50 protein-coding genes, 3 tRNA genes and 1 pseudogene (1 of these 54 running past the window's edge) are annotated in these 57671 nt (G+C 65.1%); 38 read left to right on the top strand and 16 right to left on the bottom strand.

The window, feature by feature from the left end; translation table 11 throughout:
* The 4 genes from NX778_RS00005 to rlmD form a co-directional block, all read left to right on the top strand.
* The coding region (locus NX778_RS00005) for a protein-L-isoaspartate(D-aspartate) O-methyltransferase (protein ID WP_258809644.1) at positions 1–691 on the top strand (691 nt) is incomplete at its 5' end.
* A 33-nt stretch (positions 692–724) separates the two neighbouring features.
* Positions 725–1603 (top strand): peptidoglycan DD-metalloendopeptidase family protein, encoded by an 879-nt coding sequence (locus NX778_RS00010; RefSeq protein ID WP_258809645.1) that lies wholly within the window; start codon positions 725–727, stop codon positions 1601–1603.
* A 9-nt stretch (positions 1604–1612) separates the two neighbouring features.
* Complete coding sequence (rpoS, locus tag NX778_RS00015) at positions 1613–2620, top strand: RNA polymerase sigma factor RpoS (RefSeq protein ID WP_258809646.1); 1008 nt, start codon at positions 1613–1615, stop codon at positions 2618–2620.
* An 80-nt stretch (positions 2621–2700) separates the two neighbouring features.
* Positions 2701–4047 (top strand): 23S rRNA (uracil(1939)-C(5))-methyltransferase RlmD, encoded by a 1347-nt coding sequence (gene rlmD, locus NX778_RS00020; RefSeq protein WP_258811002.1) that lies wholly within the window; start codon positions 2701–2703, stop codon positions 4045–4047.
* 190 nt (positions 4048–4237) lie between these two features.
* Here the strand turns inward: rlmD and NX778_RS00025 are convergent, their stop codons facing one another.
* Complete coding sequence (locus NX778_RS00025; protein WP_258809647.1) at positions 4238–4924, bottom strand: Bax inhibitor-1/YccA family protein; 687 nt, start codon at positions 4922–4924, stop codon at positions 4238–4240.
* 214 nt (positions 4925–5138) lie between these two features.
* Here NX778_RS00025 and ndk point away from each other — a divergent pair, with 214 nt between their 5' ends.
* The 22 genes from ndk (at position 5139) to NX778_RS00135 (ending at position 26212) form a co-directional block, all read left to right on the top strand.
* Positions 5139–5564 (top strand): nucleoside-diphosphate kinase, encoded by a 426-nt coding sequence (ndk, locus tag NX778_RS00030; RefSeq protein ID WP_258809648.1) that lies wholly within the window; start codon positions 5139–5141, stop codon positions 5562–5564.
* Between the two features lie 72 nt (positions 5565–5636).
* A complete protein-coding gene (rlmN, locus tag NX778_RS00035; RefSeq protein WP_258809649.1) occupies positions 5637–6806 on the top strand; it encodes a dual-specificity RNA methyltransferase RlmN in 1170 nt (389 codons plus the stop codon).
* Positions 6803–7600, top strand: coding sequence for a type IV pilus biogenesis/stability protein PilW (gene pilW, locus NX778_RS00040; RefSeq protein ID WP_258809650.1), 798 nt, complete (start codon positions 6803–6805; stop codon positions 7598–7600). The genes rlmN and pilW overlap by 4 nt, the downstream gene beginning before the upstream one ends.
* 11 nt (positions 7601–7611) lie before the next feature.
* Positions 7612–8586: a helix-turn-helix domain-containing protein gene (locus tag NX778_RS00045; protein ID WP_258809651.1), complete on the top strand. Its 975-nt coding sequence runs from the start codon at positions 7612–7614 to the stop codon at positions 8584–8586.
* Between the two features lie 12 nt (positions 8587–8598).
* On the top strand, positions 8599–9873 hold the full coding sequence (ispG, locus tag NX778_RS00050) for a flavodoxin-dependent (E)-4-hydroxy-3-methylbut-2-enyl-diphosphate synthase (RefSeq protein WP_258809652.1): 1275 nt from the start codon (positions 8599–8601) through the stop codon (positions 9871–9873).
* Between the two features lie 101 nt (positions 9874–9974).
* The gene (gene hisS, locus NX778_RS00055) at positions 9975–11318 is read left to right on the top strand and encodes a histidine--tRNA ligase (protein ID WP_258809653.1); all 1344 of its coding nucleotides are present in this window, start codon (positions 9975–9977) and stop codon (positions 11316–11318) included.
* Positions 11319–11357: 39 nt separating this feature from the next.
* A complete protein-coding gene (locus NX778_RS00060; protein ID WP_258809654.1) occupies positions 11358–12035 on the top strand; it encodes a YfgM family protein in 678 nt (225 codons plus the stop codon).
* Positions 12036–12180: 145 nt separating this feature from the next.
* Complete coding sequence (bamB, locus tag NX778_RS00065) at positions 12181–13326, top strand: outer membrane protein assembly factor BamB (RefSeq protein WP_258809655.1); 1146 nt, start codon at positions 12181–12183, stop codon at positions 13324–13326.
* A gap of 7 nt (positions 13327–13333) precedes the next feature.
* Positions 13334–14677, top strand: a complete 1344-nt coding sequence (gene der / locus NX778_RS00070) for a ribosome biogenesis GTPase Der (RefSeq protein ID WP_258809656.1) — start codon at positions 13334–13336, stop codon at positions 14675–14677.
* Positions 14678–14818: 141 nt separating this feature from the next.
* Positions 14819–15055 carry an RNA chaperone Hfq gene (hfq, locus tag NX778_RS00075; protein ID WP_258809657.1) on the top strand — a complete coding sequence of 79 codons (237 nt, stop codon included), beginning with the start codon at positions 14819–14821 and terminating at the stop codon, positions 15053–15055.
* 32 nt (positions 15056–15087) lie between these two features.
* Positions 15088–16239 (top strand): GTPase HflX, encoded by a 1152-nt coding sequence (gene hflX, locus NX778_RS00080; RefSeq protein ID WP_258811003.1) that lies wholly within the window; start codon positions 15088–15090, stop codon positions 16237–16239.
* 48 nt (positions 16240–16287) lie between these two features.
* Entirely contained in the window at positions 16288–17571 is a 1284-nt protein-coding gene (gene hflK / locus NX778_RS00085; protein ID WP_307727880.1) for an FtsH protease activity modulator HflK, read from the top strand.
* A complete protein-coding gene (hflC, locus tag NX778_RS00090; RefSeq protein WP_258809659.1) occupies positions 17571–18446 on the top strand; it encodes a protease modulator HflC in 876 nt (291 codons plus the stop codon). Before hflK ends, hflC begins: the two co-directional genes overlap by 1 nt.
* Before the next feature lie 202 nt (positions 18447–18648).
* The gene (locus NX778_RS00095; protein ID WP_258809660.1) at positions 18649–19425 is read left to right on the top strand and encodes a hypothetical protein; all 777 of its coding nucleotides are present in this window, start codon (positions 18649–18651) and stop codon (positions 19423–19425) included.
* 273 nt (positions 19426–19698) lie between these two features.
* The gene (locus NX778_RS00100) at positions 19699–20853 is read left to right on the top strand and encodes an ATP phosphoribosyltransferase regulatory subunit (protein ID WP_258809661.1); all 1155 of its coding nucleotides are present in this window, start codon (positions 19699–19701) and stop codon (positions 20851–20853) included.
* Between the two features lie 5 nt (positions 20854–20858).
* Positions 20859–22178, top strand: a complete 1320-nt coding sequence (locus NX778_RS00105) for an adenylosuccinate synthase (protein WP_258809662.1) — start codon at positions 20859–20861, stop codon at positions 22176–22178.
* A 26-nt stretch (positions 22179–22204) separates the two neighbouring features.
* Positions 22205–22744: a phosphoribosyltransferase gene (locus tag NX778_RS00110; protein WP_258809663.1), complete on the top strand. Its 540-nt coding sequence runs from the start codon at positions 22205–22207 to the stop codon at positions 22742–22744.
* The gene (locus tag NX778_RS00115) at positions 22720–23082 is read left to right on the top strand and encodes a hypothetical protein (protein WP_258809664.1); all 363 of its coding nucleotides are present in this window, start codon (positions 22720–22722) and stop codon (positions 23080–23082) included. Before NX778_RS00110 ends, NX778_RS00115 begins: the two co-directional genes overlap by 25 nt.
* A gap of 132 nt (positions 23083–23214) precedes the next feature.
* Positions 23215–23379, top strand: a complete 165-nt coding sequence (locus NX778_RS00120) for a hypothetical protein (RefSeq protein ID WP_258809665.1) — start codon at positions 23215–23217, stop codon at positions 23377–23379.
* A 97-nt stretch (positions 23380–23476) separates the two neighbouring features.
* Complete coding sequence (locus NX778_RS00125) at positions 23477–24073, top strand: MarC family protein (protein ID WP_258809666.1); 597 nt, start codon at positions 23477–23479, stop codon at positions 24071–24073.
* A gap of 9 nt (positions 24074–24082) precedes the next feature.
* On the top strand, positions 24083–24913 hold the full coding sequence (locus NX778_RS00130) for a helix-turn-helix domain-containing protein (protein WP_258809667.1): 831 nt from the start codon (positions 24083–24085) through the stop codon (positions 24911–24913).
* A 54-nt stretch (positions 24914–24967) separates the two neighbouring features.
* Positions 24968–26212: a glycosyltransferase gene (locus NX778_RS00135; RefSeq protein WP_258809668.1), complete on the top strand. Its 1245-nt coding sequence runs from the start codon at positions 24968–24970 to the stop codon at positions 26210–26212.
* 49 nt (positions 26213–26261) lie between these two features.
* Here the strand turns inward: NX778_RS00135 and NX778_RS00140 are convergent, their stop codons facing one another.
* Positions 26262–26801 carry a GNAT family N-acetyltransferase gene (locus NX778_RS00140; RefSeq protein ID WP_258809669.1) on the bottom strand — a complete coding sequence of 180 codons (540 nt, stop codon included), beginning with the start codon at positions 26799–26801 and terminating at the stop codon, positions 26262–26264.
* Positions 26802–26810: 9 nt separating this feature from the next.
* On the bottom strand, positions 26811–28319 hold the full coding sequence (locus tag NX778_RS00145; protein ID WP_258809670.1) for a peptide MFS transporter: 1509 nt from the start codon (positions 28317–28319) through the stop codon (positions 26811–26813).
* A gap of 298 nt (positions 28320–28617) precedes the next feature.
* Between NX778_RS00145 and NX778_RS00150 the strand changes: the two genes are divergently transcribed.
* On the top strand, positions 28618–29694 hold the full coding sequence (locus NX778_RS00150) for a trypsin-like serine protease (RefSeq protein ID WP_258809671.1): 1077 nt from the start codon (positions 28618–28620) through the stop codon (positions 29692–29694).
* Between the two features lie 84 nt (positions 29695–29778).
* Here NX778_RS00150 and uvrB read toward each other — a convergent pair whose 3' ends face one another.
* A complete protein-coding gene (gene uvrB / locus NX778_RS00155) occupies positions 29779–31878 on the bottom strand; it encodes an excinuclease ABC subunit UvrB (RefSeq protein WP_258809672.1) in 2100 nt (699 codons plus the stop codon).
* Between the two features lie 48 nt (positions 31879–31926).
* Between uvrB and NX778_RS24630 the strand changes: the two are divergent.
* The 5 genes and pseudogenes from NX778_RS24630 to NX778_RS00175 all read left to right on the top strand — a co-directional run.
* A pseudogene (locus tag NX778_RS24630) lies at positions 31927–31974 on the top strand ((2Fe-2S)-binding protein); the annotation flags it as partial.
* Between the two features lie 4 nt (positions 31975–31978).
* Positions 31979–33190, top strand: coding sequence for an amino acid aminotransferase (locus tag NX778_RS00160; protein WP_258809673.1), 1212 nt, complete (start codon positions 31979–31981; stop codon positions 33188–33190).
* A 46-nt stretch (positions 33191–33236) separates the two neighbouring features.
* Positions 33237–33312, top strand: a tRNA-Asn gene (locus tag NX778_RS00165).
* Between the two features lie 82 nt (positions 33313–33394).
* Positions 33395–33470 (top strand) — tRNA-Asn (locus NX778_RS00170).
* Between the two features lie 58 nt (positions 33471–33528).
* On the top strand, positions 33529–33729 hold the full coding sequence (locus NX778_RS00175; RefSeq protein ID WP_258809674.1) for a hypothetical protein: 201 nt from the start codon (positions 33529–33531) through the stop codon (positions 33727–33729).
* A gap of 76 nt (positions 33730–33805) precedes the next feature.
* Here the strand turns inward: NX778_RS00175 and NX778_RS00180 are convergent, their stop codons facing one another.
* From NX778_RS00180 to NX778_RS00210, 7 genes are all read right to left on the bottom strand, one after another.
* Positions 33806–34300, bottom strand: coding sequence for a T6SS effector amidase Tae4 family protein (locus NX778_RS00180; RefSeq protein WP_258809675.1), 495 nt, complete (start codon positions 34298–34300; stop codon positions 33806–33808).
* A complete protein-coding gene (locus NX778_RS00185; protein ID WP_258809676.1) occupies positions 34297–34743 on the bottom strand; it encodes a Rap1a/Tai family immunity protein in 447 nt (148 codons plus the stop codon). The genes NX778_RS00180 and NX778_RS00185 overlap by 4 nt, the downstream gene beginning before the upstream one ends.
* 243 nt (positions 34744–34986) lie before the next feature.
* Positions 34987–36843 (bottom strand): glycoside hydrolase family 28 protein, encoded by a 1857-nt coding sequence (locus NX778_RS00190; protein WP_258809677.1) that lies wholly within the window; start codon positions 36841–36843, stop codon positions 34987–34989.
* A gap of 9 nt (positions 36844–36852) precedes the next feature.
* A complete protein-coding gene (locus tag NX778_RS00195; protein WP_258809678.1) occupies positions 36853–39441 on the bottom strand; it encodes a pectinesterase family protein in 2589 nt (862 codons plus the stop codon).
* A complete protein-coding gene (locus tag NX778_RS00200; protein ID WP_258809679.1) occupies positions 39438–40220 on the bottom strand; it encodes a rhamnogalacturonan acetylesterase in 783 nt (260 codons plus the stop codon). Before NX778_RS00200 ends, NX778_RS00195 begins: the two co-directional genes overlap by 4 nt.
* 96 nt (positions 40221–40316) lie before the next feature.
* Positions 40317–43031 carry a TonB-dependent receptor plug domain-containing protein gene (locus NX778_RS00205; RefSeq protein ID WP_258809680.1) on the bottom strand — a complete coding sequence of 905 codons (2715 nt, stop codon included), beginning with the start codon at positions 43029–43031 and terminating at the stop codon, positions 40317–40319.
* Between the two features lie 160 nt (positions 43032–43191).
* Positions 43192–43899, bottom strand: a complete 708-nt coding sequence (locus NX778_RS00210; protein WP_258809681.1) for a FadR/GntR family transcriptional regulator — start codon at positions 43897–43899, stop codon at positions 43192–43194.
* Positions 43900–44162: 263 nt separating this feature from the next.
* On the opposite strand from NX778_RS00210, the gene NX778_RS00215 reads away from it, so the two are divergent.
* Positions 44163–44238, top strand: a tRNA-Asn gene (locus NX778_RS00215).
* Between the two features lie 64 nt (positions 44239–44302).
* On the opposite strand, the gene NX778_RS00220 is transcribed toward NX778_RS00215, so the two are convergent.
* Positions 44303–45199 (bottom strand): alpha/beta hydrolase, encoded by an 897-nt coding sequence (locus NX778_RS00220; RefSeq protein WP_258809682.1) that lies wholly within the window; start codon positions 45197–45199, stop codon positions 44303–44305.
* 204 nt (positions 45200–45403) lie between these two features.
* Here NX778_RS00220 and NX778_RS00225 point away from each other — a divergent pair, with 204 nt between their 5' ends.
* On the top strand, positions 45404–47032 hold the full coding sequence (locus tag NX778_RS00225; RefSeq protein ID WP_258809683.1) for a response regulator: 1629 nt from the start codon (positions 45404–45406) through the stop codon (positions 47030–47032).
* Here the strand turns inward: NX778_RS00225 and NX778_RS00230 are convergent.
* Together NX778_RS00230 and NX778_RS00235 are read right to left on the bottom strand one after the other, a co-directional pair.
* A complete protein-coding gene (locus NX778_RS00230; protein WP_258809684.1) occupies positions 47014–47469 on the bottom strand; it encodes a response regulator in 456 nt (151 codons plus the stop codon). The genes NX778_RS00225 and NX778_RS00230 overlap by 19 nt on opposite strands.
* A 14-nt stretch (positions 47470–47483) precedes the next feature.
* The gene (locus NX778_RS00235; RefSeq protein ID WP_258809685.1) at positions 47484–49724 is read right to left on the bottom strand and encodes an ATP-binding protein; all 2241 of its coding nucleotides are present in this window, start codon (positions 49722–49724) and stop codon (positions 47484–47486) included.
* Positions 49725–50006: 282 nt separating this feature from the next.
* On the opposite strand from NX778_RS00235, the gene NX778_RS00240 reads away from it, so the two are divergent.
* On the top strand, positions 50007–51911 hold the full coding sequence (locus NX778_RS00240; RefSeq protein ID WP_258809686.1) for a hybrid sensor histidine kinase/response regulator: 1905 nt from the start codon (positions 50007–50009) through the stop codon (positions 51909–51911).
* A 3-nt stretch (positions 51912–51914) separates the two neighbouring features.
* Positions 51915–52835, top strand: a complete 921-nt coding sequence (locus tag NX778_RS00245; protein WP_258809687.1) for a pyridoxal-phosphate dependent enzyme — start codon at positions 51915–51917, stop codon at positions 52833–52835.
* Here the strand turns inward: NX778_RS00245 and NX778_RS00250 are convergent.
* On the bottom strand, positions 52832–54022 hold the full coding sequence (locus tag NX778_RS00250; RefSeq protein ID WP_258809688.1) for an esterase/lipase family protein: 1191 nt from the start codon (positions 54020–54022) through the stop codon (positions 52832–52834). The two genes, NX778_RS00245 and NX778_RS00250, sit on opposite strands and share 4 nt — an antisense overlap.
* A gap of 147 nt (positions 54023–54169) precedes the next feature.
* Positions 54170–55354 carry a dienelactone hydrolase family protein gene (locus tag NX778_RS00255; RefSeq protein WP_258809689.1) on the bottom strand — a complete coding sequence of 395 codons (1185 nt, stop codon included), beginning with the start codon at positions 55352–55354 and terminating at the stop codon, positions 54170–54172.
* Positions 55355–55617: 263 nt separating this feature from the next.
* Between NX778_RS00255 and NX778_RS00260 the strand changes: the two genes are divergently transcribed.
* Both NX778_RS00260 and NX778_RS00265 read left to right on the top strand, forming a co-directional pair.
* Positions 55618–57282: an MFS transporter gene (locus NX778_RS00260; protein WP_258809690.1), complete on the top strand. Its 1665-nt coding sequence runs from the start codon at positions 55618–55620 to the stop codon at positions 57280–57282.
* A 1-nt stretch (position 57283) separates the two neighbouring features.
* Positions 57284–57671: the 5' end (the start) of an HlyD family secretion protein gene (locus tag NX778_RS00265; protein WP_258809691.1), read on the top strand. 686 nt of this gene lie beyond the right edge of the window; only the first 388 of its 1074 coding nucleotides appear in the window; the start codon lies at positions 57284–57286; the stop codon falls past the right edge of the window.

Here is a 57671-nt window from a genome sequence, read left to right on the forward strand (position 1 = left end):
CTACGCCGCGCCCGCCGTCGCCGCCCAGCCCGCCATGATCGGGCAGCGCTCGGATATCATGGCCACCGAAGCGATCCGCCGCGCGATGGTCGAACGGGTGGCCCAGAAGGGCGTGCGCGACCAGAAAGTGCTGGCCGCCCTGCAGGCCGTGCCGCGCCACATGTTCATCGAACCGGCCCTGTCGGCCCAAGCCTACATCGACGCCTCGCTGCCGATCGGCCATCACCAGACCATTTCGCAGCCCTACATCGTGGCGCGGATGATCGAGGCGATGCGCGAGGGCGGGGCGCTCACGCGGGTGCTGGAAATCGGCACCGGCTGCGGCTACCAGGCCGCGGTGCTGTCCTGTGTGGCGGACGAGGTGTATTCGATCGAACGCATCAAGCCGCTGCATGAGTTGGCGAAAACCAATCTGCGGCCCTTGCGTATTTCTAACCTTCGCCTGCAATATGGCGATGGCATGCTCGGACTGCCGCAGGTGGCGCCCTTCGATGGCATCATCCTCGCGGCCGCCGGGCTGGAGGTGCCGCGCGCCCTGCTGGAACAGCTGGCGATCGGCGGCCGCCTCGTCGCGCCGGTTGGCGCCCAGGTCCAGCACCTGCAACGCATCACCCGCACCGGCAAGGCGGAGTGGTCCAGCGAAATGCTGGAAGACTGCCATTTCGTGCCACTGCGGCCAGGCCTCGCCTGATCTCCGCAAGACCTAGATACCGATAAGATGAGAATGACATACACACCACGCCTCGCCCTGCTGACCATGACGCTCGGCCTGCTTGCCGCCTGCAGCTCGCCGTCGCGCCAGGCCCCGGTCATCGACCGTCCGATGCCCAAAGCGAACCACAACAAGCCGGCCACGCCGGCCACCCCGGCCCCGGTCGTGGTGGCCGAGGAGCCCAGGCAGGAAGCCAACGGCAGCTACACCGTGCGCAAGGGCGACACCCTGCTGCGCATCGCGCTGGACCATGGCCAGAGCTACCGCGACATCGTGACCTGGAACAACCTGAGCGATCCGGACGATATCAAGGTCGGACAGGTGCTGCGCGTGAGCCCGCCTGAGCGCGTGGCCGGCACCACCCCGGTCACGGTGCCGAAGATCGAACCGATCGGGCCGAAGAAACCGGCGCCGGCGACCCCGCCCAAGGGCAAGGAAGTGGCCGAGGCCGCCAAGCCGGAGCCGAAGACGGAGGCGGCCGCCAGCGGCCCCGCGCCGGGCATCGTGGTCACCGCCACCGATGATGAGCGCCTGAGCTGGATGTGGCCGGCCAGCGGCAAGATCGTCGCCACCTTCGATGACAGCAAGAAAGGCATCGATATCGCCGGCAAGCCCGGCCAGCAAGTCGTGGCGGCCGGCGCAGGAAAAGTGATGTACGCGGGCAGCGGCATCCGTGGATATGGTAATCTCGTCATCGTCAAACACAGCAACACCTTGCTGTCGGCCTATGCCCATAACAAGGTGATCGTGGTGAAGGAAGGCGACACCGTCAGCAAAGGACAGGTGATCGCGGAAATGGGCGATACCGACGCCGATTCGGTCAAACTGCATTTCGAAATCCGTTTGCAGGGCAAGCCGGTCGATCCCGCGAGGTTCTTGCCCAGCCGTTAAGGAGGGTTGATGACGCAGCATGAGCACGACGCCTCGGACGATGGTCCCGACGAGCCGCTCGATGACGTGCTGCTCGAGGGCGACATCGCTCCCGGCGCCGATGAAGCCGGCGAGGCCAGCCCCGACGGCAACATCGCGTTGGAGAGCGTGGACGAGCTCAAGAAGATGCTCGCGGCCGAGCTCTCCACCGACACCACCCAGCACTACCTGAACCAGATCGGTTCGCGGCCGTTGCTGAGCGCGGCCGAGGAAGTGCACTACGCGACGCTGGCCAAGGCCGGCGACTTCCCCGCGCGCCAGAAAATGATCGAGCACAACCTGCGGCTGGTGGTCTCGATTGCCAAGCACTACATCAACCGCGGCGTGATCCTGCTCGACATGATCGAGGAGGGCAATATCGGCCTGATGCGCGCGATCGACAAGTTCGAGCCGGAGCGCGGCTTCCGCTTTTCCACCTACGCCACCTGGTGGATCCGCCAGAGCATCGAGCGCGCCATCATGAACCAGGCGCGCACGGTGCGCCTGCCGGTGCACATGGTGCGCGAACTGAACCAGATCCTGCGCGCCAAGTACCACCTCGAAGCGCAGCGCCACAACGGCAAGGACGCATCGAGCGAGGACATCGCCAGCCTGGTCGGGCGGCCGGTGGAGGAGGTGCAGGACATCCTCGCGCTGTCCGAGCACGCCACCTCGCTGGACGCGCCGCTCGACAACGATCCGCAGTCGAGCCTGATGGACATGCTGCCGGGCGACCACGACGAGGGCCCGGACGCGCGCGCCGAGCAGCACGAGATGACCCTGCTGGTGCGCGACTGGCTGGCCAAGCTGCCGGACAAGCAGCGCCTGGTGGTGATGCGCCGCTTCGGCCTCGACAACGACGATCCGGCCACGCTGGAGACGCTGGCGGAGGAGATGGGTGTCACGCGCGAGCGGGTGCGCCAGATCCAGCAGGAAGCGCTGGTCAAGCTGAAGCGGGCCATGGCCGCCCGTGGCGTCGTGCGCGATTCCTTGCTATGATGGCCGGTTTCCGGTTTGCCTGAGCTCCGCCACGAGCGGTGGTGGCGCGCGTGAACCGCGGCTTTCTCTCCCCCATCGACATGCAAGAAATCTTCATCGACATCAAATCCCTCGACATGGAAGCACGCGGCGTCGGCCACCTCGAGAACGAGGACGGCACGCCGGGCAAGGTCATCTTCGTCGAGGGCGCGCTGCCGGGCGAGCGGGTCAGCTTCGAGACCCAGCGCAAGAAGAAGAACTGGGAATCCGGCCGCATGGTCACGCTGGCGCGCGCCTCGTCGATGCGGGTCGAACCGCGCTGCCCGCATTTCGACCACTGCGGCGGCTGCTCGATGCAGCACCTGGAGCCCTCGGCCCAGGTCGCCATCAAGCAGCGCGTGCTCGAAGATAACCTCTGGCACATCGGCAAGGTGAAGGCGGAAAACATCATGCGCCCGCTGCAAGGGCCGACCTGGGAATACCGCTACCGCGCACGCCTGTCGGTGCGCTATGTGGCCAAGAAGGAGACCGTGCTGGTCGGCTTCCACGAGAAGCACTCGTCCTACGTGGCCGACATGAAGGAATGCCACATCCTGCCGCAGAACCTGTCGGACATGCTGGTGCCGCTGCGCGACATGGTGCGCTCGCTGTCGATCTACACCCAGATGCCGCAGATCGAAGTGGCGGTCGGCGAGGGCACGACCGCGCTGGTGCTGCGCATCATGGCGCCGCTGACGGCCGAAGACGAAACCATCGTCAGGGCATTCGCCGACAAATGGAACATCCAGTGGTGGCTGCAGCCGAAGGGCCCGGACACCGTCTACCCGTTCTATCCGCTGGACAAGGAGCTGTACTACACGCTGCCCGAATTCGGCATCAAGATGCCGTTCAAGCCGACCGATTTCACGCAGGTGAACCACCAGATCAACCGCGTGCTGGTGTCCAAGGCGCTGCGCCTGCTGGACGTGCAGCCGGGCGAGCGCGTGGCCGACCTGTTCTGCGGCCTCGGCAACTTCACGCTGCCGCTCGCGACCCAGGCGCGCGAAGTGGTCGGCATCGAAGGCAGCACCACGCTGACCACGCGCGCGCTGGAAAACGCGAAGGCGAATGGCGTGGAGGCGAAGACCACCTTCTACACGCGCAACCTGTTCGAAGTCACCAGGGACGACCTCATTGCCCTGGGCAAGTTCGACCGCATGCTGGTCGATCCGCCGCGCGATGGCGCCGTGGCGCTGGCGCTGGCGCTGGCCGAACTGCGCGAGACCCAGCCGGAACTGCTGCCGCGCCGCATCGTGTACGTATCCTGCAGCCCGTCCACGCTGGCGCGTGACGCCGGTATCCTCGTGCACCGCGCCGGCTACGTGATGAAGAAGGCCGGCGTCGCCAACATGTTCCCGCACACTTCGCACGTCGAGTCGATCGGCGTATTCGAGCTGCCGGAAGCGTAAGCTCAGCGCCCGCAAGGGGGTTCCCGTTTCCGCGGGAACGACGGATGGGGTTATGCAATATTTTGCATAATAGTTGGCGTCGTTCCCGCGCAGGCGGGAACCCCATTTCTCCACCGAAGTCTTACGGTCACCCGACCGGCGACATAAAAAAAGCCGGCACGCAGCCGGCTTTCCTTGAAGCGAAACGCGCTTAGTCGCGGCTACCTGCGGTGATACCCAGCAAGCTCAGCAGGCTGGTGAAGATGTTGTACACGTCCAGGTAAATCGACAGCGTCGCCGTGATGTAGTTGGTCTCGCCGCCGTTGACGATGCGCTGCACGTCGAACAGGATGAAGGCCGAGAAGATGCCGATCGCCAGCACCGAGATCACCAGGTGCAGCACGGTCAGGCCCAGGAAGATATTGGCCACGCCCGCCAGCAGCAGCACGATCACGCCGGCGAACAGCCAGCTGCCCAGGCCCGAGAAATCGCGGCGCGACACGGTGGCGATGCTGGCCATGGCCGCGAACACGCAGGCGGTGCCGCCGAAGGCCATGGCGATCAGGGCCGGGCCGTTGGAGAAGTGCAGGGTGTAGGTCAGCAGCGGAGCCAGCATCAGGCCCATGAAGCCGGTGAAGCCGAGCAGCACGCCGACGCCGGCGGCCGAGTCCTTGGTCTTGTTGATCGCGGCGATGAAGCCGAAGGCGACCAGCATGAACAGCAGGAAGCCCATGCCGCCGCGCATGAGGGTCGGCGGGAGCACGGTCATGCCGACGGCCGCGCCGATCACGGTCGGCACCATCGACAGCGCCAGCAGCCAGTAGGTGTTACGCAGGACCTTGTTGCGCGCGGCGCTGGCGCCGGCGATGTCGTAAGTTTTTTGGATGCTTGGGATCATAAAAATGCCTCCGGGTTCAATGTCAGTGATGCTTCCCGCCCAGCTTAGCACAGCCGCGAAACGACTTGTATGGACAGGTTCAGGCCAGCGCCACTGTAACACTTTACTTGCTGCCGCGGCAATCTCGGCCAGGCGGGGGATATATGGTAAAATCAAAGGTTGATTGAGTTCTGAATATCTCGATTTAAACCTTTCTTTTTATTGGAGTTTTTACATGGCAATCGAACGCACCCTGTCGATCATCAAACCTGACGCAGTCGCTAAAAACGTGATCGGCCAAATCTACAGCCGTTTCGAAGGCGCCGGCCTGAAGATCGTCGCTGCCCGCATGGCGCAGCTGTCGCGTGCTGAAGCCGAAGGCTTCTACGCCGTCCACAAGGAGCGTCCGTTCTTCAAGGACCTGGTCGACTTCATGGTCTCGGGCCCGGTCATGATCCAGGTGCTGGAAGGCGAAGGCGCCATCGCCAAGAACCGCGACCTGATGGGCGCCACCGACCCGAAGAAGGCCGACAAGGGCACCATCCGCGCCGACTTCGCCGACTCGATCGACGCCAACGCCGTGCACGGTTCGGACGCGGCGGAAACCGCTGCCGTGGAGATCGCCTACTACTTCCCGGCACTGAACGTCTACTCGCGTTAATTTGTAACGCGGCTGTAACAAGCTGTAAGACCGCCCGCGACCGCGGGCGGTGTTTGAAATACTAGGAAGACGATGACGACCCTCACCAACCTGCTGGACTTCGATCCCGCGCAACTCGCCGCCTACTGCGCCGACTTGGGTGAGAAGCCGTTTCGCGCCAAGCAATTGCAACGCTGGATACACCAGTACGGCGCGGCCGATTTCGACAGCATGACCGACCTGGCCAAGTCGCTGCGCGAGAAGCTCAAGACGCGCGCGGAAATCCGTGCGCCGGGCATCATCAGCGACCACACGTCCAGCGACGGCACCCGCAAGTGGCTGGTCGACGTCGGCAACGGCAACGCCGTCGAAACCGTCTTCATCCCGGAAGAAACCCGCGGCACCCTGTGCATCTCCACGCAAGCGGGCTGCGCGGTCAACTGCCGTTTCTGCTCCACCGGCAAGCAAGGCTTCAACCGCAACCTCTCCGTCGCGGAAATCATCGGCCAGCTGTGGATGGCCGAGTTCGAGCTGCGCAAGACCAAGGGCATCGAGCCTGGCCCCAAGGGCGAGCGCCAGATCACCAACGTGGTGATGATGGGCATGGGCGAGCCGCTGCTGAATTTCGAGCCGACCGTCACCGCGCTCAAGCTGATGCTCGACGATAACGCCTACGGCCTGTCGCGCCGCCGCGTGACCGTGTCGACCTCGGGCGTGGTGCCGAACATGGACAAGCTGTCCCAGGAATGCCCGGTGGCGCTGGCGGTGTCGCTGCACGCGCCCAACGATCCGCTGCGCGACATGCTGGTGCCGCTCAACAAGAAGTACCCGCTGCGCGAGCTGATGGCCGCGTGCAAGCGCTATCTGGAATTCGCCCCGCGCGACTTCATCACTTTCGAATACTGCATGCTCGACGGCGTCAACGACACCGACGAGCACGCCCGCGAGCTGCTGGCGCTGGTCAACGACCCCGTGGTCGGCGTCAACTGCAAGCTGAACCTGATCCCGTTCAATCCCTTCCCGGAATCGGGCCTGTTCCGCTCCAAGAACCCGCGCATCAAGGCCTTTGCCCAGATCCTGATGGACAACGGCATCGTCACCACCATCCGCAAGACCCGCGGCGACGACATCGACGCCGCCTGCGGCCAGCTGGCCGGCGAGGTGCAGGACCGCACCCGCGTCCAGCAGCGCATGGAAAAGATGGCGGAATACCAGAATAAGTTCGGCGCCGACTTCGGCCGCATCGTGGAGATCCGTTCTTGAGCGCGGCGCTGATCAAGCGCGCCGCCGGCGTCGTCCTGCTGTGCCTGCTCGCGGCCTGCGCCAGCAGCACCGCCGAGCGCGGCGAGCTCAAGACCGCGTCCGACCAGACCGCCGCCGAAAAGCGCGCCGGCATCCGCCTGCAGCTGGCGGTCGGCTACTACCAGGACGGCAAGTACGAGATCGCCCTCGACGAGGTCAAGCAGGCGATCGCGATCAATCCGGAGTCGGCCGACGGCTACGATATGCGCGGCCTGATCTACGCCGCGATGAAGGAAAACGCGCTGGCCGAGGAAAACTTCCAGCACGCGCTCAAGCTCGCGCCGGACAATCCGAATATCGCCAACAACTACGGCTCCTTCCTGTGCAATGCCGCCGGCAAGCCGGCCCAGGCGATCCCGTACTTCGAGGCGGCGCTGAACAATCCGCGCTACCGCTCGCCGCTCAGCGCGCTGCTCAATGCCGGCACCTGCAGCATCAAGATGAAGGACCTGGACGCGGCCGAACGCTACCTGGTGCAGGCGCTGCGCGACGCACCGGACCTGCCGCCGTTGAACGTGGCGCTGGCACAGGTCTATTATGCGAAGCGCGACTACCCGCGCGCCGGTTTTTTTGTGAACCGCCTGACGGAGACCGCGAAACTCGATACGCTGTCGGCGGATGCGCTGTGGCTCGCCCTGCGCGTCGAACGCAAGTTGGGCAAACGCGACCTTGAAGCGAGCCTGGTCGCGCAGCTGCGCCATCGCTTTCCGGGTTCGCCCGAGTACGCCGCATTCCAGCGCGGCGCTTTTGATTGAGTGAGACGACAATGAATTCAGACCGGGCGGATCAGCCGGCAACGCCAGAAAATCCTCCGCAGCGCGGCGTGCCGGGCCAGGCCCTGGCGGCCCAGCGCGAAGCGATGGGCTGGTCGGTGGAGCAGGTGGCGGACCAGTTGAAGATGGCGGTGCGCCAGGTGGTCGCGCTGGAAGCGGGCGATTACGCCGCGCTGCCCAGTCCCGCCGTGACGCGCGGCTTCGTGCGCGCCTACGCCAAGATCCTGCGCCTGGATCCGGCGCCGCTGGTGGCCATGATCGAGATGGACACGCCGGCCCCGGCCGAGAACGTCAACCGCGCGCGCAGCCTGGACAAGCCGGCCCGTTTCAACGAGTCGTCGCGCTTCCCCCTGCATGGCAAGCGCAGCAGCCTGCCGGTCGGCTGGATCGCCGCCGGCGTGGCGGTGGCCGTGGCCGCCGCGGCCGCATGGCACTTCGGCCTGGTCCCGCACCGCAAGGCCGAACCGGCCGTCTCCAGCACCATCGAGCTGCCGGCCAGCGCGCCGCACGGCGTCACCGAGCAGCCGCTGCAAAAGCCGGAGGTGCCGCTGATTTCGGTCCCGGGCCAGCAGGAACAGCAAGCGCCCAACAACGCCCAGCCGCCGGCCAACGGGGCCGCCCCCGCGGCCCAGCCGCCGGCTGCGGGTACCCCGGGCGCCGCCGCCGCTCCGGCTGCGGCCCAGCCCGCCGCCGCGCCGGCGCCGCTGCAGGCCGCCGCCGAAGCCGCGCCCGCCAGTGGATTGGTCCTGAAGCTCAACGAGGATTCGTGGATCCAGGTGCGCACCGCGGACGGCAAGAACCTGGTGTCGCGCCTGGTCAAGGCCGGCGATACCCAAGCGCTGCCGCTCGACCAGCCGGTGACGCTGACCGTCGGCAACCCGAAAGGCGTGAACGCGACCCTGCGCGGCGCCGCCGTCGAGTTGCCGCTGCTGCCGGGGAAGACCATCGCCCGCGTCGCGCTCAAGTAACAGAGGACAGCAATGACTTCGCAATATTCGCCCATCCCGTCCGGCCCGCTCGCACGCCGCGCCAGCCGCAAGGTACTGGTCGCGCACGGCGCGCGCCAGGTCTGGGTCGGCGGCGACGCGCCGGTGCTGGTGCAGTCGATGACCAATACCGACACCGCCGACGTGATCGGCACCGCAATCCAGGTCAAGGAACTGACGCGCGCCGGCTCCGAAGTGGTGCGCATCACGGTCAACACGCCGGAAGCGGCGGCCGCCGTGCCGGCCATCCGCGCCCAGCTCGACGCGATGGGTGTGGACGTGCCGCTGGTCGGCGACTTCCACTACAACGGCCACCTGCTGCTGCGCGACTATCCGGAGTGCGCGCAGGCGCTGTCGAAATACCGCATCAACCCGGGCAACGTGGGGCAGGGCGCCAAGCGCGACAGCCAGTTCGCCCAGATGATCGCGATCGCGATCAAGTACGACAAGCCGGTGCGCATCGGCGTCAACTGGGGCAGCCTCGACCAGTCGCTGCTGGCCCGCATCATGGACGAGAACGCGCAGCGCGCGCAGCCCTGGAGCGCCCAGGCCGTGATGTACGAGGCGCTGGTCACCTCGGCCATCGAGAACGCGCAGCGCGCCGAAGAGCTGGGCCTGGCCGGCGACAAGATCATCCTGTCGTGCAAGGTATCCGGCGTGCAGGACCTGATCGCCGTCTACCGCGAACTGGCCAAGCGCTGCGACTATCCGCTGCACCTGGGCCTGACCGAAGCCGGCATGGGCAGCAAGGGCATCGTCGCTTCGACCGCGGCGCTGTCGGTGCTGCTGCAGGAAGGCATCGGCGACACCATCCGCATTTCGCTGACCCCGGAACCGGGCGGCGACCGCACCAGGGAAGTGGTGGTGGGCCAGGAGATCCTGCAAACCATGGGCTTGCGCAAATTCGCGCCGATGGTGATTGCCTGCCCGGGCTGCGGCCGCACCACCTCGACCGTGTTCCAGGAGCTGGCCGACAACATCCAGACCTTCCTGCGCGAGCGCATGCCGGAATGGAAGAAGGCGTATCCGGGCGTGGAAGCGATGAACGTGGCCGTGATGGGCTGCATCGTCAACGGGCCGGGCGAGTCGAAGCACGCCAACATCGGCATCAGCCTGCCGGGCACGGGCGAATCGCCGGCCGCGCCGGTGTTCGTCGATGGCCAGAAGGTGGCGACGCTGCGCGGTGAGAAGATTGTGGAAGAGTTCCAGCAAATTGTGCTGGATTACGTGCAAAAGAATTATGGGGCTTCGGTAGAATCCGCAGCCTGAAAGCGTCGTCCCGGCGAAGGCCGGGACCCATGCTGACTATCCGAATTTGGAAGCGGTCTATGGGTCCCGGCCTCCGCCGGGACGACGTGCAAAGGGTAACTATGTCCGATAAAAAAGAGAAAATTGTCGCCATCAAAGGCATGAACGACATCCTCCCGGCCGACGCGCCGCTGTGGGAGCTGTTCGAGAACACCGTCGAAACGATCCTGAAGAGCTACGGCTACCAGAAGATCGTCACCCCGATCGTCGAGGAAACGCGCCTGTTCGCGCGCGCCATCGGCGCCGTCACCGACATCGTCGAGAAGGAAATGTACTCCTTCGAAGACTCGATGAACGGCGACCAGCTGACCCTGCGCCCGGAAGGCACCGCCAGCGTGGTGCGCGCCGCCATCGAGCACAACCTGGCCTACGACGGCCCCAAGCGCCTGTGGTACAAGGGCCCGATGTTCCGCCACGAGCGTCCGCAGCGCGGCCGCTACCGCCAGTTCTTCCAGTTCGGCGCGGAAGCGATCGGTTTTGCCGGTCCCGACATCGACGCCGAGCTGATCATGCTGTGCCGCCGCCTGTGGGATGACCTCGGCCTGTCCAACATCCGCCTCGAACTGAACTCGATCGGCAACGCGGAAGAGCGCAACCGCCACCGCGCCGAGCTGATCACCTATTTCGAAGCGCACCATGAGCAGCTGGACGAGGAAGCCAGGCGCCGCCTGCACGCCAACCCGCTGCGCATCCTCGACACCAAGAACCCGACCATGCAGAACCTGGTCAACGCCGCGCCCAAGCTGCTGGACTACCTGGGCGAGGAATCGCTGGCGCACTTCGACGGCCTGAAGAAGATCCTCGACGCCAACAACGTGCAGTACACGGTCAACCCGCGCCTGGTGCGCGGCCTGGACTACTACAACCGCACCGTGTTCGAGTGGGTCACCGACGAGCTGGGCGCGCAGGGCACCGTGTGCGCCGGCGGCCGCTACGACCCGCTGATCGAAACCTTCGGCGGCAAGCCGACCCCGGCGGTCGGTTTTGCGATGGGCATGGAACGCCTGATCGAGCTGATGAAGGGCGCCGGCGAGATGGCCGCGCCGGCCCAGTGCGACGTCTACATGGTGCACCAGGGCGAGGAAGCGCAGATGCGCGCCTTCATCCTCGGCGAGCGCCTGCGCGACGCCGGCCTCGACGTGGTGCTGCACTGCGCGACCGCCCAGGGCGCGGGCAGCTTCAAGAGCCAGATGAAGAAGGCCGATGGTTCCGGCGCCGCGTTTGCCGTGATCATCGGCGAGGACGAAGTGAGCAACAACGTGGCCGCCGTCAAGGCCTTGCGCGCCGGCGACGCCGAGCAGCAGCAGGCCAGCGTGCCCTTCGACGAGGTGGTCGACTACGTGGTCGACCAGATCGTCGGCGACGACCACGATCACGATCACGACCACGTGCACTATCACGCGTAAAATTACCAACCCAACCATTAGAACGACAAACGGATTGACATGGCATACGATCTCGAAGAACAAGAGCAGATAGCGACTTTCAAGGCATTCTGGGGCAGCTACGGCAACCTGATCACCTGGGTGCTGATCGTCGTGCTCGGGGGCTACGCCGCCTACAACTTCTGGAACTCGCACCAGCGCAACCAGGCGGCCGAGGCTTCCGGCCTGTACGACCAGATGCTCGCTTCGCTGCAGGCGAACGACAACGCCAAGGTGCAGCGCATCGCCGGCGATATCGAGTCCAAGTTCGGCGGCACCATCTACGCCCCGATGGCGGCGCTGGGCGCGGCCAAGGGCGCGTTCGACGCCAACGACCTGAAGACCGCCAAGGCCCAGCTGCAATGGGCGATCGACCATGGCGACGAGGAATATAAATCGCTGGCCAAGCTGCGCCTGGCCGGCGTGCTGCTGGACGAGAAGGCGTATGACCAGGCGCTGGCGCAATTGAGCGGCGAGTTCCTGCCGCAGTACAAGGGCGACGTGGCCGACCGCAAGGGCGACATCTACGCCGCGCAGAACAAACCGGCCGACGCGCGCAGCGCCTACCAAGCCGCGCTCGACGCGATGGACAAGAAGAACCCGGGCCGCCAGCTGGTGCAGCTCAAGCTCGACTCGCTGGGTGGTTCGACGGCCGCGGCCGACGCAAAGCCAGCTCCGGCAGCAGCGCCCGCCGCTTAAGTAGGATCGTCGTTCCCGCGCAGGCGGGAACCCCATGTCGTCGCCTCGTCCGTCGCGCTTGCCGCCGGCCCGGCGCCACAATGGGATTCCCGCGTGCGCGGGAATGACGGAGACGATTAGTCCTGAGAACAAGGTATAAGAAAACATGCGCACTACACGTAAGCTTGTCAGCGTCGGCGTCCTGGCCCTGATCGCGGGCTGCTCGAGCCTGAACCCGTTTGCATCGAAGGAAAAAGGCAACCCGCCCGCGCCCCTGGTCGAGCTGAAGGCCAGCATGGCCGCGCGCACCGTGTGGAAAGCGGAGATCGGCAAGTCGAACAAATACGAGCTGTCGCCCGCGCTGGCCGGCAACACCGTGCTGGTCGCATCGAACGACGGCAACCTGGCCCGCATCGAAGCCGACAGCGGCCGCCAGCTGTGGCGCGTCAAGACCGGCACCGACCTGACCACCAGCCCCGGCAGCGACGGCAACCTGGTCGCGATCGGCGCCGCCAAGGGCATCCTGCTGGCCTACGACATGGACGGCAAGGAGCTGTGGAAGGCCCAGCTGTCGAGCGAGATCCTGTCGGCCCCGGCGGTTGCCCACGGCATCGTGGTGGCGCGCTCGATCGACAACCGCATCGTCGGCCTGGACGCCAAGAGCGGCGAGAAGAAATGGACCGTGCAGCGTCCGCTGCCGCCGCTCACCCTGCGCCTGGCGCCGGGCATGGTGGCGCACGATACCGACGTCGTCATCGCCCAGCCGGGCGGCAAGCTGGCCTCGCTGCTGATCGCCACCGGCGCCCCGCGCTGGGAGGTGGAAGTGGGCGTGGCCCGCGGCGCCACCGAACTGGAGCGCGTAACCGATATCGGCGGCACCCCGGCCATCTACGACAACGACGTCTGCGCCGTGTCCTACCAGGGCAAGGTCGGCTGCTTCGACATCACCACCGGTTCGGCGCGCTGGACCCGCGACCTGTCCTCGCAAGTGGGCGTGGCGGTCGACCAGCGCTACGTGTTCGCGGCCGACGACAAGGGCGCCGTGTCCGCTTTCAACCGCGAGACCGGCACCAGCGCCTGGAAGAACGACAAGCTGTCCTACCGCGGCCTGTCGACCCCGGTGTCGGTGGGACGCGCCGTCGCCGTCGCCGATTACCAGGGCTATGTGCACTTCCTCGACCGCGAAGACGGCAAGCTGCTCGCGCGCGTCGCCACCGACGGCAGCCCGGTCACCTCGACCCCGCTGCTGGCCGGTTCGAAGCTGATTTTTCAAACGCAAAATGGAACCGTGGCCGCGATCGCGGTCGAATAATAATTAGATGAAGCCGGTAATTGCACTCGTTGGCCGACCGAACGTCGGTAAGTCGACCCTCTTCAACCGCCTGACCCGCTCGCGCGACGCACTGGTGGCCGACCTGCCTGGCCTCACGCGCGACCGCCACTACGGGGAAGGGCGGATGGGCGACCGTCCGTTCCTGGTCATCGATACCGGCGGTTTCGAGCCGGTCGCCAAGGAAGGCATCATGCACGAGATGGCGCTGCAGACGCGCCAGGCCGTGGCCGAGGCCGACATCGTCGTGTTCATCGTCGATGGCCGCCAGGGCCTGACGCCGCACGACAAGACCATCACCGACTTCCTGCGCAAGTCGGGCCGCCAGGTCATGCTCGTCGTGAACAAGAGCGAGGGCATGAAGTACACCTCGGTCACCGCCGAGTTCTACGAGCTCGGCCTGGGCGATCCGTATGTGATCTCGGCCGCCCACGGCGACGGCGTGCTCGACCTCGTCAACGAGGCGCTCGACCTGGCCGTGCAGCAGCGTCCGGAAGAGCCGGAAGAGCTGGAGCCGGCCGACCACGGCATCAAGATCGCCATCGTCGGCCGCCCCAACGTCGGCAAGTCGACCCTGATCAACACCCTGGTCGGCGAGCAGCGCGTGATCGCCTTCGACATGCCGGGCACCACCCGCGACTCGATCGAAGTGCCGTTCGAGCGCGACGGCAAGACCTACACCCTGATCGACACCGCCGGCATCCGCCGCCGCGGCAAGGTGTTCGAAGCCATCGAGAAATTCTCGGTGGTCAAGACGCTGCAATCGATCTCGGAAGCCAACGTCGTCGTCCTGCTACTGGATGCCCAGCAAGACATTTCCGAGCAGGACGCCCACATCGCCGGCTTCATCCTGGAGTCGGGGAGGGCGCTGGTGGTGGCCGTCAACAAATGGGACGGCCTGCAGTCGCACCAGCGCGACCAGGTCAAGATCGACCTCGACCGCAAGCTGGACTTCCTCTCGTTTGCCAAGCAGCATTTCATTTCGGCGCTGAAAGGCACCGGCATCGGCCCGCTGATGAAGTCGGTCGATTCCGCCTACGCCGCCGCCACCGCCAAGCTGTCGACCCCGCGCCTGACCCGCGCGCTCGAACTGGCCGTCGAAAAACAAGAACCAAAGCGCAAGGGCGGCACCCGCCCGAAAATGCGCTATGCCCACCAGGGCGGGCAGAATCCGCCCGTCATCGTTATCCACGGCAATGCCCTGGATGGCGTCACCGAGCCGTACAAGAGGTATCTGGAGAAGCACTTCCGCGACACCTTCAACCTCATCGGCACACCGCTGCGCATCGAATTGCGCTCTGGCAAAAATCCCTTTGCCAAAGAGCAAAAATAACGATAGCAGTACGACAAAAACCGGCAAAACAGGGTACAGTAACTCAGGGCCTGTTTTAGCCTTTGCTGTCAGGCGATTTTGCCTCTTGAAAACAGGGCAGGTCGCCTCAACTTTTAAACTACAACAACACACGGAGCTGTCATGAGCAACAAAGGGCAACTGTTACAAGACCCATTCCTCAATGCCTTGCGCAAAGAGCACGTTCCCGTCTCCATCTATCTGGTCAACGGGATCAAACTCCAGGGACACATCGAGTCCTTCGACCAATACGTCGTTTTACTGCGTAACACCGTTACCCAAATGGTCTACAAGCACGCCATTTCCACCGTCGTTCCGGCCCGCGCCGTCAACCTCAATCTCGAGCAGGAAGCCGAGTAAGGCCGATGGCAGGAGCCCCCGGCACCTCCACCATGCGCGCCGCCCTGGTGGGCATCGATTTTGGGGCTGGCGATTTTGCTGCCAGCCTCGATGAACTGTCGTTGCTGGCGAAGTCCGCCGGCGCCGACCCTGTCTCCACCATCACCGCCAAGCGCAGTTCGCCCGATCCGGCCTACTACGTCGGCAGCGGCAAGGCCGACGAAATCGGCCAGGCCGTGCTGGCGGACAAGATTGAAATCGTCATCTTCAACCACGCGCTGTCGCCGGCCCAGCAGCGCAACCTGGAACGCAAGCTGAACGTGCGCGTCGTCGACCGCACCAGCCTGATCCTGGACATCTTCGCCCAGCGCGCCAAGACCAACGAAGGTAAGTTGCAGGTCGAGCTGGCCCAGCTGCAGCACCTGGCCACGCGCCTGATCCGCGGCTGGACCCACCTGGAACGGCAAAAGGGTGGTATCGGCCTGCGCGGCCCCGGTGAAACCCAGCTGGAAACCGACCGCCGCCTGATCGGCGAGCGCGTCAAGATGCTGCGCACCCGCCTGGCCAAGCTGCGCAAGCAGCACGAAACCCAGCGCCGCGCGCGCGGCCGCAACAAGACCTTCTCGGTGTCGCTGGTCGGCTATACCAACGCCGGCAAGTCGACCCTGTTCAACACCCTGACCAAGGCCGGCGTCTACGTCGCCAACCAGTTGTTCGCGACCCTGGACACCACCAGCCGCCGCCTCTACCTGGGCGACGAGGTTGGCAACGTGGTCGTGTCCGACACGGTTGGCTTCGTGCGCGAGCTGCCGCACCAGCTGGTGGCGGCGTTCCGCGCCACGCTGGAGGAAACCATCCACGCCGACCTGCTGCTGCACGTGGTCGACGGTTCCTCGCCCGTGCGCAACGAGCAGATCGAGCAGGTCAACGAGGTGCTGCGCGAGATCGGCGCCGACCATGTTCCGCAGATTCTGGTGTGGAACAAGATCGATGCTGCCGGGCTGGAGCCCGGGGTGGAACGTGATGAATATGATAAAATCAGCCGCGTTTTCATCAGCGCCCAGAGCGGCGCCGGCCTGGATTTGCTGCGCGGCGCAATCGCCGAGGCTGCCACCGCGGGCCCGGAACTGCCCGAGTTCGCACTGGAACGCGAGGAACTCGAACTTGGCCTCGCGCCATCCTCCCCATCCGTCGGGCCTCACTAAGTGCCTATGCTTGCCTCCATACTAAAAAGAACCGGCATCAAGCCATCGTTGAATGACCCTCGCTGGGGCCACAACCCCAAGAGCGACACCAAGGCCCAGGAAGGCCGCCGCCCCGGCGAAGGTCCGCCCGACCTCGACCAGCTGTGGCGCGACTTCAATGCCCGCCTGAACCGCCTGTTCGGCCAGCGCGGCAGCGGCGGCGACGGTGGCAAGCTCAAGCCCGACATGCGCGGCGCCGGCATCACCGCCTCCGTCATCGTGTTCATCGTGGCCCTGATCTGGCTGGCCAGCGGCGCCTTCATCGTGCAGGACGGCCAGGTCGGCGTGGTCAGCACCTTCGGCAAGATCAGCCACATCGCCAAGCCCGGCTTCAACTGGCGCTGGCCCTATCCGATCCAGGCCCACCAGCTGGTCAACACCGGCAAGATCAACACCGCCGAGATCGGCTACCGCAACAACGTGCGCAACCGCCAGCCGCAGGAATCGCTGATGATGACCAACGACCAGAACCTGGTCGACGTCCAGTTCTCGGTGCAATACCAGATCAAGGACCCGGTGGCCTGGCTGTTCTCCGAGCGCGACCAGGACGAGACCGTGCGCGACGTCGCCGAGAGCGCGGCGCGCGAAGTGGTGGGCAAGAAGGACCTGGACTACCTGCTGTACCAGGGCCGCGACGCCGTCGCCGCCGACGTGCGCCGGATCACCCAGCAACTGTTGGACCGCTACAAGCTGGGCGTGCAGCTGACCACGGTCGCGATGCAGGCTGTGCAGCCGCCGGAACCGGTGCAGGCCGCCTTCAACGACGCCATCAAGGCCGCCGAGGAGCGCGACCGCGCCAAGGCCGAAGGCGAAGCTTATGCCAACGATGTGATCCCGACCGCCAAGGGCAAGGCCGCCGTCAAGCTGCAGGAAGCCGAAGCCTACCGTGCCCAGGTGGTCGAAACCGCGGCCGGCAGCGCCGCCCGCTTCGACCAGGTGGTGGCCCAATATGCCAAGGCGCCGGCCGTGACGCGCGAACGCATGTACATCGAGACCATGCAAGAGATTTTCAGCAACGCCAGCAAGGTGCTGGTCGACGCCAAGACCAATAACACCATCTACCTGCCGATCGACAAGATGATGGAAAAGACCGCCGCCAACGACGCCGCCATCGGCAGCAAGTCCGGCCCGGTGCCGGTGCCGCCGCAGCAGCAGGGCCAGCAGGCGCCCCAGCCGGCCGCCCAGCAGCAGGCTGCGGCGCCGGCCGACCAGGCTGCGCCGGCAGTCCCGGAATCGGTGCGCCAGCGCGATGCGCGCAGCCGCGAATCGCAACGTGAGCGGGAGACGCGCTGATGAGCCGCCTTGTCACCCTGTTCGTTGCGCTGTTCGTCGCGCTCATGCTCCTGTCCTCGACCATGTTCGTGGTCGACCAGCGCCGCTATGCCGTCGTGTTTTCGCTGGGCGAAGTGAACGAAGTGCTGACCGAGCCCGGCCTGCACTTCAAGCTGCCGCCGCCGCTGCAGAACGTGGTCTACCTCGACCGCCGCCTGCTGACGCTGGAAACACCGGATAACGAACGCTATTCGACCTCCGAGAAGAAGGACCTGCTGGTCGACGCCTACGTCAAATGGCGCATCGCCGACCCGCGCAAGTTCTACGTCAATTTCGGCAGCGACGAAGGCAAGGTGCGCGACCAGGTCGCGCAGCTGGTCAAGACCACGCTCAACGGTGAAATTGGCAAGCGCACCGTGCACCAGGTGATCTCGACCGAGCGCGAGGCGATGATGGACGCGGTGCGCGGCAAGGTCGTCGCCGATGCCCGCGCGCTCGGCTTGGACGTGGTCGACGTGCGCCTCAAGCGCGTCGACTTCGCCGACGAGGTCAACAATGCCGTGTTCGGCCGCATGAAGGCCGAGCGCGTGCGCGTGGCCAACGAGCTGCGTTCCAGCGGCAACGCCGAGTCCGATCGCATCAAGGCCGACGCCGACCGCCAGCGCACCGTGATCCTGGCCGAAGCCTTCCGCGACGCCCAGACCATCATGGGCGAGGGCGATGCCAAGGCGTCCGAAATCTACGCCAAGTCCTTCGGCAAGAACCCCGAGTTCTACAAGTTCTACCGTTCGCTGGAGGCCTACCGCGCCACCTTCAAGTCGCATGGCGACGTGATGGTGATCGACAGCAACTCGGACTTCTTCAAGTACATGAAGAACCCCGGCGCCGGCAAATAAGCGCCCGGCGCTAGTCCCCCAAAAAAGCGGCTTCACGGCCGCTTTTTTATTCCCGTAAATAATTCGTTTGATGGACAGCTAGATAACTGTTCGGCTCGCTACAAGGGCATCGGTTTGCTCAACAGCGGCGCCATTGCTTGCTCGATGATGGGTTGTGGAGCTTGTTTCCCTCGACTCGATAACCCTTCCACAGGAGCATCAAATGAACTCGAAGATTACGATCAGGAACTGCGCCTGGCTCTCGCTCCTGCTGCTTGCGGGCTGCGGCAGCAGCGACCAGGCCAATCCCCCGGTGGCGCAGGACACGCCGCCATTCAAGGATTCCGGCGGCCCCGGGGATGTCTGCGTGTCGCAGAACCCGGCGCCGGAAAGCCTGGCCGGGCTGCTGACCACGGTGCCGGGGCAGTCCGGTACGCGGGGCGATGCCGCGACCAGCTCCACGGCGCCGCTGACCGATCCGCTGGGCGAGCCGATCACGCTGGCGTCCACCTACACGCCGCTGGTCGACGGCACGCTCTACAACACCGCGGCCTGGCCGGTGTGGTGGGGCACTGGCAAGCCGGTGGGGGCGGTCAACTGCCTGGCCAGCGCGGTCTGGCACAAGCACATGCTGATCTCGATCTACAGCAACGGCAAGCGCCTCGGCTTCCCGGATGGCATCGGGCGGGTGCATGCGGGCTGCTATCACGCCTACGAAATGCACGTGCACGACGTGACCGGCATCATCCACATGGAAGCGGACACGCCGAAGAATTTCACGCTGGGCGACTGGTTCCTGCTGTGGCAGCAGCCGCTGGGCCGCGACGGGGCGGCCGGGCTGCCGGGGCCGGTGCGCTTCTACATCATCGAGAATGGCGCGATCACCCGCTTCGACGGCGATCCGGCCACGATCCCGATGGTGGCGCACCGCGAGATCCTGATCGTGACCGGCACGCCGCTGTCGACGGTGCCGAAGTACCAGTGGCCGCTGGGTATCTGAAAATCCACTGTTATCCCCGAAACCGTCGTCCCGGCGCAGGCCGGGACCCATAGACCGCTAGCTACTTCGGATAGTCAGCATGGGTCCCGGCCTCCGCCGGGACGACGGCGCATCTTCCGATGGTGGGACTCAAACGTGGACGTTTGACAACCCACCCCAGCCATTCCCCGACGCCCGACCCCGTTTTCGGTTAAAATTGTCGGTTCGCGCGCCCAATGCGCGCCTTCGCGCGTCCATGTCGCCCGAATCCCGCTAACTCCCGTCGTCTTGCCCATGCCGAACTGGCTACTGCCTGAGAACATTGCTGACGTCTTGCCCTCCGAAGCGCGCAAGATCGAAGACCTGCGCCGCCTGCTGCTGGATAACTTCCGCCTGTATGGCTACGAGCTGGTGATGCCCCCGATGCTGGAATACGTCGAGTCGCTGCTCGCCGGCGCCGGCGAAGATACCGACCTGCGCACCTTCAAGGTGGTCGACCAGCTGTCCGGTCGCCTGCTCGGCCTGCGCCCGGACATGACCACCCAGGTCGCCCGCATCGACGCCCACCTGCTCAACCGCGCCTCCGTCACCCGCCTGTGCTACGCCGGCAGCGTGCTGCATACTCGCCCGTCGGGTCTGCACGCGACCCGCGAACCGATCCAGATCGGCTGCGAAATGTACGGCCATGCCGGCCTCGAGGCCGACGCCGAGATCCAGGAGATCGCGTTGTCCTCGCTGGCCCTGGCCGGTTTCGGCGAAGTGCGCCTGGACCTGTCGCACGTGGGCGTGCTGCGCGCCATCCTGGCCGAAGACCCCGCCGCCAAGCGCGATGAAGCCCAGTTGCACGTGCTGCTGCGCGGCAAGGACGTGCCGGGCCTCGAAGAAATCACGAGCAAGTACCAGGCCAAGACCCGCGCCGCGCTGCAGGCCCTGCCGCACCTGTACGGCGACGTCGAGGTGCTGGGCAAGGCGCGCGAAGTGCTGCCCGAACTGCCGGGCATTACCCGTGCGCTGGCCGAACTGGCGGCGCTGGCCGGCTCCGCGATCGGCCGCGCCGAAGTCGCGATCGACCTGGCCGACCTGCGCGGCTACCAGTACGAAAGCGGCGCCATGTTCGCGCTGTACGTCAGCGGCCTGCCGAACGCGGTGGCGCGTGGCGGCCGCTACGACCACGTGGGCGAAGCCTTCGGCCGCGCCCGCCCGGCGACCGGCTTCTCGCTCGACCTGCGCGAGCTGGCGCGCCTGCTGCCGTGCGCCGAACGCAAGCATTCTATCCGTGCGCCGTGGGGCAATGCTCCCGAGCTGCGCGAGATAATCGCCGAGCTGCGCAAGGCCGGCGAAGTCGTGATCCAGAGCATGCCGGGTCACGACAATGTTCAGGACGAGTTCGAGTGCGACCGCGCGCTCGTCCTCGACAACGGAAACTGGATTCTCAAAAACCTAGGTTAAGTGTGATGTCAAATCAAAAAGTGGCAAAGAACGTCGTTGTCATCGGTACTCAATGGGGCGATGAAGGCAAGGGTAAGATCGTCGACTGGCTGACCGACCATGCAGCTGGCGTGGTGCGCTTCCAGGGCGGCCACAACGCGGGCCACACGCTCGTCATCAAGGGCCAGAAGACCGCGTTGCAGCTGATCCCGTCGGGCATCATGCGCGAAGGCGTGGCCTGCTACATCGGCAATGGCGTGGTGGTCTCGGTGCCGGACGTGATGCGCGAGATCGACAAGCTGCAGGCAGCCGGCGTCGAAGTGTGCTCGCGCCTGATGATCTCGGAAGCCTCGCCGGCCATCCTGCCGTACCACGTCGCCATCGACGTCGCGCGCGAAGCCGCCCGCGGCGCCAACAAGATCGGCACCACCGGCAAGGGCATCGGCCCGGCCTACGAAGACAAGGTCGCGCGCCGCGCCATCCGCATCGCCGACATGCTCAACGAAGGCCGCTTCGCCGAGAAGCTCAAGGAAAACCTGGAGTACCACAACTTCGTGCTGACCGGCTTCCTCGGTGGCGCCGCGATCGATTTCCAGAAGACCTTCGACGACGCGATGGCCCTCGTGCCGCGCCTGAAGCCGATGGTCGGCGACGTCTCGTCGGCGCTGTACAAGACCTTCAATGCCGGCGGCAACCTGCTGTTCGAAGGCGCCCAGGGTTCCCTGCTGGACGTTGACCACGGCACCTATCCGTTCGTCACCTCGTCGAACTGCGTGGCCGGCAATGCCGCGGCCGGCGCCGGCGTCGGCCCGGGCATGCTGCACTACGTCCTGGGCATCACCAAGGCCTACACCACCCGCGTCGGCTCGGGCCCGTTCCCGGCCGAGCTGCCGACCGACCAGGGCATCGGCGAGCACCTGTCGCGCGTCGGTCACGAGTTCGGCACCGTCACCGGCCGCGCCCGCCGCTGCGGCTGGTTCGACGCCGCGCTGCTGCGCCGCTCGGTCCAGATCAACGGCGTGTCGGGCATGTGCCTGACCAAGCTGGACGTGCTGGATGGCCTGGAAACGCTCAAGCTGTGCACCGGCTACACCATCGACGGCCGCGCCGTGGACATCTTCCCGGTCGGCGCCGAGGAAGCGGCACGCTGCGTGCCGGTGTACGAAGAAATGCCGGGCTGGACCGACAGCACGGTGGGCGCGAAGTCGCTCGCAGAACTGCCGGCCAATGCGCGTGCCTACATCAAGCGCATCGAAGAACTGGTCGGCATCCCGGTCGACATGGTGTCGACCGGCCCGGACCGCGAAGAGACCATCGTCCTGCGCCATCCGTTCGCCGCTGCATAAATCAATAAAAAAAGGGGAAACCTGACATGACCACTGCTGTATCGACCGACAAAGACCTCTGGGTATCGTGGGACGAGTACCACCGCCTGATCGAGCGCCTGGCGCTGCAGGTGTACGAATCGAACTGGAAATTCGACATGGTGCTGTGCCTGGCGCGCGGCGGCGTGCGTCCGGGCGACGTGTTCTCGCGCATCTTCGACGTGCCGCTGGCGATCCTGTCGACCAGCTCCTACCGCGAAGAAGCCGGCACCAAGCAGGGCGACCTCGACATCGCCAAGTACATGACGATGACCAAGGGCCCGCTGAAAGGCCGCATCCTGCTGGTCGATGACCTGGCCGATTCGGGCGTGACGCTGAAGAAGGTCCGCGAGCACCTGAAAGAAAATTTCACCGAAGTCGAAGAAGTGAAATCGGCTGTCGTCTGGGTCAAGGGCTGCTCGGCTATCAAGCCGGACTACTTCCTCGAAGAACTGCCGCACAACCCGTGGATCCACCAGCCCTTCGAAGACTACGACGGCCTGCGCCCGCACCAGCTGGCGGCGTGGCTGAAGAAGTTCGACAAGTAAGACTGAGCGGCTTCAAGAAAGTGGAGTGGGCGACATTGTTGCCTGCTCCTTTTTTATTTCTGGCTGGGCTGCAATGGGTAGGCGATGATGACTACAGTCGGGGCTGGCGCAACCCCGGGGCCTTCGGCAAGGATGTGCCTGGCTTCGAAGACCATCGTTGCGATGATTGCAATGGCGCTTGCGAGTCCCGTTCCAACGATCCACTTGACGAGCCTCTTACTGCAGTCGTCAAGATCGGCCTTGGTCGCGTACTCACTGCGACGCAGAGCTGCCACGTCCGCTTTGATAGCGCTGATATCATCTTCAAGCCGTTGCGTGCTTCCATCCCTCCATCATAGACGGCGAACGGTGCTCCGCAAGACTTCATTTGTCGTCGTCAGGCGGCAATGTTCTCCAGCGTGCGCCAGACCACGGAACACGCTGAAATCCCGATCTAACCTGCGCATATACAGTTTGCAAAGGAGATCGCCATGCCCACTGGATCCAGTCCCAAGCGTGAACGCGAGTACAAGGAAATCGAGCAGAAGTTCGAGAAGGAACACCGCTATCCCGGCCGCGAGAAGGAAGTGGCCGCGCGCATCGTGAACAAACAGCGTGCCGAACACGGCGAAACCAAGTCGTCGAAGTCGAAATAAGCCAAGCTGCGCCGCGGCCCAGCGCCGCCGGCGCGCCTTCATCGGGTCGACCATATCGGTTAATATCGGACAGTTAAGTTTGCTGCCGATATAAGAAATGACCCAAAGCTTTCTCCAGACCTTCATTCTCCTCTTGCTCGTGACCGACCCGTTCGGCAACGTGCCCATCTTCGTCACCGCGCTCAACGCCGTGCCGTCCCGGCGCCGGCCGCGCATCGTGGTGCGCGAGTGCCTGATCGCCTTCCTGTTGCTGCTCGTGTTCATGTTCTTCGGCCGTCACTTCCTGACGGCGCTGAACCTGACCGAAGTCTCGCTGCGCATCGGCGGCAGCGTGATCCTGCTGCTGATCGCGATCCGCATGGTGTTCCCGCATCCCGATGGCGTACTCGGCCGCACCGAAGGCGGCGAGCCCTTCATCGTGCCGCTCGCGATTCCGGCGCTGGCCGGTCCGTCCGCGCTGGCGACGGTGCTGCTGTTCACCTCCAACAGCAAGGAGGAGGTGATGATCCACGTGGCCGCGCTGGCGGCCGTGCTGGCGGTGTGGCTGGTGGTGTTTCTGAGCGCCGACCGCCTGCAGCGCCTGCTCGGCGCCCAGGTGATGACCGCCTTCGAGCGCCTGATGGGGCTGATCCTGACGGCGATGTCGATCGAGATGCTGCTCGGCGGCGTGCGCGCCTTCATCAAAACCTTATAAGCGGTATTGATGAAAACCTCGCTCCACGTACCGCAGGGCGAGCTGGCCGAAGCCGTCATGGGCATCGGCTTCATTTCCACGGTGGACGAGACGTGGCCGCCGGCGCAGCCGCGCCTGAACCGCTTTCCGGCCATGGTCTACTGCGGCCTGACGATGTTCTGCGAAGGCCACGTGGCGCTGCTGGGGGAGGGCGAGGCGCCGCCGCGGCCGATTGGCGACTGGATCATCTCCGGCCCGCGCACCCGGCCCGTCACCTCGGTCACGCTGGCGCCGCTGTGCTGCCTCGAAGTCATTTTCCATCCCGATGCGTTCGCGGCGCTGACCGGCCAGTCACCGGCCGCATTGCAGGACCGCGACGAGCCGGCCGCCGACTGGCTGGCCGATGAATGGCAGGCGTGGCCGCAGGCGCTGCGCGAGCGCGCCGGCGACGAAGCCGCGCAAGCCGCATGGATCGAGGCCTGGCTGGCGCCGCGCTGGAAGGCCGCGCGCGGCCGCTGGAACCGCGGCCTGGGCGACAGCCTGCGCCACATCGCGCGCCGCACCGTGGCCGCGACCGTGCGCACCTTCGATGTCGGCGAGCGCCAGATGCAGCGCCAGTTCCGCGCCCAGGTCGGCCTGACGGCGGCCCAGGCGCGGCGCCTGCAGCGCATGAACGAAGCCGTGTACGCCCTGCGCAGCGGTGGCGCCGACGGCGACTCGCTGGCGGCGCTCGCCGCGGAGCTGGGCTACGCGGACCAGGCGCACATGGCGCGCGAGCTGCGTGCGCTGACCGGCCTGCCGCCATCGCTGCTGAGCGAACGGATCGAATCGGACCCGGACTACTGGCCCTATCGCATGTAGGCGCATGTCGGATTTGTTCAAGCCGCGCACGCCTCGCGCGGTACAGAATCGGGCATGAAATTCACTTTCGTTACCTATGGCACCGATGGCGATACGCGGCCGCTGGTCGCACTCGCCGGTGAGCTGATCGGCCGCGGCCACCAGGTCCACCTGCTTTCCGATATCTCAGGCGCAGCGCTGGCGCGTGCCCATGGCGTTCCGTTCACGGCGCTGGCCGGCAGTATGCGAGACAGCGTGCTGCCCGGCGGCGCGCTGTCGGCGATCATGCAGGACGGCGGCGACTTCGCGCGCATCACCAGGGCTTGCGCGCAGATAGCGAAGGACAACACGGCCGCGTGGATGGCTACCACGCGCGAGGTGGCTCAGGGCAGCGACGTGCTGCTGTTCGCCGGTCTCGCCGCCTTCGTCGGCCTTGCCGTGGCCGAGGAGCTGGACATACCTTGCATCGGCGCGGCGATGTGGCCGATGACGCCGACCCGCGAATTCGCCGCCGCCTTCATGCGGCCGCGCCGCCTGCCCGGCTGGGCCAACCGCATGACGCACCAGCTCTTTACAGCCTTGACCTGGACGCTGTTCCGGCCCGCGGTGAACGCCGCGCGCCGGCAGCTGTTTGGCGCCGCGCCGCGACGCCGCATGTGGCAGGGCTACCCGGTGCTGTACGGCTGCTCGCCCGCGCTGGTCCCGCGCCCGGCTGACTGGCCCGCCAACGTCGAACTGTGCGGCGCCTGGCGCTTGCCGCTGGCGCCCGATTGGCAAGCGCCGGAGGAGTTGGCGCACTTCCTCGCGGCCGGCGCGCCGCCCGTGTATGTCGGCTTCGGCAGCATGGCCGGGTTCGACCGCGCCAAGCTGCTGCGGGCGCTGGTCGACGCCGTGGGGCCGCGCCGCGTACTGTTCTATCCCGGCTGGAGCGGCATCGACCTGTCGCAGCTGCCTCCCAACTTCCACGTGCTGCGGGACACGCCGCACGACTGGCTGTTCCCGCGCACCTCGCTGGTCGTGCATCACGGCGGCGCGGGCACCACGCATGCGGCCGCGCGCGCAGGCGTTCCCTCGGTTGTGGTTCCATTCGCCGGCGACCAGTTCTTTTGGGCCAGCCGGGTGCAGGAAGCGGGGATCGGCAGGGCACGCGGCGCTGCAAGGGTCCTCGACGGGGATGCATTGATGCGGATGATGGAGGCGGCGACCACGCCCTCGGCGCGCCGCAATGCCTGCGCCATGGCCGCGCGCATGCGGCACGAGGACGGCGTGGGGCACGCGGCGGATCGGCTGCTCGGTGGAGCCGCGGCACGATTGCGCTGAACGTCGCGCGCCGAAGCCGGGCGTTAGGCGGCGCAGGAAGAATGTGGACTCAGGCTGTGCGGACGGCGCGCGCCTTCAGCCATTCCTCGCGCGTCATCTGGTAGCGCGCGCACAGCATCTCGTACCAGGTTTCATCGCCAACGTAGCGCATGCCCAGCTTCTCCATCACGTGTGAGGAAGCCTTGTTGGCCGGATCGCAGACGGCGCACAGCAGCGGCACTTCAAGCTCCTCGAACGCGAACGCCGCCATGCGCTGCGCCGCTTCGGACGCGAAGCCCTGGCCCCATTTGTCCTTGCGCAGGCGCCAGCCGGTTTCGTGCGGGTTGCTCGGCTCGCGGCCGAGGTACTGGATGCAGCCGGCGCCGATGATCTCGCCGCTGCTCTTCTCGATGAAGCTCCACCACGAGAAACCGTAGCGCGCCCAGCGTTCCTGGACGCGCTCGATCATCGCCCAGGTGTCGTCCTCGGTGTCCGGCCTGCCCGTGATGTAGCGCATCACATCGGGGTCGCTGTTCATCGCGAACAGGCCATCGAAGTGCGCATCGCACATCGGTTCCAGGCGCAGGCGCGGAGTGTCGAGGATCGTCATGGCGCTGGCTTAGTTGTGGGCGCTGTGCTGCGCCGACAGCTTGCGCATCAGCGGCAGCGCCGCCAGTGCGATCACCGTGCAGATGATCGCTCCCACGCCAAGCTTGTTGAACAGGCTGGTGTAGATCGGCAGGGTTTGCAGCGGATCGGTCAGGTCCTTCGGCACGCTGGCCAGGTTGGCCACCAGGCCGCCCAGGTATTGCGAGATGCCGGTCGAGACGAAGTAGGCGCCCATCATGAAGCCACTCATGCGCTCCGGTACGTAGCGCGCCACCATCGCCAGGCCCAGGCCGGACACCAGCAGTTCACCCAGCGAGTAGAAACCGTAACCCCAGATCATGATCCACGACGAGGTCTTGCCGGCGACCGCGAACTGGCCGGCCACGCCGTAGATGAAGAAGCCGACCGCCACCACCGAGAAGCCGAGCGCGAACTTGGCGGCGATCGACAGGTCCTTGCCGCTGTTGCCGGCCTTGGTGTAGATCCACGCCAGCACCGGCGACAGCACCATGATCCAGATCGCATTCAGTGCCTGGAACTGCGCCGGCGACCAGTCGAACAGGTGCATGCCGAACAGCGAGAAGTCGAGGTTCACGTTACGCAGCGCGAACAGCGACAGCGAGGTCGACATCTGCTGGTAGAAGATGAAGAAGAACACCGTCTGCAAGGTCAGCACCAGCGCCGCGACCAGGCCGGAGCGCTCGCTCGGTTCGCTCTTGCGGATCAGGTGGATGAAGATGCCCAGCACCACGATGCCGGCGAGGTAGACGAAGGCGCGCGCCAGGCTCTGGTATTCCAGGATCACCGCCGACAGGCCGACGGCGACCACGCCGCCGCCGAGCACCATGCCCAGCTTGCCGTAGTCGAGCGGCTGGCGGTCCGGTGGCGAGCCGAGATGGTGGATGGTCTGGCGCATCATCAAGACATTGAACAGGCCGAGGATCAGGCCGACGCTGCACACCGCGAACGCGACGTGCCAGCCGAGTTCATTGCCGTAGGTGGCATTGACGTAGTCCTTGATCCAGGGCGTGGCCAGCATCGAGAAGGTCGAGCCGACGTTCACCGACATGTAGTAGATGGTGAAGGCGCTGTCGATCTTGGAATCGTCGCCTTCGTAATTCTTGCGCACCAGGTTGGCGTTGTTCGGCTTGAACAGGCCGTTGCCGACCACCACCACGCCGAGGGCGGAGAACAGGAACCAGGTGTTTTCGGTGGGAACCGCCATCAGCGCGTAGCCGACGGTCAGGATCATCGCGCCCAGTACGGCGCTGCGCTTGGTGCCGAGCACCTTGTCGCCGATCCAGCCGCCGATGGCCGGTGCGACGTAGATCAGGGCCGCCGCCGCGCTCCACACCAGGTTGGCGCGGCTGTCGTCGAAGCCGAGGCGCTGCACCATGTAGTACACGATCAGCGCTTGCATGCCGTAGTAGCCGAAGCGTTCCCACAGCTCGATCAGCACCAGCGTCATGAACGATCGGGTCTGCGATACAGTCCGCGCTGGCAAGATTTCAGGTTTCATTAGGTCCCCTTGTCAATATCGGGCCGCTTGCCGGTTGTGCCGGTGTCTCCCAGCGGCGATTGTGGGATGCTACGCGACAGAAAGTGAAGATGCAATGCTGAAAGGACCATTGCAGTCCAATCGGTTTGTCTGTCGGGAAACTTTACATGAGGCTATTCTCGCGCGAGTGTTAATTCCCTAACTCTTTGAATAAAAGCATTTTTTTCTTGCTGGCATGGCTCGTGCTTTTAAGCACCAACACCTGCGGTCGACGCTGAACTCGGCCGTAAAACGCATTACCCAAACCCAAGGACAAAAAATGCACAAGCTTTTGCACTTCAAAAAAATGATGGGTGTCGCGCTCTCGCTGGGCGCGCTGATCGGCGCCGCGCACGCCAACGCTTCCATCATCGCCGACAGCACGGTCGTCCCGGCCATCACCTCCGGCGCGCTGCCGGATTCGCCCGGCGCCCGCGTCGATCCGAACGGCCCGGCGGCGATGTACTCAGGCGTGGTGAGCATCAATATCGTCTACAGCGGAAAATCGTTTATTTGCACGGGCGCACTGGTCGGCAAGCGTACTGTTGTGTCGGCGGGGCACTGCGTCGACACGACCGGCAACGGCGACCTGATCGACCTTAGCCAGCAAGGCAATAGCGTGCGTGTCGTTTTCAACAACAGCGCCACGCCCGGCGCCTACACGCTGATCAGCGCGTCGGCGGTGAGCATGAATCCGGACTACCACGGCTTCGGCCACTGCCCGGTCGGCGTGGACAGTTTCTGCGTGAACGATGACGTCTCGGTGATCACGCTGGCCAAGGATGCTCCCGCCAACGCCCAGATCTACGGGATCGCCAACAACGACATGGAGGCCGGCCAGCAAGTCACGATGGTCGGCTACGGCACCTCGGGCAATGGCGTGGACGGTTTTAACGTCGCGCCAAGCTTCTTCACCAAGCGCTCGGGAGGCAATGTGATGGACCTGTTCGACCTGAACGACGAACAGGGCTTCGTGGCCGGGCACAAGGAGGTGTGGTACGCGGACTTCGACGGCAATGGCGTCGATACCTTCTGCACGATGTTCAACGTGTGCACGGCGGCGCTGGGGAACAGCGTGGAGTCTGGCATCGGTGGCGGGGATTCCGGCGGTCCGTCCTTCATCAACCTGAACGGGCAACTGACACTGGCGGCGACCAATACCTTTACTGGTTACTTCGACGGGCAGACGCCGGGGACTTTTGGCACTTACCTCGGCGGCATCGTGCTCGGGACCTACCAGCAGTACCTGATGAACGCGAGCGTAGACGCGCTGACCTTTGTGCCGGAGCCGGGCAGTTTTGCGTTGCTGGGACTGGGCGTCGTGATGCTGCTGCGTGCGCGCCGGCGTGTGGGTTAAGCCAGCGCTAAGACCATGAATACCGTCGTTCCCGCGAACGCGGGAACGACGTTCTTTATTTACTTTTTACTTGGTGCTGGTGGATTATTTGCCGAGCATCGACACGACGTTATCCGCCCCCGGCGCGCCAAACGCCTGCTGCTTCAGCACGTGCAGCTGATCGCGCACCTGCGCTGCCTTCTCGAACTCGAGGTTCTTGGCGTGATCGACCATGAGCTTCTCGAGCCGCTTGATCTCCTTGCTGATCTGCTTTTCGCTCATCGCCTCGACCTTCGCGGTCTCTTCCGACGCGCTCTCCAGCCGCTGCTTGGCCGCAGCCGCGCTGTAGACGCCGTCGATCATTTCCTTGATCTTCTTCTGCACACCCTTCGGCGTGATCCCGTTCGCCTCGTTGAACGCGATCTGCTTGGCGCGCCGGCGCTCGGTCTCGTCGATCGCGCGCTTCATCGAATCCGTGATCCGGTCAGCGTACAGGATCGCGACACCGTTCAGGTTACGCGCCGCGCGGCCCACGGTCTGGATCAGCGAGCGCTCCGAACGCAGGAAGCCTTCCTTGTCCGCGTCCAGCACCGCGACCAGCGACACCTCCGGCAGGTCCAGGCCCTCGCGCAGCAGGTTGATGCCGACCAGGACGTGGAAGGTGCCAAGGCGCAGGTCACGCAGGATCTCCACGCGCTCCACGGTGTCGATATCGCTGTGCAGGTAGCGCACCTTGATGCCGTGGTCCGAGAGGTACTCGGTCAGCTGCTCGGCCATGCGCTTGGTCAGCGTGGTGACCAGCACGCGCTCGTCCTTGGCGATGCGGTCGTGGATCTCGCTCATCAGGTCGTCGACCTGCGACAGGGCAGGGCGCACGATGATCTGCGGGTCCACCAGGCCGGTCGGACGCACCACCTGCTCGACCACGTTGTCGGCGTGCTCGTTCTCGTAATCGGCCGGCGTGGCCGACACGAACACGGTCTGCCGCATCTTGCTCTCGAACTCCTGGAACTTGAGCGGCCGGTTGTCCAGCGCCGACGGCAGGCGGAAGCCGTAGTCGACCAGGTTCACCTTGCGCGAACGGTCGCCGTTGTACATCGCATTGAGCTGGCCGACCAGCACGTGCGACTCGTCCATGAACATCAGCGCGTCTTTCGGCAGGTAGTCCACCAGCGTCGGCGGCGGCTCGCCCGGCATCGATCCGGACAGGTGGCGCGAATAGTTCTCGATGCCCTTGGTGAAGCCGACTTCGGCCAGCATCTCCAGGTCGAAGCGCGTGCGCTGTTCGAGGCGCTGCGCTTCCAGCAGCTTGCCTTCCTGGTTGAAGAATTCGAGGCGGTCGCGCAGCTCGGCCTTGATCGAATCCACCGCGCGCAGCACGGTCGCACGCGCCGTCACGTAGTGCGAACCGGGGTACACGGTGAAGCGCGGGATCTTCTGCTTCACGCGGCCGGTGAGCGGGTCGAACAGCTGCAGCGATTCGATTTCGTCGTCGAACATCTCGACGCGGATCGCGAGCTCCGCGTGCTCCGCCGGGAAGATGTCGATGGTGTCGCCGCGCACGCGGAAGGTGCCGCGGCCGAAGTCCATCTCGTTGCGCGTGTACTGCATCTGGATCAGGCGCGCGATCACGTCGCGCTGCGCCACCTTGTCCTTGGCGCGCAGCGTCAGGATCATCTTGTGGTACTCGTTCGGGTTGCCGATACCGTAGATCGCGGACACGGTGGCGACGATGACCACGTCCCGCCGCTCCATCAGCGACTTGGTGCACGACAGGCGCATCTGTTCGATGTGCTCGTTGATCGACGAGTCCTTTTCGATGAACAGGTCGCGCTGCGGTACGTAGGCTTCCGGCTGGTAGTAGTCGTAGTAGCTGACGAAGTACTCGACCGCGTTCTCGGGGAAGAATTCGCGGAACTCCGCATACAGCTGGGCCGCCAGCGTCTTGTTCGGCGCGAATACGATCGCGGGCCGGCCGCAACGCGCGATCACATTGGCCATCGTGTAGGTCTTGCCGGAGCCGGTCACGCCCAGCAGGGTCTGGTACATCAGGCCGTCGTCGATGCCCTCGACCAGGCCTGCGATCGCGGTCGGCTGGTCGCCCGCCGGTTCGAAAGGCTGGTGCAGTTTGAACGGCGAGTTGGGGAAGGTGAGGACGTTCGGAGCCGGTGCGTTTGCAACAGATAAATCAGCCTTGCCTGTCATGCTTTCAGACCTTTGCTAGAATGGTAGTCCGCCTGCGGCACTGCAACACGCAGGAGCTGCTGTCTATACAACCGCTGCGAACCCGACCAAGTTTAACACGATGACTTCCTCCGCCTCTGCCAGCCTTTTCAGCGCCATCGATATGGCGCCGCGCGACCCGATCCTGGGTATCACCGAAGCCTTTAATGCCGACACCAACCCCGCCAAGATCAACCTCGGCGTGGGCGTTTATTATGACGACAATGGCAAAGTGCCGCTGCTGGAATGCGTGCAAAAGGCGGAAGCCAAATTGATGGAACAGCAATCGCCGCGCACCTATCTGCCGATCGAAGGCCTGGCGCAGTACGATAAAGCTGTTCAGGAGCTGGTATTTGGTGCCGACAGCCCGGTAATTCAAGAGAAGCGTGCGATCACCGTACAGGCGCTCGGCGGTACCGGCGCGCTGAAACTCGGCGCCGACTTCCTCAAGCGTTTCTCGCCGAATTCGGAAGTCTTCATCAGCGACCCGAGCTGGGAGAATCACCGCGCGCTGTTCGAAAGCGCCGGCTTCGTTGTCAACAACTACAGCTACTACGACCCGGCCACCCACGGCGTCAATTTCGAGGGCATGATCGCATCGCTGAAATCGATGCCGGCCGGCTCGATCGTCGTGCTGCACGCCTGCTGCCATAACCCGACCGGCGCCGACCTGACCCAAGCGCAATGGGGCTCGGTGATCGATGCCGTGCGCTCGAACAACTTGGTCCCCTTCCTCGACATGGCTTACCAGGGCTTCGGCTCCGGCCTGGCCGAAGACGGCGCGGTGGTCAAGCGTTTCGTCGAAGCCGGCGGCCCGCTGCTGGTGTCGAACTCGTTCTCGAAGTCGTTTTCGTTGTACGGCGAGCGCGTCGGCGCACTGTCGGTGGTGGCATCGAGCGCGGAAGAGGCAGCCCGCCTGCTGTCGCAGCTGAAACGCGTGGTGCGTACCAACTACTCGAACCCGCCGGTCCATGGCGGCAAGGTCGTCGCCACCGTGCTGGCCACGCCGGAACTGCGCCAGCTGTGGGAAGCCGAGCTGGCCCAGATGCGCGTGCGCATCAAGCAGATGCGCGACGAGCTGGTCGCCAAGCTGAAGGCCAAGGCGCCGTCGCACGACTTCGATTTCGTGCGCGAGCAAGTCGGCATGTTCTCGTATTCGGGCCTGACCAAGGAACAAGTCGGCAAGCTGCGCGAAGAGTCGATCTACGCCGTGGACACCGGCCGCATCTGCGTGGCCGCGCTGAACTCGAAGAATATCGACCGGGTCGTTGACGTCATCGCCAAAGTGCTCTAAACTCTTGGCTCTTCCGGTTCGGCAAGTGTTGTTCCGGAAGATTTGATCCCTGATAGCTCAGTCGGTAGAGCGACGGACTGTTAATCCGCAGGTCCCTGGTTCGAGTCCAGGTCGGGGAGCCAGAATTCTTGCCCGCAAGGGCGCGCGCGGCAGGCAAGCTTGCCGTGCACACCGGTGCAAGCCGGATATAATGTAACAAACAATTCCCTGATAGCTCAGTCGGTAGAGCGACGGACTGTTAATCCGCAGGTCCCTGGTTCGAGTCCAGGTCGGGGAGCCAAATTTAGAAAAGCCCAGCCGGAACCGGTTGGGCTTTTTGCTTTGGAACGGAGCGCGATATGGCGAAGAAGAAAGAAGAACTCGATGAGGAAACCCTGGCGCTGATCCAGTGGTGCATCGAGGTGGAAGGCTGGCTGGTCAAGGGCGGGGCGACGCAGAGAGAGGCACAGGATCATATCGAAGAGCAGGTGGAGTGGTTCACGGACCTGTTCTATGACGGTCTCACTCCGGAAGAAGCCGCGAAGGAAGCGCTCGCCTGACGCTTGTTTGAAGCCTCGCAATTTTGTGCGGGGCTTTGGTTTATATGGCGGTCGAAGCTGAAGTTTGACCTTTTCGTTACCGCAGTGGCCAGAACCAAACTTCGCTGGAGTGCCAATAACATCCGGTGTCAGTTCCATCGATTTCGTTCCCGCAACGCAGATACATGCCCCAGCGATCTTGCGCAACGATGGCAATATGCCCTTGTCGGTTGGCGTCGCCGTAAATGCTGAAGAACGACACGATGCCGTGGCGTGAGCCTACTGCAGTCTCAGCTTGCGACCCGCTTAAAAATTTTTCCGGCTGACCTAGAAAATGGACCAGCCTTTGGCTCAACGCACGTTGCTTCGTCTCGACTGCGCGCCCCTTGTATTTGCCTGCTTTGATTGGCCAGTTGCCCGGGTTTGGATAGCCAGCACCGAGCGATGCAAGACTGAGCCGGATCGCGCAGGTATTCTCAAAATTCGGATTTTTAACGTTCTCCGGATAGGCAATCCACTGAAACAGCTCATCTCGTGTAACGCTTTGGATGTCGGGAAAATGCATCCTTAGCAAATTGTAGGGCACCTTCATGGCTTCCTCGGTCTATCCGCACAGGGAAACTTTGCTCGCCAGATCTCAGCAATCAGAGTGGCTGCGTTTTGTCTGAGTTTGGTGTCGGGCATGCGCGCGAGACTCTGGCGTGCATCTGCTTCAAGTTCATCGGGATTAGGCTTGTATTCACCCCAGCACCATTCCTTTCCCTCAGTGGCGTCGCGCACTGCCTGAATGTAGCCATGCACGAATTCGCCGTTTACCAACTGACGAAAATCGGCTGCAATGGTTCGACTGGAAAATTTGCTGTGGGGTGTCCAGTGAACCGTTTTGGGATCGACGGGTCCAGTCAGTTGTAGCAACTGCGTACCCGTGACGGACGCAGGCGTGCTGAGAGACTTCGCTGAGCAGTGTAGTGCCGCCGTGAGCACAGCGAAGAAAAGAATGTGTTGCGGTTGCGGCTTGCGCAGCAAAAGTTTCATCGTGCGTGGGATACTCTTCAGAGACGAGTAGTTTTGCAGATGAACGTTATTAAACGATTGGGCTGCCGCAAGCGCGATGCATTTATTTGGACTCGGGGCAGAGCAAAGGAAATGGGGGGGCCGCGTGCGCGGGAACGACGGTAACTATTCTGCAAACGATTGCAGTAGAGAGATCGCCGTGCCCGGCACTGTCGAGCCCGATTTTACGCGAACGCGGAACCCCCATTTTGCGTAAACAGCCGGTTACGCCGACATCACCGTGTTGTAAAGCTTGCCCCCAACCGTCACGTTCTTCAGCGCCAGGTCTTTCACGTTGTAGAGATAGAACGGCTGCTCCGCATTCGCCGGCATGCCGAAATCGCAATCGCTGATCGTCACATTGGTCACCGGCAGCACGGTCGGGCGCGGCGCCGGGCCGTTGTAGTCGGACGCGACCGCGCCCAGGATCACGATGGCCTGGTAGCACGACACCTTCTTGCCGCCCTTGGTCACATTGCCCACCTTGACGTTCGAAATCTGCACGTTGTCGACGATCGGCGGACGGGTGCGTACCGTGTCCGCACGCGGCGTGTAGTCGCAGTCGAAAGTGACGACCGCGCCCGCAGCAGTGGCCACCGTCTTCGACGCGATCGGCGAACCAGGCAGCGATGCGTAGAACGAGGGCGAGGTCTGCACGCCATTCGGAATCGAGATGTTCCGCACGTAGAAATTGCGCAGGAAGCCGCCGCGGTTCATATTGGTCTTCAGGCGGATCGCCGTGTTCAGCGGATTGGTCGCCCAGTTCACGTTCTGGAACACGTTGTCCTGCGCGTACACGTTCTCGATACCGCCCGCCATCTCGCTGCCCAGCGTGACGCCGCCGTGGCCGCTCTGCATGGTGCACTTCTGGATCACGACATTGCGTGTCGGGCCGTATTGCGTGTCGAGGTTCTTGCCGGCCTTGATCGCGATGCAGTCGTCGCCGGTGTTGAAGGTGCAGCCTTCCACCAGCACGGTGTCGCAGGCTTCCGGATCGAAGCCGTCGCTGTTCGGGCCCAGGCTGTTCGCGTGCACGTTGCGGATCGCGATGTTCTTGCAGGCGACCGGATGATGCTGCCAGAACGGCGACTGGTTCACCTGGTAGCCCTGCAGCAGCACATTGGTGCACTCGATCAGCTGGATCATCGGCGGGCGCAGGTAGTGGCCCAGGCCGAACACGCGCTTCTCCAGCGGCACGCCGGCTTCCGACAGGGCCGGCAAATAAGCGTCATCGGCGCGCCATTTGTCGCCTTCGCCCTGGATCAGCAGGCGCTGCGCCTCACTCAGCTTCGGCGCCACTTCCGCCAGCGATGTTGCGTTCAGCGGGTTCGGCGCGGTCTGCGACGGTTTGCCGTGCTTGTAGTTGGGCGAACTGCCTTGCGCGACCGAGTTGATGGTGTTGACCTTACCCTTGTAGGTCCACCAGCAGTCGTTGCTGCCTTCGAAGGGCACACCGCCCTGGCCGTCGAGGATCGCGGTCCAGTCGTCGGCGGTGAGGGCGATGTTGTTTTGGCCGATCGCGTACACCATCGACGAGTAGTTGAGGCAGTCATTGCTCTGCCAGCGCGAGACGACCAGATTGCCGTTCTCGCCGCATTTGTGGTCGCCATACTTGGCGAAGTCCGCCGGGTTGTTGCTGAAGTAGACGTGCGCGCCCGCCTTCAGGTGCACGTTCACGTTCGACAGCAGCACGATCGGCCCGGCGCAGTACCAGTCGCCGGCCGGGATCACGACGCGGCCGCCGCCCGCCTTGTGGCAGGCCGCAATCGCCACGGCGAATGCCGGGTAGCAGTCCTTCGAGCCCGGCGCGGGCTTCTTCATCGCGTCCTGTTCCTCGAACGAGATCCAGCCCTTCACGTCCACCAGCTTGCAGTGCTCGGCGCCGTATTTGGTGACGTCGAAGTCGACCTTCGGGAACTTGACGTGGTTGGCCAGCTTGTTGGCGATGGACTGCGCTTCCTTCCATGGATCGGCAGGCGCCAGCGCGGCGCGCGCGGCTTGCGGGCCGGCTGCGAGGACGACGCCGGTGGCGGATGCCGCGCGCATGAAGCTGCGGCGGCGTTGGTTGATATTTGCTTTCATGTGGTTCTCTTACTCGTTGCTGTTGTTGTATTCGGCGAGGTAGATCTCGGCCGGGGAAGGACGCGGCCCTGCGCCCAGCACGGTGGCCGGGTCCCAGCCGACTGCCGTGAGGTTGTTCCACCAGTCGTCCGAGTCGTACTGCGCCGGACGATAGGAGATGGCGCCGTGGCTGTTCCAGTCGGCCCAGGGATTGCTGCGCACGATGTGGCTGCCGATGCGCGAGTTCATCACGACCATCTTGCCGACGGTCTCCAGCGTGAATTTGCGGATAGTGCCGTTCGGCGCCTTGAACACGTCGACGTCGCCGATGCGGCAGCTGTAGCTCTCGATCGCCATCTCGCCATAGGGCGTGCAGCGCTCGTTGTGGAACCACTGGCGCGCCAGGTAGAACTTGCCTTCCTTGGTATCGCTGGTGAAGCGGCAGCCGTTGAACACCATGCCGTAGCGCGCGAAGCGGCTGGTGTTCGGTGCGCCGACGTAGGATGCGGAGCGGCCGCCCAGCTGCTTGATGTCGCAGTTGTTGAAGTAGGCGATGCTGTCGCCGAAGATGAAGTCGACGTCGCCTTCGATGTAGGACTTGTTGAAGAAGCTGCGCACCGTGCTGGCGTCGTCGATCGCGTTGAAGTACAGCGTATCCTGGCGGCCCAGCAGGCGAACGTTCTCGAACTGCGCCTTGTCGGCGCCATCGACGCGCAGGGCCAGCGCCTGGTGGCCCACGCCGGGCTTCACCGGCTGACCGTTCGCCACGCGATTGAACTCGTTCTCGAAGGTGATGCCGCGCGCCTGGAAGCCGTCGTTCTTCACCCAGACGACCTGCGTGCCGAAGGTGCCGATGGCGTCGGCTTTCGCCTTGACCGAGTCGTACATCGCGCGGATCGCGGCATCGCTGTGTGCGAACTGGGCGCCGAAGCGCTGCGCGTACTCCGGCCCGGTCACCGACGCGTCGAGGTTGGCGCCAATGCGCGTGGTGGCCGGGTCCTCGCCGAACAGCGTGATCGGCGCGCTGGCAGGCGGAACGTAGACCAGCTCGTGGTAGCTGCCAGGCTTGACCTCGATGTAGATGCGCTTGCTTTGCTTCGCGTGCGCCAGCGCCGCGCTGACCGCGTCCTGCACGCGCGTGAAACTGCGCTTGCCATCGGCGCGCGCGTGCTGGTCGACGATGAAGTCTGGCGTGAACTTTGCGCCCTTGGCCAGCGGATCGGCCAGCGGATCCCACGGGTCCACGCGCTCGGCGCCGAAGGGGCCGACCCACTTCATCACCTCGCGGTAGTCGTAGGCCTTGGCCTGCTCGGCGGTGAGCTGCGGCCGCGTGTTTTTCACCGGCTCGGCCGGGAAGGGCAAGAAGCGCTGGCTGCAATCAACCGCCTGTGCGCCGGCCGCGTTGATGGCGCCGTCCAGCTGGGCAAACTCCATCTCCGGCTTGACCGGCTGGGCGAACACCACGTCGCGGAAGCTGGCGCGCAGCGGATGTTTGTCGTCGTAGCCCTGCAGCAGGATGCGGCCCGGCGTGACGCTATGCACGCGCTCGAACTTCACGTCGGCGTAGTCGGGAACCAGCTGCCCCGGCGTGGCCTGCTCGTAGTGGGTGAAGATGTCGATCGGGCGCGTGGTGCCGCGCAGGCAGACGTCGCGGAACACGGTGCTGTCGACGGTGCCGCCGCGCGTGTCGTTGCTCTTGATGCGCAGGCCCGAGGTGGTGCCGTCCATCGACAGGTCGTCGACCAGGATGCGGTGCACGCCGCCATTGGTCTCGCTGCCGATCGACATGCCGTGGCCGGTGTAGAAGTGGTTGTGCACCACCGAGATGTTTTCGGCCGGCCCGCTGCCGTTGGCCTTGATCGCCACGTTGTCGTCGCCGGTGCTGATCCAGCTGCGCGTGATGGTCACGTTGCGCGTGGAGATCGGGTCGATGCCGTCGGTGTTGCGGGCGTCGTGTGGGGTGTTGATCTTCACGCCCCAGGCGGTGAAGCCGTCGCTGTTGTAGATGGTGACGTGGAAGTTCGGCGAGTTCTTCAGCGTGATGCGGTACAGCGTGAAGTCCTGCGCTTTCGACACTTCGATCAGGCGCGGCACGTTTTGGCGCGAGTTCTCCTTCTGCGCGCGGCGTGCGATCTGCCACCACGATTCGGTCTTGCCGTCGATGAGATGGCCGCCCTGGCCGTCGATGACGCCGTCGCCCATCACGCCGCTGCCGCGCGCGTTCTCGACAAAGATCAGCGGACGGCAGCCGCGGCCCTTCTGGTCGTTGGTGCCGCAGGTGCCGGCGCCGCGGTCGAACAGGGCCGGGTTGGTGCTGGCGTACAGGATGGCGCCGCCGTCCACCACCAGGGTCACGCCGCTCTTCAAGGTCAGCGGGCCGGAGACGAAGTTGTGGCGCTCGTTGTTCGGCGCCAGATGCACCGAGCGACCGGGTGCGCACTTGTCGATCGCGGCCTGGATGCGGGCGGCGTCATCGCGGCCGCCGACGGTATCGTCCGCGCTTGGCAGCAGGACCGCGCAGGCCGGCGGCACCACCGGTTCGCTGACGCTGCGGGTGTCCTGCGCGTGCGCGGCGCCGCTGGCCAGCGCTGCGGCGAGCAGGGTCAGGCGAAACTTCATTTTGCCTCCGGCTTCAGATAGGGCGCGATCGCGGGCACGGCGGCCTTCAGCTCCCTGGCCGCGATCCCCGAGAACAGATGCGCGCCTTTCGCGCCCACGTGAGTGCGGTCGAAGGCGCTCTTCTTCTCGGTGACGATCTCGATCTTGTTGACGTCCGACTGCACCTTGTCCAGCTTCGCCGGCGGCGGTTCGACGGCCAGCGTGTCCGCTTCCTGCTGGCCCATGGCCTGCACGACGTCATAGGTTTCGGTGTTCATGTCCAGCACCGGCACGTGCTCGCGCGCGCCGACCTTGCGGATCGCGTCGGCCCAAGGCGCCAGGTTGTTTTCGAGGTTCGGACCGATGAAAGTCCGGCGCGTCAGTGGCGTGAACAGCACCGGCGTGCCGCCCGCGGCGCGCACTTCGGACGCGTAGCGCGCCATATTGGCCGGGAACTGGGTGACCAGATCGGTGGCATTGCGCTTGCCCGGCTGGTCGTTGTGGCCGAAGCCGACCAGCACATAGCTGGCGCTGTAGTTGCCGCCGTCCTTTAGCAGCTGGATCACTTTATCCCAGCGGCCCTCGGCGCGGAAGCTGCTGGAGCTGCGGCCATTCGCGGCCAGATTGATGCAGGTGACCGCGGGCGTGAAGCGGGCGCACAGGGCGTCGCCGTAGCCGTTGTTGGGGGCGACGGTCGAGTCGCCGACGAGGATCACGCGGATCGGCGCCTGCATTGCGGCGTGCGCCATCGCCGGCAATACGCAAGCAAGGGCCGCGAGCCGGAACAGGGGATTTTTCATTTGTGTTTGAAGAGGGTTTGGCGAGCGGGACGATGTGGCCCCCGCCCGAAGTGCGGCGGGGGCCACGAGTGACTTACGCTTTCCGGATCGGATCGATCAGAAGGTGTAAGTGCCGCGCAGGTTGAACGCACGGCCGACCGGGTTGGCGACGCTGCTCAGGTAGCCCAGCGAGTAGCCGCTGTGGTTGGTGATCGGCGGACGGGCGTCGAACAGGTTCGTGATGCCGGCCACGATCTTCACGTGCGGGATGCCGCCGTAGCTGACCGTCCAGTTCACCGGCTTGTACGAATTGATGTTGCGCCAGTACTGCTGCGCCACCAGGTTCTGGTCGGTGTACTTCGAGTTGTAGGTCTGGGTGAACTGCGTGGCCCAGTCGCCGTAGGCGTAGGACAGCTTCAGCACGTGCTTCCAGCGCGGGGTGATGATCGGGAAGCTCGACACGGTGCCGTTGCTGGCGTTGCCGAACTGGCCGATGTTCGACACGTAGGCGTCGCCGGCGAACAGCTGGTTGTCGAAGCGGGTCAGGTAGGTGCCATCGAGGCCGACCTTGAACTGGCCGAAGGTGGTCTTCGGCAGCGTGTAGTCGACCGACACGTCGACGCCGGCCGCTTTCTGGCCGCCCAGGTTCATCGTGGTGTTGTCGATGTAGGCCAAGGTGCCGTCCGGGTTACGCACGAACAGGTTCTGGTAGGTCGCGAACTGGGTGAAGTAGACCTGTTCCGGCAGGTTGGCCAGCATGTCCTTCATCTTGATCTGCCAGTAGTCGAAGGACATGGTCAGCGACTTCATCGGCTCGATCACGACGCCCAGCGTACCGCCGACCGACTTCTCCGGCTTCAGGTTCCTGTTGGAGCCGGTCAGCTTGTTCAGCTTGGCGTTGCAGACGTCGGCCGCGTTGTAGCCGGGCAGGGCGGTGCCGGTGCCGGGCTGGCCGACGATGCCGCCCGGGCACAGCACCGGATCATCCCATTTGGCCGAAGTGGTGGTGTTGGCGACGGTGGTGCGGTAGCCGTAGCGGTCGAACAGGGTCGGCGCGCGGAAGCCGGTGTTGGCCGAGCCGCGGAACATCAGGAACTTGCTCGGCTGGTAGCGGAAGCTGACCTTCGGGTTGACCGTGGTGCCGACGTCGCTGAAGCGGTCGGCGCGCACGGCGGCGTCGAGGTCCAGTTCTTTGGTGATCGGGATATCCAGCTCGGCCATCAGGCCGGTCAGGTTGCGCGATGCTTCGCCGTGGGCCGGGACCGACTTGGCGTAGGTGATCGCGGCAGCCTGGTCCAGCTTGGTGTCGCTGTAGGTGTCGCGGTGCAGGTCGGCGCCGATCGCCAGCGACATGTCGCCGCCGGCCAGCTTCATCAGCGGACGGCTGATGGTCAGGTCGACGCCGGCCAGCTTGGTTTGCGAGTGGCGGTTCTGCATGCCGTCGGCCGCGATCTTGTTCAGGTAGTCCTGGCCGGCCTGGTCCTGCAGGCCGAACGGATTGAGGATGCCGTTGGCCAGGCCGGTGATCAGGCCCATGCCGTCGAAGTAGCCGCTGTAGTAGTAGCCGTCGCGCTGCGACAGGCCGTAGGTGGCGGCGGCCTTGTAGTCCCAGTCGCCGAGGTGGCCGTCGGCCAGCAGCGCCAGGCGCTGGTTCAGCTGGCGGTCGCGGGTGATGGCCGGGCCATGGTCGGCCACTGCCCAGTTCACGGTCAGCGGCACGCCTTTCAGGTTCACGCCGGGCACGACCGGAACGCCGCCGCTGTTACCCGGGTACCACTTGCTGGTCGAGGGCAGGATCGGCTGGTTGGTGCCGACCGCCAGCGCCTGGGTCGGGTTCTTGGTGGCGAAGATGGTGGCGTCGCCGCGCGAGTATTCGAGGGCGATGGTGTTGTCGTCGTTGATGCGCTTGGTGGCCTTGGCGTACATCGTCGCCTGCTTGTTCGCGTGCAGCAGGGTGCCGTATTCCTGGTCGTTCAGGATACAGGTGTTCTTCTGGCCCTGGATCGAGTACGGCGCCACGCAGCCGGAGGCATAGTAGGGGTTGGCGGCGCTCTTGTTGGCCGACGAGGTGAAGTTGGCCGGGGTGGCGTAGCCGCCGCTGCCCAGGCTCGGCGCGCGGCCGATGGCGGTCAGTTCGTCGGCGGTCGGGATGAAGCCTTGGCGGTCCGAGGCCAGCAGGCGGTTACGCTTGTGGAAGTCGCCGGTCGCGTAGAAGTTCCAGCCATCCTTGTCCAGGTCGCCGATACCCCAGGTGGCGGTCATGCGCTTCTCGTCGCCGCCGCCGCTGCGCTCGGGCTTGACTTCCTGGGCCGAGATTTCGGCGCCGGTAAAGGAGCGCTTGGTGATGAAGTTGACCACGCCGCCGATCGCGTCGGAGCCGTAGATCGAGGATGCGCCGTCGCGCAGCACCTCGACCCGCGCCAGCGCGCTGATCGGAATGATGTCGAGCGACTGGAAGCCGTCGGCGGTCGCTTCGTTGGCCAGGCGGCGTCCGTTCAGCAGGACCAGCGTGCGGTTCACACCCAGGCCACGCAGGTTGATGTTGGTGCCGGCGCCGGCGTTGGACGGCTGCAGCGAGTTCGATTCCGGCAGCGCCATCATCAGGTCGGCCAGGGTGGTCATGCCCTGCTTGACGATGTCTTCGGCCTTGACGACGGTGACCGGGAGCGCCTGCTCGGCGGCGAGGCGCTTGATGCTGGTGCCGGTCACTTCGACGCGGGTCATCGGGGCGTCTGCGGTCTGGGCCTGCGCCTGGTTGACGACGGCCAGCACGGCGAGGGCGATGGACGACAGCACGAGCCGGCGGGACTCGGCGGAATGGCGAGTGTTCATTGGATACGTCTCCTCAAATTGATAACGTCTACGCCCGGCCTTGTGACTGGCGGGTCGCAATGAGTGGAGTACCTCGCGTACTCCGTGCCGCTCGGACGAGGGCCGCTTCCGGGGATTGGAGGGCCGAGGTCCTGCTGGTCGTTATTCGAAAAGGTGCTGCTTATCCCCTAGAGAAGGTACGGGTCACGCGCTCCAGGTGGGCACGCATGGCGCGTCGCGCGTTGGCCGGGTCGTGCGCGGCAATCGCGGCAAAGATGCGGCGGTGGTCGGACAGGGTGTCGCGCCGCAGCTCTTCGGTTTGAAAGTGGTCTTGCAGCTTGGTCCACAGGCTGCCGCGCTGGCGCCACAGGTAATCCATCACGCCGACCAGCGCGCTGTTGCCGGTGGAGCGCGCGATGGCCAGGTGGAAGTTGCGGTCGGCCTCTTCGTCGTGCGAATGCGAATGGTTGTCCGTGTGGCGCTCCATCTCCTCGACGCTGGAGAGGATGGCGTCGATGGCGCCGTCGGTGGCCACACGCGCGGCGATGGCGCAGATTTCGGCTTCGATCAGGCGGCGCGCGGACAGCACCTCGAAGGGGCCGGGGCCTGCCTCGGGCAGGTTGGCCTCGGGCTGCGGGCTGGCGCCGACGTACACGCCGGAGCCGCCGCGCACTTCGATCACGCCGCCCAGTTCGAGGGCGATCAGCGCTTCGCGCAGCGAGGCGCGGCTGACCGACAGCTGGGCGGCAAGGTCGCGCTCGGACGGCAGTCGCTCGCCTTGCTTGATCTGCTGTTCCCGGATCAGGGCCTGGATGCGGTCGGCCACGATGCGGTACAGCCTTGGTTCCTGGGCCGCTGTCTCCTGCGGGCCGTTGGGCTTTTTGCTCATATCTTGTTTTAATGATTGGTCAGACCATTCTAGAGTGGTTAGACCAGATTGCGCAATCACCAGCTTCAGCTGTGCGTCAAATTTGCCACAGCTGCGGGCTTATCCCAAGATAAGAAGGCGTGTACACAGGGGGAATGGCGTATGCATGTTGTTTTGCGGTATGGTCGACCAGTTAAGAAGTGGCCGGACCACTGGTGCCAGAGGCAGTCACGCCGCGCAGGACTGGCGCAAACAAACTTGCGCCGCTATAATGCGGCCTCCATTCCCTGATAGCTCAGTCGGTAGAGCGACGGACTGTTAATCCGCAGGTCCCTGGTTCGAGTCCAGGTCGGGGAGCCAGAATGCAAACGGCCCCGCGAGCAATCGCGGGGCCGTTTTTCTTCTCTGGGGCCGCGGGCGCGGCTTAATGCAATTCCCAGTAGTCGTCCTTCCTGACCACGTTCATCCGTTTCGCGGGCGGATCGTTGTGCAGGATCACCTTGATCGCCTGTTGCATGTTCGGCCTGTACATGGCGCCGAGCAGGGCGTAGTTGCCCATGCTGTGCGCGATCAGGTGGATCCGCGTGGCGCCCAGTTCCCGGTACACCTTGATGATGAAATCCGCGATGCTGTCCTGGCTGAGTTCGGCCAGGTCGCGGTCTTTTTCGTAGCTGGGGACCTTGCCCTGCGAGGGCCAGCTGAAAAAGGCCGTGTTGGGAATCTTGAGCTGGTAGCCGAGGCTGGCCGCGCGCTGCGCCGCTTCGGTGAAGGTCGTGTTGAATCCGTGCAGGTAGATCAGCACCTGGCGTTCATTCGGGTCCGCATCTTTCAGAGCGTTCTTCAGCTGCGCCACGAAGACCTGCGCGTCGACCTCGTTCGGTTTGGTCACGCGCAGCTTGGCTTCCCAGGTGGGGAAGTATTTGTCCAGCCAGCTCGCGTTATTGACTTTCTTGAGGTAGTCCTCGGGTATCTCGACATAAATTTTTCCGTAGTGGATGGCCCGCTGGTCCCACTTCGGCGAGTAGTCGACGATCTCGCCCTGGGACAACACGGGGACGCGGTTGGTGGCGTACCACAGCTTGTACAGGAGCGGATTGAATTGCCGCGATTCCGCTTGGGGCGCCTGTGTCGCTGCCGGCGGCGGCATCTCGACAGGCAGCGGTACGGAAACGGGAGTCGGGGCCGGTGCCGGGGCGGGGGCGGGCGCCGGCGCGGCCGGGACAAGTTCCGGTCCGGTCGGCCGGATGCCGGCGCAGCCGGCCAGGACCAGGGCGAATGCCACGGCGATGCATGGGGTGAACGCGGTACGCAGCCTTTCCATATCGGTCTCCTCGCAGGGATGTTTGTAGGACACGGGCCAGCATAACTTGCAATTTTGAAAATTGCCACAAATACAATTATGAGGATGGACGGACCGGAGCACGGTTGAACCTTCCGGAAGGTCAACAAAAAACAAACTGATGTAAAATTCTTTTCTTAAATTTTTGCAACACTTTACGTTGTACCGGACTACCAGGCAGCTGCAATGATTGAAGATGATTCCTCCGACTGCTCGGTCCTGCTCATTGATGACGAGCCGTTTGCGCGGGACATCATCGCCCATGGGCTGGCGCCATGCAGGCACTCCCTGCATTACGAAAGCGACCCCGAACGCGCGATTGCGCTGGCGCGCGACGGCGGCGTCACGGTGGCGCTGGTCGACCTGCGCATGCCCGGCTGCGACGGTTTCGAGGTCACGCGCCGGCTGCGCGCCGATCCTGCGACCGAGCACCTGCCGGTGATCCTGCTGTCGTCCGAGGACAATCCCGAGGTCAAGGCGCGTGCCTTCGAAACCGGGGCCAACGACTACCTGGTCAAGTGGCCGGACCCGCGCGAGCTAATGGCGCGGGTGCGTTACCACAGCGGCGCATGCCTGGCGCGGCGCCAGCGCGATGCCGCCTTCATCTCGCTGCGCCACAGCCAGGAGCAGCTCGCGGCCAGCCAGTCGGCCCTGCACCAGGCGCAGAAGATGGAGGCGATCGGCCAGCTGACCGGCGGCGTCGCGCACGATTTCAACAACGTCCTGCAGATCATCGGCGGCAACCTGCAGCTGCTCAAGCTGGTGGGCGCCATCAGCGACGCCGCGCGCGGCCGCATCGACATGGCGCTGGCCGGCGTCGAGCGCGGCGCCAAGCTGTCTTCGCACCTGCTGGCCTTTGCGCGGCGCCAGCCGCTGCAGGCCGTTGTGCTGAACCCGGGCCGCCTGCTGCACGAGATGGACGAGATGATGCGGCGCGTTCTGGGACCGCGCGCGGCGGTGATCACCGAGATCGAGCCCGGCCTGTGGAGCACCACCGCCGATCCCAACCAGTTGAACAATGTGCTGCTCAACCTGGCCATCAATGCGCGCGATGCGATGGCGGGCAGCGGCACGCTGACCATCCGCGCCGCCAATGCCGCGCGCGGCGCGGCCAGGGATCCCGAGGTGCCGGACGGCGATTACGTGATGATCGAAGTGGCCGACACCGGCGAGGGCATGACGCCCGAGGTGCTCCAGCGCGCCTTCGAACCCTTCTTCACCACCAAGCCGACCGGCCAGGGCACCGGGCTTGGGCTGTCGATGGCCTACGGTTTCGTCAAGCAGTCGGGCGGCGAGATTGTGCTGCGCAGCGAGCCGGGACAGGGCACCAGCGTGCGCATCTACCTGCCGCGCAGCGCGGGCGAAGCCGCGCTGGAAGAAGCGCCGCCGCGACTGCCGCTGCTGGGCGGCCCGGAGACGATCCTGGTGGTCGAGGACGAGGCTGATGTGCGCGTCTCGACCTGCGGCATCCTGTCGGCGCTCGGCTACCAAGTGCTGGAGGCGCACGACGCCGCCGCCGCGGTCGCGATCATCGACGGCGGCCGCCACATCGACCTGGTGTTTTCGGACGTGATCATGCCGGGCGCGGTCAGCGCGCTGGAACTGGCGGAGGTGGTGCGTACGCGCTTGCCGCGCGCGCAGTTCCTGTACACCTCCGGCTACGCGGAGGGCGTGCTGACGCATGAGGGCAAGCTGGACGCGTCCGTCAACCTGCTGCAGAAACCCTACCATCCGGACGCGCTGTCGGCGCGCATCCGCCACCTGCTGCGGCGCGCGAGGCACGCGCCGGCGGCGTCTTACTTCGGCTTGACGTAGCGACTCGAGCCCGGCGGCGGTTCGTTCAGCACGGCCCAGAAGATGCCGAGGTCGGCGATCGCGCGCAGGAATTCGGTGAAGTCGACCGGCTTGACGACGTAGGCGTTCACGCCCAGTTCGTAGCTGCGCACCAGGTCCTGCTCTTCCCTGGACGAGGTCAGCATCACCACCGGCTGGCTGCGCAGGTTGGGGCTGGTCCGGATTTCTTTCAACACTTCGAGACCGTCGACCTTGGGCAGCTTCAGGTCGAGCAGCACCACGGCCGGGCTGCCTTGGATGCGGTCCTTGAACTGGCCGCGGCGGTGCAGGTAATCGAGGGCCTCGGCGCCGTCGCGCGCGATCACTACTTCGTTGGCCAGCTGGCTCTTTGACAGGGCGATGAGCGTCAGCTCCAGGTCGTGCGGATTGTCTTCTACCAGCAGGATTGGCTTGAGCATTGGTGTTGTACCTTTTATTCGGTCTCGGGATTCTTGGGTATGCTGAACGAGAAGGTCGCGCCTTCTCCCTGCACCGACTCGGCCCACACGCGCCCGTGGTGGCGTTCGACGATGCGTCGTACATTGGCCAGGCCGATGCCTGTGCCCTGGAAGTCTTCCATGCGGTGCAGGCGCTGGAACACGCCGAACAGCTTGTGCACGTATTCCATGTTGAAGCCGGCGCCGTTGTCGGCGATGTGGAACACCGATTCGTTCGGCGTGTCCTCGGCCCATACGCGGATCACGGCCAGCTCGCGCTGGGCGGTGAACTTCACCGCGTTGGACAGCAGGTTGTACATCGCCAGGTGCAGGAAAGTGGGATCGGCGCTGACGTGGGGCAGCTCGCCGATGTCGAATTCGATGCCGCGTCCGCGCAGTTCGAGCGCCATCTCGTCGATGCAGGCCTCGACCAGGTCGCGCATGTCGACCGTGGCGGGGCGCAGCGCCGCGCGGCCCATCTGCGAGAACGACAGCAGGTCGTCGACCAGCTTGCCGGCCAGGCGTGCCGCTTCCTTGATGTTCTTGAGGAAGCGCTGGCGCTTGTCGAAGTCTTCGTTGCCGGCCGATTCCAGCAGCAGGTCGGAGAAGCCGACGATGTGGCGCAGCGGCGCGCGCAGGTCGTGCGACACCGAGTACGAGAACGCCTCCAGCTCCTTGTTGGCGCGGCCCAGTTCCTCGGCCAGTTCGGCCATCTGTTCGGCGCGTTCCAGCGCGATGCCGAGCAGCGCGGTGCGGAATTCGACGGTCAGCTCGATCTCGGCGCTGTGCCAGGGCATGCTGGCGCCGCGGATGGTCTCGCGCCAGGCCGCGAAGCTGGTGCGCGGCGACAGCTGCTGCGGCGCGCCCGGCTGCTCCTTGTAGTGTGGGTTGCCGGCCCATTCGACCGTGTGGATCACCTCGGGCCGGAACCACAGCAGATAGTGCTTGTGGATGCGCGAGATCGGCATCGCCAGCAGGCCGCTGGCGACATCCATCATGTCGTGCGCCGGAGGATACACGGCGGACAGGCGCTCGCTGTGGAACACCTCGCCATGGCCATGCACGCCGAGCCAGCGGACCAGCGCCTGGATCTGGTCGATCGAGGGGGTGTCGCCGTAGGTCAGCACGCGGTCGTCGGCGACGATCGCGACGCCGCCGGCGCGCGCGAAGCGGATCAGCTCCGGGAACACGGCGCTCATGTTGTCGACGAAGTCGGCGCTCTTGGTCAGCCCTCCCAGCATCGAGACCATCACGCGCCGCACCTCGAGCCGGAACTGCAGCTCGGACGCGTCCTCGCGGGTCTCGATGCACAGCGCCAGGATCTGGCCCAGCTGCTCGCAGGCCGTGCGCTTTTCGAATGCGACCGGCGCCGGGCCGGCGTTGTGGCAGGAGATCAGGCCCCACAGCTTGCCGCGCACGACCAGCGACACCGACATCGACGCCAGCGTGCCCATATTGCGCATGTACTGCAGGTGCACCGGCGAGACGCTGCGCAGGGCCGCGAACGACAGGTCGTTGGCACGGCCGGTGACCGGATTCGCGGGCGGCACCAGCGGGGCCGGCTCGTAGTTGGCGTCCTGGATCAGGCGGATGCGCGACAATGTGTACAGCTCGCGCGCCTGGGCCGGGATGTCGGAAGCGGGGAAGTGCTGGCCGAGGTAGGCGTGGTAGGACTCGTCGCGCGCCTCGGCGATCACGTGGCCGTGGCCGTCGCCATCGAAGCGGTACACCATCACGCGGCCGAAGCCGGTGACCGAGCGGATGTGCTGGCACGCAAGCTGGGACAGCTGCTCGATGCCGACTGACTCGTTCACCTTGAGCAGGAAGTCGCCGATCAGCGAATACAACTCGCGGAAGTCGGCAGGGTGGGCGCGCCCGACCGGCTCGAACTCGGCCAGCAGCACGCCGTCCCACGCATGGGCCAGCACGTCGAAATGGCGGCCGTTGGCGATGGTGACGGTGCCGACGTAGAACGGGCGCGCGCCCAGCGTGCCGCCGGACAGGGCCGGCGCGATGCGCGCATGCGCGTCGGCGCCGATCAGTTGCGCGAGCGACTGGCCAACCGCATCCGCGGCGGCGATGCCAGCCATCGCACCCAGGTTGGCGCTGGCTTGCAGCACCTCCAGCGCGGGCGACAGCGCCAGCAGGAAGCCGTGTGGCTGGATGCTGCCTGGGGTGCGGATCGGCTCCTTGTCGCAGGCCGACAGGTCGAGCGCGGGAGCGGGGGCTTGGGTCATGGGGGAAGAACTTGCCGAAGGCAAAACAAGCGTCACATTTTACATGTAACGCTGCAGGCGGGACGCAAAACGCCGACGCGATTTGTGAAAGTTTGCAACAGTTTTGTTTCGTGGTATATACGTCAATATGTGTAGATTCGCAACAACTGGCAAACAGGAAATATCCAGCTCCCGCCGGGAATAATTACACTGGAGGTGACGCCGAACCGTGTGACTCGAATGTCACAACGGCGTGTATTATTCGATACATTTAACTGAACCTCAGCTGCTTGAACTCCGCCAATGATTAACCGCGTTACAAACAGTTCGCCAGGCAGCGACTCGCAGCGATTCCAGTACCTGATCGCCGGCATCAGCGACTACGCAATCTACATGCTCGATCCGGACGGCTACATCACGAGCTGGAACGCCGGCGCGCAACGTTTCAAAGGCTATACCGAAGTCGAGATCATCGGTGAGCATTTTTCGCGCTTCTATACCCAGGAGGACCGCGCCAGCGGCCTGCCGGCGCGCGCTCTCGGCATCGCGCTGTCCGAAGGAAAGTACGAGTCCGAGGGCTGGCGCGTGCGCAAGGATGGCACGCGGTTCTGGGCCCACGTGGTGATCGATCCGATCTATGACAACGAAGGCCGGATGCTGGGCTACGCCAAGGTGACCCGCGACGTCACAGACCGCAAGCATGCCGAGGACGCGCTGCGCGAGAGCGAACAGCGCTTCCGCCTGCTGGTGCAGGGGGTGACCGACTACGCGATCTTCATGCTCTCGCCCCAGGGCATCGTCACCAACTGGAATATCGGCGCCCAGCGGATCAAGGGCTATACCGAAGAGGAAATTGTCGGCAGCCATTTCTCGCGCTTCTATACCGAGGAAGACCGCGCCCAGGGCCTGCCGGCGCTGGCGCTGGATACGGCGTCCAAGGTCGGGCGCTGGGAGCGCGAGGGCTGGCGCGTGCGCAAGGACGGCACGCGCTTCTGGGCGCACGTGGTGATCGACGCGATCTACGACGAGACCGGCGAGCTGCTGGGCTTCGCCAAGATCACGCGCGACCTGACCGAGAAGAAAGCGGCCTCCGACGCGCTGGCCGAGGTCAACGCGGCCCTGTTCCAGGCGCAGAAGATGGAATCGATCGGCCAGCTGACGGGCGGCATCGCGCACGATTTCAACAACCTGCTGTCAGTGCTGGCCAGCGGCCTGGAGGTGCTGAACATGCAGCGCGCCAGCAACGCCGACGCGCGCACTTTCGACAGCATGCGGCGCGCCATCGACCGCGGCGCGACCCTGACCCAGCAGCTGCTGGCCTTCGCGCGCCAGCAGCCGCTGCAGCCGGAATTGCACAACGTCAACCGCCTGATCACCGGCTTCGAGTCGGTGCTGCGGCGCGCCGGCAATGCCTCGATCGAATTCGACATCGCGCTCGCGCCTTCCTTGCCGAGCACGGTGCTGGACCGCGCGCGCTTCGAATCGGCGCTCTTGAACCTGGTGGTGAATGCGCGCGACGCGATGCCGGAGGGCGGCAAGCTGCTGATCCGCACCAACGCCGTCAGCCTGAAGCAACAGGAGGTGTCGGGCCTGGCCGCCGGCGACTACGTGAAGGTGTCGGTGTGCGACAGCGGATCCGGCATGTCGCCGGAGACCATCCGGCGCGCCTTCGAACCATTCTTCACCACCAAGGAGGTGGGCAAGGGCACGGGCCTGGGGCTGTCGCAGGTGTACGGCTTCATCAAGCAATCCGGCGGCGAAGTCGTCATCAAGAGCGAACTCGGGAAGGGCACGGAGATCTCGATCTACCTGCCGGCGGTGCACGGCAGCGATGAGGTGGACGAGGACAAGACCGAGACCGTGCTGATCGTCGAGGATGAATCCGACCTGATGGACATGGCCACCTCGCTGTTCCTGAACATGGGCTACAACGTGCTGACCGCGCCCAGCGGCAACGAGGCGCTGGCGGTGCTGCGTGCGCGTCCGGTGGACATCCTGTTCACCGATATCGTGATGCCCGAAGGAATTGATGGCATCGAACTGGCGCAATTCACGAGAAAGAATTATCCAGAGACGAAGATCGTCGTCGCCTCGGGCTTTCCGCTGCCCACGCTCAGGGAGCGGCATGCGGACATCAATGACTTCAGCTTCGTCAACAAGCCCTACCGCCTGTCCGACCTGGCGCGCGTGCTGCGCACGGCGAGCTGATCCATGAGCCTGCATATCGCGACGCCGCTGCTGGCCTCGACTGCTCTGCCGGCGAAAGATGGGCAGGAATCCTGGTTGAAGATGGAGGCACTGCAGCCGTCCGGTTCGTTCAAGCTGCGCGGCATCGGTTACGCCTGCGAGGAGTACCGGCGGCGCGGCGCACGGCGTTTCCTGTCTTCGTCCGGCGGCAATGCCGGAATCGCGGCGGCCCACGCCGGGCGCAAGCTAGGTGTGCCGGTGCTGGTGGTGGTGCCGGAAACGGCCAGCGCGCGCGCCCGCGAACTCATCCAGCGCGAAGGGGCGGACATCCTGGTGCACGGCGCTTCGTTCCAGGAGGCGAACGCGCATGCGCTGTCGCTGCTGGGGCCGCAGGATGCCTTCATCCACCCATTCGACGATCCGCTGCTGTATGAAGGCCATGCCACCATGATCGACGAGGTTGCGCAGGCTGGCCTGCGGCCCGATGCGGTGGTGCTGTCGGTGGGCGGCGGCGGCTTGCTGTGCGGCGTGGTGGAAGGGCTGCGCCGCAATGGCATGGACGAGGTGCCGGTCATCGCGGTGGAAACGGTGGGCGCGGATTCGTACGCCCAGTCGCTGGCGCGTGGTGAGCGCATCGAATTGCCGGCGATCGCGAGCGTGGCCACCTCGCTGGGGGCGCGCCGGGTGTCGGAGGCCGCGTTCGCGCTGGCCTCGCGCCATCCGGTGCAGCCGGTGGTGGTGACGGATGCGGATGCCGTCGGCGCCTGCCTGCGTTTCATGGACGATCATCGCGTGGTGGTCGAGCCGGCCTGCGGCGCCTCGCTGGCGCTGGCTTACCAGCGGCATCCCGCGCTCGCGGAGTTTCGCCGCGTGCTGTTCATCGTCTGCGGCGGCGTCACCGCCACCGTGGCCCAGCTGCATGCCTGGGGCGCCGCGCTGCGCTAGAGGGCGAAGATGATGTCCGCGATCCGGTCGTACACCGGGTCGGCCGATGGGCCAGGATTGGGCCAGTTGAGGATGTCGAAGTGGTCGTAGCCCTTGTAAGTTCCGAGGAAATTCCACACGCCCGGCAGCGCCGTGCCGTCATAGTCGCGCACCGGATGGCCGTTCGGCGCGCGCATGCTGTTGGTGTTGACCACCCCATCGTTCGGGAACCAGCTGTCGTCGATGCGTACGCGGCCGGGCGCGCTCTGTGTGTAGCCGCCCATGCCGTGCTGCAGGGCCGAGCCGATGATCCATTCCCCCGCGTACGGCTTGAAGTAGGGAATCATGTCCTCGCGCGGATACTGGTAGCGCACGTTCTGGACCGGCGCGACCAGGCGGTCGGTGCCATTGCAGCACCAGCTGCCGGCTTCGGTGGCCAGGGTGCCGATCGAAAAGTAGTAGACGTGGGGCGAAGTGCGCGCCCACAGGTTGAAGTCGCGCGCGCCGTCCGGCGCCAGTTCCCAGTTGGCCATGTCGCGGTCAAACATGTCGCGCACGGGCGAGTGCAGGTTGGGCAGGATGTCGAGGATGGCGTCGCGCAGGGTGGTGCCGTTGTGCGGCGCCGAGATCGTCACGACGCTTTTCACCCAGCCGGCGCGGCCTCCCTGGAACAGCTCGCCATCGCCTTCGCCGGCGGCCCCGTGCTCGAGCAGCTCGACCAGGGCGCGGATGGTGGTGCCGCCCTGGCTGTGGCCGATCAGGTGGATCGGGTGCCGTTCGTCCCATTGCGGGTAGAACGCGAGCGGGTAGTGGCGGGGGTTGTGGACGGGGTCGGGGGCCCAGCATTTGTCGGGCGGCTTTTGCGGCGTGCCGGGCGGATCGTACTTGACGACGTGGCTGGCGCCGTAGTCGACGCAGCCGCCCTTGATCTGGGCATAGAGCTCGGCCGCGCGGTCCCAGTTGGAGCTGATGGGGCCGACGCCGGCGGCGTACACCGCGTGCGGGCCCTTGTACAGCTGCATGTGGCCGGCAATGTCGCCGTAGCCGCCCCAGTATTTGAAGCCGGTGGCGCGAAACTGCTGGGGGCCGAAGCCGAGGAAGCCGTGGACCAGCACGACGGGATCGTTGTTGGCCGCCGCGGCAGGCCACGGCCACAGCGCGGACAGCGCGAGCAGCAGGGCGGCGGATACCGGGCGAAAGCGGGACATGGGAGGCTCCGTTCAGCAGACCACCGGTATTGTCTGGTGTGGAGCGCTGTCATCATTTGTTCTACATCTGAGAAGCGGCGGAGCGTTGTTTAAAGAAATGGGGTTCCCGCTTTCGCAGGAACCCCATTTTGTGTGAGCAGTGTTAGCTCAGTTGCCCGTCGGCGCGATAGAGCCGCCCCCGACAGCACCCTTGTCCGCCCCCGGCTTGCTTACCGTCGACACCGAAGCCGTCAACGCCGCCTTATCCGCCGCATCCAGCTTGTCGCCATTCCACACCACGTAATCGTCGATGGAATACAGCTTGCACGGCTTGCTGCTCTTGGCATTGCAGGTGTTCAGCGCGCGCGATTCCGGATCCTCGCCTTCCTCGGCCCAGGTCCAGGCGCCGGTCGGCGACACCGCGAAGGCGCGCGGCGTCAGCTTGCCCAGGTATTCGCGGTAGGCGCGCCGCCCGTTGTCGGTGAGGAAAGGCACGGCGTCGACATTGTCCACCTGCGCGTAGTCGGTCTTGGGCGGCTGCGGCGGCCCCGGCACGTCGTACAGCAACTTGGTCGGCATGCCGGCCTGTTTCAGGAATTCCTCGGTCTCCGGCAGCCAGACCTGCTCGCCGTCGCGGCTGGCCAGCATGCCGTGCGAGTCGCGCTTGAAGGCGGGGTACTCGACCAGCTTGCCTTGCCCGCCGGCCAGCGTGTAGGCCTGGTACATGCGGGTCGACAGTTCCGGCCCGAACAGGGAATCATTGGCGCCGTACATCCACAGGCTCGGGATCTTCGCGCTGGCGCCATAGTTGGCGTAGGCGCTCACCAGCTCGTCCTTCCAGTCGCAACCTTCGGTCTGGTCCTTGAGACCGCCCGCGAAGTTGAGCAGCGCCTTGACGCCCGGCAGCGGCTGGGTGCCGAGGGCGATCGTGGCCAGCCCGCCGTACGACTGTCCGGCGATCACGATGTGTTGTGCGTCGACCCAGGGCTGTTCGCGCGCATAGTTGAGTGCGTCGAGGATGTCCTTGGCCTGGCCGTAGCCGTTGGCCGTCATGTCGCAGCCATGGTCGGCGAATTTGCCGGTGGAGTTGGCGTAGCCTTCGCGCATCGGCACGATCACCACGTAGCCGCGTTCCACGAAGGCATGGGCCATGTGGTAGAAGCGGTCGCGCGGCTGGGCGCCGGGCGCGCCCGGGTCCTTGCCGTGGTTGATGATGAGCAGCGGGAAGGGCCCCGGCCCGTTCGGCTGGAATACCGTGGTCTCCAGCATGGCCGCGTGGTCGGGCCCGGCCGGGATCAGGATCACGTGCTCGTTCAGCCGGTAGTCAAGCTGTAGCTCTTGTTCAATTGCCACTCCCGGCAGCAGCGCGACAGCAGCAAGCAATGCGGATGTAATGTTGCGGACAGAAGGACGGAATCGAATCATGGACATTCTCGCTGCGGGGCATTTGTAACAAATTGCCGATCGGAATGAAGTGATTCTAGGCACCGAAAAAAAGCAGAGCAATATCCAATAGTCCAGTTCCGGAAGTAAATTTTCGCGTGTGGCGAAAATTGCTAGACTGGAAGGAAAGCGCCGTGTGGCGCGGTGACAGCCAAGGGAGGGCGTGAACGGCAATGAGCACCTATGGCCCGCGCGAATGGCATCCGGACGAACGCCCGCTGTTCCCCGGCTCTCCCTCGACTCCGGCGCATTCGACGGAGCGGCGCATCGCTTACTTCTGCGTCGGCTCGCTGGTCACGGTGACAGCGGGCCTGGGCAACGCGCTGGTCAGCGCCAACCTGTTCAACTTGCAAGGCCCGCTGGGCGCCTACTTCACCGAGATCAACTGGCTGCCGACTGCGTACGTGATGACCAATGCGTCGATGAACCTGCTGCTGGTGAAGTTCCGCCAGCAGTTCGGGCTGCGCGCCTTCACCGAGTTCTTCATGGCGCTGTATGCGCTGCTCACCGTCGCTCACCTGTTCGTTGGCGGGCTCGGCTCGGCCATCGCGGTGCGCGCGGCGCACGGAATCGCGGGCGCGGCCATGTCGACGCTCGGGCTGTTCTACACGCTGCAGGCGTTCGACCGCCCCAACCGCTTCCGCGGCATCATCGCCTCGCTCGGCGTTGCGCAGCTGCCGCTGCCGATCGCTTATGTGTTTTCCAGCGACCTGCTGCGCTTTGGCGAGTGGCGCGGCCTGTACCTGTTCGAGCTCGGGATCACCGTGGTGGCGATGGCCTGCGTATTCGCGCTCAAGCTGCCGCCGGGCGACCGCATCAAGGCCTTCCGGCCGATGGATTTCCTGACATTCGCTCTGTTCGCGCCGGGCGTGGCCCTGCTGGCCGTGACGCTGACCTTCGGGCGCCTGCTGTGGTGGCGCGACACCGCCTGGATCGGCGTCGCGCTGGCCGCGTCGATCGTGCTGATCGTGGCCTCGTTCTACGTCGAGCACACGCGCCGCAACCCGCTGCTCAACCTGCGCTGGATGGCCAACGGCAGCATCTGCCGGCTGGCGCTGGGCCTGGTGCTGGTGCGGATCGTGCTGGCCGAGCAGAGCATTGGCGCGGTCGGCATGATGCGCGCGCTGGGCCTGAACAACGACCAGCTGACCACCCTGTTCACGGTGATCCTGCTGGCCACCGTCCTCGGCCTGATCGTCGCCGCCGCCACCACCAACATCCAGCACCTGCTGGCGCCGCAGGGCATCGGCCTCGCGATCATGTCGCTCGGCGCTTTCATCGCCTCCTTCGCCAACAGCCTGACGCGGCCCGAGGAGATGTACCTGAGCCAGGGCATGCTGGGCTTCGGCGGCGCCATGTTCCTCGGGCCGCTGGTGGTGTCCCTGATCGGCAGGGTGATCGCCGAGCCGGCCAACCTGGTCAGCTTCGCGGTGCTGTTCAGCGCGACCCAGAACATGGGCAGCCTGGTCGGCTCATCGCTGCTCGGGACCTTCCAGGTCTGGCGCGAGAAGTATCACTCCAGCATCCTGGTCGAGCACCTGTCCGCGCTCGACCCGCAGGTCGCGGCGCGCATCGCCCGCGGCGGGGCCGCCTTCGGGCGCGCGCTCGCCGATCCTGCCGGGCGCGCCCACCAGGGCTTGGCGGCGCTATCGGCGGCGACGGCGCGCGAAGCGAACATCCTCGCCTACAACGATGTGTTCCTGCTGATCGCGGCGATCGCCGCGCTGCACGCGGCCTGGGTGTTCGGCCGCGCCGCGTGGGAAAAGTATGTCGAACCGCCGGCGCTGCCCGCGCCGATCCCCCAACCCGACACCCGACCTGAACAGGTGACCGACTGACATGGCCGACGCTACCCCACCCGACAATACGCGGCGCCGTGCGCTGCGCAATGGCTTCCTGTTCGGCGGCATGGCGCTGGCCGGGGTCCTGATCGTGCTCTACGCGTGGAACCTGCCGCCCTTCCACAGCGCGGTGGAGAGCACCGAGAACGCAATGGTGCAGGGACAGGTCACGCTCATCAGCCCGCAGCTGTCGGGCTATGTGGTGGAGGTCGACGTGCAGGACTTCCAGCGCGTGCGCCAGGGCCAGCTGATGTTCCGCATCGATGACCGCATCTACGCGCAGCGGCTGGAGCAGGCGCGCGCGCAGCTGCAGGCGCAGCAGGCGGCGCTGGCCAACTACGCGCAGTCGCGCTCCAGCGCCGGCGCCAGCATCGGGCAGAACCAGG

The sequence above is a fragment of the Massilia terrae genome (assembly GCF_024753145.1).
In the GTDB taxonomy this organism is placed as follows: Bacteria; Pseudomonadota; Gammaproteobacteria; order Burkholderiales; family Burkholderiaceae_D; genus Telluria; species Telluria terrae.

Bases quoted from the DNA above. Each gene is read 5' to 3' on its own strand.
- NX778_RS00010 (WP_258809645.1), top strand. From the start codon at position 725: ATGACATACACACCACGCCTCGCCCTGCTGACCATGACGCTCGGCCTG.
- rpoS (WP_258809646.1), top strand. From the start codon at position 1,613: ATGACGCAGCATGAGCACGACGCCTCGGACGATGGTCCCGACGAGCCG.
- rlmD (WP_258811002.1), top strand. From the start codon at position 2,701: ATGCAAGAAATCTTCATCGACATCAAATCCCTCGACATGGAAGCACGC.
- NX778_RS00025 (WP_258809647.1), bottom strand. From the start codon at position 4,924: ATGATCCCAAGCATCCAAAAAACTTACGACATCGCCGGCGCCAGCGCC.
- ndk (WP_258809648.1), top strand. From the start codon at position 5,139: ATGGCAATCGAACGCACCCTGTCGATCATCAAACCTGACGCAGTCGCT.
- rlmN (WP_258809649.1), top strand. From the start codon at position 5,637: ATGACGACCCTCACCAACCTGCTGGACTTCGATCCCGCGCAACTCGCC.
- NX778_RS00045 (WP_258809651.1), top strand. From the start codon at position 7,612: ATGAATTCAGACCGGGCGGATCAGCCGGCAACGCCAGAAAATCCTCCG.
- ispG (WP_258809652.1), top strand. From the start codon at position 8,599: ATGACTTCGCAATATTCGCCCATCCCGTCCGGCCCGCTCGCACGCCGC.
- hisS (WP_258809653.1), top strand. From the start codon at position 9,975: ATGTCCGATAAAAAAGAGAAAATTGTCGCCATCAAAGGCATGAACGAC.
- NX778_RS00060 (WP_258809654.1), top strand. From the start codon at position 11,358: ATGGCATACGATCTCGAAGAACAAGAGCAGATAGCGACTTTCAAGGCA.
- bamB (WP_258809655.1), top strand. From the start codon at position 12,181: ATGCGCACTACACGTAAGCTTGTCAGCGTCGGCGTCCTGGCCCTGATC.
- der (WP_258809656.1), top strand. From the start codon at position 13,334: ATGAAGCCGGTAATTGCACTCGTTGGCCGACCGAACGTCGGTAAGTCG.
- hfq (WP_258809657.1), top strand. From the start codon at position 14,819: ATGAGCAACAAAGGGCAACTGTTACAAGACCCATTCCTCAATGCCTTG.
- hflX (WP_258811003.1), top strand. From the start codon at position 15,088: ATGCGCGCCGCCCTGGTGGGCATCGATTTTGGGGCTGGCGATTTTGCT.
- hflC (WP_258809659.1), top strand. From the start codon at position 17,571: ATGAGCCGCCTTGTCACCCTGTTCGTTGCGCTGTTCGTCGCGCTCATG.
- NX778_RS00095 (WP_258809660.1), top strand. From the start codon at position 18,649: ATGAACTCGAAGATTACGATCAGGAACTGCGCCTGGCTCTCGCTCCTG.
- NX778_RS00100 (WP_258809661.1), top strand. From the start codon at position 19,699: ATGCCGAACTGGCTACTGCCTGAGAACATTGCTGACGTCTTGCCCTCC.
- NX778_RS00105 (WP_258809662.1), top strand. From the start codon at position 20,859: ATGTCAAATCAAAAAGTGGCAAAGAACGTCGTTGTCATCGGTACTCAA.
- NX778_RS00110 (WP_258809663.1), top strand. From the start codon at position 22,205: ATGACCACTGCTGTATCGACCGACAAAGACCTCTGGGTATCGTGGGAC.
- NX778_RS00120 (WP_258809665.1), top strand. From the start codon at position 23,215: ATGCCCACTGGATCCAGTCCCAAGCGTGAACGCGAGTACAAGGAAATC.
- NX778_RS00125 (WP_258809666.1), top strand. From the start codon at position 23,477: ATGACCCAAAGCTTTCTCCAGACCTTCATTCTCCTCTTGCTCGTGACC.
- NX778_RS00130 (WP_258809667.1), top strand. From the start codon at position 24,083: ATGAAAACCTCGCTCCACGTACCGCAGGGCGAGCTGGCCGAAGCCGTC.
- NX778_RS00135 (WP_258809668.1), top strand. From the start codon at position 24,968: ATGAAATTCACTTTCGTTACCTATGGCACCGATGGCGATACGCGGCCG.
- NX778_RS00140 (WP_258809669.1), bottom strand. From the start codon at position 26,801: ATGACGATCCTCGACACTCCGCGCCTGCGCCTGGAACCGATGTGCGAT.
- NX778_RS00145 (WP_258809670.1), bottom strand. From the start codon at position 28,319: ATGAAACCTGAAATCTTGCCAGCGCGGACTGTATCGCAGACCCGATCG.
- NX778_RS00150 (WP_258809671.1), top strand. From the start codon at position 28,618: ATGCACAAGCTTTTGCACTTCAAAAAAATGATGGGTGTCGCGCTCTCG.
- uvrB (WP_258809672.1), bottom strand. From the start codon at position 31,878: ATGACAGGCAAGGCTGATTTATCTGTTGCAAACGCACCGGCTCCGAAC.
- NX778_RS00160 (WP_258809673.1), top strand. From the start codon at position 31,979: ATGACTTCCTCCGCCTCTGCCAGCCTTTTCAGCGCCATCGATATGGCG.
- NX778_RS00175 (WP_258809674.1), top strand. From the start codon at position 33,529: ATGGCGAAGAAGAAAGAAGAACTCGATGAGGAAACCCTGGCGCTGATC.
- NX778_RS00180 (WP_258809675.1), bottom strand. From the start codon at position 34,300: ATGAAGGTGCCCTACAATTTGCTAAGGATGCATTTTCCCGACATCCAA.
- NX778_RS00185 (WP_258809676.1), bottom strand. From the start codon at position 34,743: ATGAAACTTTTGCTGCGCAAGCCGCAACCGCAACACATTCTTTTCTTC.
- NX778_RS00190 (WP_258809677.1), bottom strand. From the start codon at position 36,843: ATGAAAGCAAATATCAACCAACGCCGCCGCAGCTTCATGCGCGCGGCA.
- NX778_RS00195 (WP_258809678.1), bottom strand. From the start codon at position 39,441: ATGAAGTTTCGCCTGACCCTGCTCGCCGCAGCGCTGGCCAGCGGCGCC.
- NX778_RS00200 (WP_258809679.1), bottom strand. From the start codon at position 40,220: ATGAAAAATCCCCTGTTCCGGCTCGCGGCCCTTGCTTGCGTATTGCCG.
- NX778_RS00205 (WP_258809680.1), bottom strand. From the start codon at position 43,031: ATGAACACTCGCCATTCCGCCGAGTCCCGCCGGCTCGTGCTGTCGTCC.
- NX778_RS00210 (WP_258809681.1), bottom strand. From the start codon at position 43,899: ATGAGCAAAAAGCCCAACGGCCCGCAGGAGACAGCGGCCCAGGAACCA.
- NX778_RS00220 (WP_258809682.1), bottom strand. From the start codon at position 45,199: ATGGAAAGGCTGCGTACCGCGTTCACCCCATGCATCGCCGTGGCATTC.
- NX778_RS00225 (WP_258809683.1), top strand. From the start codon at position 45,404: ATGATTGAAGATGATTCCTCCGACTGCTCGGTCCTGCTCATTGATGAC.
- NX778_RS00230 (WP_258809684.1), bottom strand. From the start codon at position 47,469: ATGCTCAAGCCAATCCTGCTGGTAGAAGACAATCCGCACGACCTGGAG.
- NX778_RS00235 (WP_258809685.1), bottom strand. From the start codon at position 49,724: ATGACCCAAGCCCCCGCTCCCGCGCTCGACCTGTCGGCCTGCGACAAG.
- NX778_RS00240 (WP_258809686.1), top strand. From the start codon at position 50,007: ATGATTAACCGCGTTACAAACAGTTCGCCAGGCAGCGACTCGCAGCGA.
- NX778_RS00245 (WP_258809687.1), top strand. From the start codon at position 51,915: ATGAGCCTGCATATCGCGACGCCGCTGCTGGCCTCGACTGCTCTGCCG.
- NX778_RS00250 (WP_258809688.1), bottom strand. From the start codon at position 54,022: ATGTCCCGCTTTCGCCCGGTATCCGCCGCCCTGCTGCTCGCGCTGTCC.
- NX778_RS00260 (WP_258809690.1), top strand. From the start codon at position 55,618: ATGAGCACCTATGGCCCGCGCGAATGGCATCCGGACGAACGCCCGCTG.